The organism is Sulfurimonas sp. (assembly GCF_023228785.1).
Taxonomy (GTDB): domain Bacteria; phylum Campylobacterota; class Campylobacteria; order Campylobacterales; family Sulfurimonadaceae; genus Sulfurimonas.
In genome coordinates this window covers 1-56,929 of sequence record NZ_JALOAN010000002.1, presented here as the reverse complement: position 1 = coordinate 56,929, position 56,929 = coordinate 1, and the positions used below count along the sequence as shown (strand labels likewise).

The 56,929-nt window shown below is 35.3% G+C and carries 63 protein-coding genes (1 of these 63 cut by a window edge); 37 read left to right on the top strand and 26 right to left on the bottom strand.

Features of this window, described 5'->3' with window-relative positions:
- Positions 1–645, bottom strand: partial view of a type I glutamate--ammonia ligase gene (gene glnA / locus M0Q24_RS00815; RefSeq protein ID WP_295045826.1) — the 5' portion only. 786 nt of this gene lie to the left of the window's left edge; 645 of the gene's 1,431 nt are visible here — the first part of the coding sequence; it begins with the start codon at positions 643–645; the stop codon falls past the left edge of the window.
- Between the two features lie 345 nt (positions 646–990).
- Between glnA and ppk2 (M0Q24_RS00810) the strand changes: the two genes are divergently transcribed.
- Positions 991–1,881, top strand: coding sequence for a polyphosphate kinase 2 (ppk2, locus tag M0Q24_RS00810; RefSeq protein ID WP_295045824.1), 891 nt, complete (start codon positions 991–993; stop codon positions 1,879–1,881).
- 13 nt (positions 1,882–1,894) lie between these two features.
- Positions 1,895–2,779, top strand: a complete 885-nt coding sequence (ppk2, locus tag M0Q24_RS00805) for a polyphosphate kinase 2 (RefSeq protein ID WP_295045820.1) — start codon at positions 1,895–1,897, stop codon at positions 2,777–2,779.
- Between the two features lies 1 nt (position 2,780).
- Here the strand turns inward: ppk2 (M0Q24_RS00805) and M0Q24_RS00800 are convergent, their stop codons facing one another.
- Entirely contained in the window at positions 2,781–3,059 is a 279-nt protein-coding gene (locus M0Q24_RS00800) for a DnaJ domain-containing protein (RefSeq protein WP_295045817.1), read from the bottom strand.
- A gap of 108 nt (positions 3,060–3,167) precedes the next feature.
- On the opposite strand from M0Q24_RS00800, the gene M0Q24_RS00795 reads away from it, so the two are divergent.
- The 6 genes from M0Q24_RS00795 (at position 3,168) to M0Q24_RS00770 (ending at position 8,237) form a co-directional block, all read left to right on the top strand.
- Positions 3,168–4,280 (top strand): putative porin, encoded by a 1,113-nt coding sequence (locus M0Q24_RS00795; RefSeq protein WP_295045814.1) that lies wholly within the window; start codon positions 3,168–3,170, stop codon positions 4,278–4,280.
- Between the two features lie 142 nt (positions 4,281–4,422).
- A complete protein-coding gene (locus M0Q24_RS00790; protein WP_295045811.1) occupies positions 4,423–5,349 on the top strand; it encodes a branched-chain amino acid transaminase in 927 nt (308 codons plus the stop codon).
- A gap of 52 nt (positions 5,350–5,401) precedes the next feature.
- Positions 5,402–6,490, top strand: coding sequence for an SPFH domain-containing protein (locus tag M0Q24_RS00785; protein WP_295045974.1), 1,089 nt, complete (start codon positions 5,402–5,404; stop codon positions 6,488–6,490).
- The gene (gene hisIE, locus M0Q24_RS00780; RefSeq protein ID WP_295045808.1) at positions 6,490–7,176 is read left to right on the top strand and encodes a bifunctional phosphoribosyl-AMP cyclohydrolase/phosphoribosyl-ATP diphosphatase HisIE; all 687 of its coding nucleotides are present in this window, start codon (positions 6,490–6,492) and stop codon (positions 7,174–7,176) included. The genes M0Q24_RS00785 and hisIE overlap by 1 nt, the downstream gene beginning before the upstream one ends.
- Before the next feature lie 3 nt (positions 7,177–7,179).
- Positions 7,180–7,692, top strand: coding sequence for a DUF2393 domain-containing protein (locus M0Q24_RS00775; protein WP_295045805.1), 513 nt, complete (start codon positions 7,180–7,182; stop codon positions 7,690–7,692).
- Positions 7,683–8,237 (top strand): DUF2393 family protein, encoded by a 555-nt coding sequence (locus M0Q24_RS00770; RefSeq protein ID WP_295045802.1) that lies wholly within the window; start codon positions 7,683–7,685, stop codon positions 8,235–8,237. Before M0Q24_RS00775 ends, M0Q24_RS00770 begins: the two co-directional genes overlap by 10 nt.
- Here M0Q24_RS00770 and M0Q24_RS00765 read toward each other — a convergent pair.
- The 7 genes from M0Q24_RS00765 to M0Q24_RS00735 form a co-directional block, all read right to left on the bottom strand.
- A complete protein-coding gene (locus M0Q24_RS00765; RefSeq protein WP_295045799.1) occupies positions 8,234–9,193 on the bottom strand; it encodes a TIGR01212 family radical SAM protein in 960 nt (319 codons plus the stop codon). The two genes, M0Q24_RS00770 and M0Q24_RS00765, sit on opposite strands and share 4 nt — an antisense overlap.
- Positions 9,194–9,247: 54 nt before the next feature.
- Complete coding sequence (gene purF, locus M0Q24_RS00760; protein ID WP_295045795.1) at positions 9,248–10,603, bottom strand: amidophosphoribosyltransferase; 1,356 nt, start codon at positions 10,601–10,603, stop codon at positions 9,248–9,250.
- A 114-nt stretch (positions 10,604–10,717) separates the two neighbouring features.
- A complete protein-coding gene (gene dapB / locus M0Q24_RS00755) occupies positions 10,718–11,485 on the bottom strand; it encodes a 4-hydroxy-tetrahydrodipicolinate reductase (protein WP_295045971.1) in 768 nt (255 codons plus the stop codon).
- A 14-nt stretch (positions 11,486–11,499) separates the two neighbouring features.
- Positions 11,500–12,438: a thioredoxin-disulfide reductase gene (gene trxB, locus M0Q24_RS00750; protein WP_295045968.1), complete on the bottom strand. Its 939-nt coding sequence runs from the start codon at positions 12,436–12,438 to the stop codon at positions 11,500–11,502.
- Between the two features lie 136 nt (positions 12,439–12,574).
- Positions 12,575–13,063, bottom strand: a complete 489-nt coding sequence (locus M0Q24_RS00745; RefSeq protein ID WP_295045792.1) for a hypothetical protein — start codon at positions 13,061–13,063, stop codon at positions 12,575–12,577.
- Positions 13,064–13,073: 10 nt separating this feature from the next.
- On the bottom strand, positions 13,074–13,394 hold the full coding sequence (gene trxA, locus M0Q24_RS00740) for a thioredoxin (protein ID WP_295045790.1): 321 nt from the start codon (positions 13,392–13,394) through the stop codon (positions 13,074–13,076).
- Between the two features lie 59 nt (positions 13,395–13,453).
- A complete protein-coding gene (locus M0Q24_RS00735; RefSeq protein WP_295045787.1) occupies positions 13,454–14,686 on the bottom strand; it encodes a hypothetical protein in 1,233 nt (410 codons plus the stop codon).
- Positions 14,687–14,736: 50 nt separating this feature from the next.
- Between M0Q24_RS00735 and M0Q24_RS00730 the strand changes: the two genes are divergently transcribed.
- Positions 14,737–15,180, top strand: a complete 444-nt coding sequence (locus M0Q24_RS00730) for a globin (RefSeq protein WP_295045784.1) — start codon at positions 14,737–14,739, stop codon at positions 15,178–15,180.
- Here the strand turns inward: M0Q24_RS00730 and M0Q24_RS00725 are convergent.
- Positions 15,177–15,956: a histidinol-phosphatase HisJ family protein gene (locus M0Q24_RS00725; protein ID WP_295045781.1), complete on the bottom strand. Its 780-nt coding sequence runs from the start codon at positions 15,954–15,956 to the stop codon at positions 15,177–15,179. The genes M0Q24_RS00730 and M0Q24_RS00725 overlap by 4 nt on opposite strands.
- A gap of 80 nt (positions 15,957–16,036) precedes the next feature.
- Here M0Q24_RS00725 and M0Q24_RS00720 point away from each other — a divergent pair, with 80 nt between their 5' ends.
- The 11 genes from M0Q24_RS00720 (at position 16,037) to M0Q24_RS00670 (ending at position 28,834) form a co-directional block, all read left to right on the top strand.
- Complete coding sequence (locus M0Q24_RS00720) at positions 16,037–16,738, top strand: chemotaxis protein (protein WP_295045778.1); 702 nt, start codon at positions 16,037–16,039, stop codon at positions 16,736–16,738.
- Positions 16,738–18,030: a peptidase U32 family protein gene (locus M0Q24_RS00715; protein ID WP_295045776.1), complete on the top strand. Its 1,293-nt coding sequence runs from the start codon at positions 16,738–16,740 to the stop codon at positions 18,028–18,030. Before M0Q24_RS00720 ends, M0Q24_RS00715 begins: the two co-directional genes overlap by 1 nt.
- A gap of 40 nt (positions 18,031–18,070) precedes the next feature.
- On the top strand, positions 18,071–18,571 hold the full coding sequence (purE, locus tag M0Q24_RS00710) for a 5-(carboxyamino)imidazole ribonucleotide mutase (protein WP_295045773.1): 501 nt from the start codon (positions 18,071–18,073) through the stop codon (positions 18,569–18,571).
- Positions 18,572–18,835: 264 nt separating this feature from the next.
- Positions 18,836–19,306, top strand: coding sequence for a DUF3972 domain-containing protein (locus M0Q24_RS00705; protein WP_295045770.1), 471 nt, complete (start codon positions 18,836–18,838; stop codon positions 19,304–19,306).
- Positions 19,306–20,163 carry an ARMT1-like domain-containing protein gene (locus M0Q24_RS00700; RefSeq protein WP_295045768.1) on the top strand — a complete coding sequence of 286 codons (858 nt, stop codon included), beginning with the start codon at positions 19,306–19,308 and terminating at the stop codon, positions 20,161–20,163. Before M0Q24_RS00705 ends, M0Q24_RS00700 begins: the two co-directional genes overlap by 1 nt.
- A gap of 38 nt (positions 20,164–20,201) precedes the next feature.
- Positions 20,202–21,083 (top strand): glycine--tRNA ligase subunit alpha, encoded by an 882-nt coding sequence (glyQ, locus tag M0Q24_RS00695; RefSeq protein WP_295045765.1) that lies wholly within the window; start codon positions 20,202–20,204, stop codon positions 21,081–21,083.
- Between the two features lie 98 nt (positions 21,084–21,181).
- Positions 21,182–22,069, top strand: coding sequence for a uroporphyrinogen-III synthase (locus M0Q24_RS00690; RefSeq protein ID WP_295045763.1), 888 nt, complete (start codon positions 21,182–21,184; stop codon positions 22,067–22,069).
- Entirely contained in the window at positions 22,070–24,307 is a 2,238-nt protein-coding gene (locus tag M0Q24_RS00685) for an AAA family ATPase (protein WP_295045761.1), read from the top strand.
- A 78-nt stretch (positions 24,308–24,385) separates the two neighbouring features.
- Positions 24,386–27,568 carry a bacteriohemerythrin gene (locus M0Q24_RS00680; RefSeq protein ID WP_295045758.1) on the top strand — a complete coding sequence of 1,061 codons (3,183 nt, stop codon included), beginning with the start codon at positions 24,386–24,388 and terminating at the stop codon, positions 27,566–27,568.
- 63 nt (positions 27,569–27,631) lie between these two features.
- Positions 27,632–28,498, top strand: coding sequence for a TIGR01777 family oxidoreductase (locus M0Q24_RS00675; RefSeq protein ID WP_295045756.1), 867 nt, complete (start codon positions 27,632–27,634; stop codon positions 28,496–28,498).
- Between the two features lie 3 nt (positions 28,499–28,501).
- Entirely contained in the window at positions 28,502–28,834 is a 333-nt protein-coding gene (locus M0Q24_RS00670) for a cupin domain-containing protein (RefSeq protein ID WP_295045754.1), read from the top strand.
- Here M0Q24_RS00670 and M0Q24_RS00665 read toward each other — a convergent pair.
- The 6 genes from M0Q24_RS00665 to M0Q24_RS00640 form a co-directional block, all read right to left on the bottom strand.
- A complete protein-coding gene (locus M0Q24_RS00665) occupies positions 28,797–29,663 on the bottom strand; it encodes an ATP-binding cassette domain-containing protein (protein WP_295045751.1) in 867 nt (288 codons plus the stop codon). The genes M0Q24_RS00670 and M0Q24_RS00665 overlap by 38 nt on opposite strands.
- Positions 29,660–30,355, bottom strand: coding sequence for a molybdate ABC transporter permease subunit (gene modB / locus M0Q24_RS00660; RefSeq protein WP_295045749.1), 696 nt, complete (start codon positions 30,353–30,355; stop codon positions 29,660–29,662). The genes M0Q24_RS00665 and modB overlap by 4 nt, the downstream gene beginning before the upstream one ends.
- Positions 30,349–30,750 (bottom strand): TOBE domain-containing protein, encoded by a 402-nt coding sequence (locus tag M0Q24_RS00655; RefSeq protein WP_295045746.1) that lies wholly within the window; start codon positions 30,748–30,750, stop codon positions 30,349–30,351. Before M0Q24_RS00655 ends, modB begins: the two co-directional genes overlap by 7 nt.
- Positions 30,747–31,484, bottom strand: coding sequence for a molybdate ABC transporter substrate-binding protein (gene modA, locus M0Q24_RS00650; RefSeq protein ID WP_295045743.1), 738 nt, complete (start codon positions 31,482–31,484; stop codon positions 30,747–30,749). Before modA ends, M0Q24_RS00655 begins: the two co-directional genes overlap by 4 nt.
- A gap of 440 nt (positions 31,485–31,924) precedes the next feature.
- Positions 31,925–32,431 (bottom strand): DUF302 domain-containing protein, encoded by a 507-nt coding sequence (locus M0Q24_RS00645; RefSeq protein WP_295045740.1) that lies wholly within the window; start codon positions 32,429–32,431, stop codon positions 31,925–31,927.
- 3 nt (positions 32,432–32,434) lie between these two features.
- A complete protein-coding gene (locus tag M0Q24_RS00640; protein ID WP_295045737.1) occupies positions 32,435–33,409 on the bottom strand; it encodes an SLAC1 anion channel family protein in 975 nt (324 codons plus the stop codon).
- 165 nt (positions 33,410–33,574) lie between these two features.
- Between M0Q24_RS00640 and aguB the strand changes: the two genes are divergently transcribed.
- The 5 genes from aguB (at position 33,575) to M0Q24_RS00615 (ending at position 39,033) form a co-directional block, all read left to right on the top strand.
- Positions 33,575–34,429: an N-carbamoylputrescine amidase gene (gene aguB / locus M0Q24_RS00635; protein ID WP_295045734.1), complete on the top strand. Its 855-nt coding sequence runs from the start codon at positions 33,575–33,577 to the stop codon at positions 34,427–34,429.
- Positions 34,430–34,713: 284 nt separating this feature from the next.
- Positions 34,714–35,922: a TolC family protein gene (locus tag M0Q24_RS00630; protein ID WP_295045731.1), complete on the top strand. Its 1,209-nt coding sequence runs from the start codon at positions 34,714–34,716 to the stop codon at positions 35,920–35,922.
- Positions 35,919–37,127 carry an efflux RND transporter periplasmic adaptor subunit gene (locus tag M0Q24_RS00625; protein ID WP_295045727.1) on the top strand — a complete coding sequence of 403 codons (1,209 nt, stop codon included), beginning with the start codon at positions 35,919–35,921 and terminating at the stop codon, positions 37,125–37,127. The genes M0Q24_RS00630 and M0Q24_RS00625 overlap by 4 nt, the downstream gene beginning before the upstream one ends.
- Positions 37,124–37,825 carry an ABC transporter ATP-binding protein gene (locus tag M0Q24_RS00620; RefSeq protein WP_295045724.1) on the top strand — a complete coding sequence of 234 codons (702 nt, stop codon included), beginning with the start codon at positions 37,124–37,126 and terminating at the stop codon, positions 37,823–37,825. The genes M0Q24_RS00625 and M0Q24_RS00620 overlap by 4 nt, the downstream gene beginning before the upstream one ends.
- On the top strand, positions 37,822–39,033 hold the full coding sequence (locus M0Q24_RS00615; protein WP_295045721.1) for an ABC transporter permease: 1,212 nt from the start codon (positions 37,822–37,824) through the stop codon (positions 39,031–39,033). The genes M0Q24_RS00620 and M0Q24_RS00615 overlap by 4 nt, the downstream gene beginning before the upstream one ends.
- A gap of 2 nt (positions 39,034–39,035) precedes the next feature.
- Here M0Q24_RS00615 and M0Q24_RS00610 read toward each other — a convergent pair whose 3' ends face one another.
- The 5 genes from M0Q24_RS00610 to M0Q24_RS00590 all read right to left on the bottom strand — a co-directional run bounded on the left by M0Q24_RS00610 (position 39,036) and on the right by M0Q24_RS00590 (position 41,964).
- Positions 39,036–39,182, bottom strand: coding sequence for a lmo0937 family membrane protein (locus tag M0Q24_RS00610; RefSeq protein ID WP_295045718.1), 147 nt, complete (start codon positions 39,180–39,182; stop codon positions 39,036–39,038).
- A 72-nt stretch (positions 39,183–39,254) separates the two neighbouring features.
- Positions 39,255–39,470: a DUF3185 family protein gene (locus M0Q24_RS00605; protein WP_295045715.1), complete on the bottom strand. Its 216-nt coding sequence runs from the start codon at positions 39,468–39,470 to the stop codon at positions 39,255–39,257.
- A 90-nt stretch (positions 39,471–39,560) separates the two neighbouring features.
- Complete coding sequence (locus M0Q24_RS00600) at positions 39,561–40,373, bottom strand: formate/nitrite transporter family protein (protein ID WP_295045712.1); 813 nt, start codon at positions 40,371–40,373, stop codon at positions 39,561–39,563.
- Between the two features lie 51 nt (positions 40,374–40,424).
- Complete coding sequence (locus M0Q24_RS00595) at positions 40,425–41,645, bottom strand: dicarboxylate/amino acid:cation symporter (protein WP_295045709.1); 1,221 nt, start codon at positions 41,643–41,645, stop codon at positions 40,425–40,427.
- Positions 41,646–41,649: 4 nt separating this feature from the next.
- On the bottom strand, positions 41,650–41,964 hold the full coding sequence (locus M0Q24_RS00590; RefSeq protein WP_295045706.1) for a hypothetical protein: 315 nt from the start codon (positions 41,962–41,964) through the stop codon (positions 41,650–41,652).
- A gap of 638 nt (positions 41,965–42,602) precedes the next feature.
- Here M0Q24_RS00590 and M0Q24_RS00585 point away from each other — a divergent pair.
- From M0Q24_RS00585 to M0Q24_RS00565, 5 genes are all read left to right on the top strand, one after another.
- Positions 42,603–43,979: an FAD-dependent oxidoreductase gene (locus tag M0Q24_RS00585; RefSeq protein WP_295045703.1), complete on the top strand. Its 1,377-nt coding sequence runs from the start codon at positions 42,603–42,605 to the stop codon at positions 43,977–43,979.
- Positions 43,980–44,053: 74 nt separating this feature from the next.
- Positions 44,054–44,779, top strand: a complete 726-nt coding sequence (locus M0Q24_RS00580) for a twin-arginine translocation signal domain-containing protein (protein ID WP_295045701.1) — start codon at positions 44,054–44,056, stop codon at positions 44,777–44,779.
- Positions 44,780–44,788: 9 nt separating this feature from the next.
- On the top strand, positions 44,789–45,193 hold the full coding sequence (locus M0Q24_RS00575; RefSeq protein ID WP_295045698.1) for a hypothetical protein: 405 nt from the start codon (positions 44,789–44,791) through the stop codon (positions 45,191–45,193).
- Positions 45,194–45,396: 203 nt separating this feature from the next.
- A complete protein-coding gene (locus M0Q24_RS00570) occupies positions 45,397–46,662 on the top strand; it encodes a malic enzyme-like NAD(P)-binding protein (protein WP_295045695.1) in 1,266 nt (421 codons plus the stop codon).
- A gap of 124 nt (positions 46,663–46,786) precedes the next feature.
- Complete coding sequence (locus M0Q24_RS00565; protein ID WP_295045692.1) at positions 46,787–47,221, top strand: hypothetical protein; 435 nt, start codon at positions 46,787–46,789, stop codon at positions 47,219–47,221.
- Between the two features lie 223 nt (positions 47,222–47,444).
- On the opposite strand, the gene M0Q24_RS00560 is transcribed toward M0Q24_RS00565, so the two are convergent.
- From M0Q24_RS00560 to M0Q24_RS00550, 3 genes are read right to left on the bottom strand one after another with little or no spacing between them, the layout of a single operon-like run.
- Positions 47,445–49,553: an EAL domain-containing protein gene (locus M0Q24_RS00560; protein WP_295045689.1), complete on the bottom strand. Its 2,109-nt coding sequence runs from the start codon at positions 49,551–49,553 to the stop codon at positions 47,445–47,447.
- Entirely contained in the window at positions 49,550–50,473 is a 924-nt protein-coding gene (locus M0Q24_RS00555; protein WP_295045687.1) for a cytochrome c peroxidase, read from the bottom strand. The genes M0Q24_RS00560 and M0Q24_RS00555 overlap by 4 nt, the downstream gene beginning before the upstream one ends.
- Positions 50,474–50,497: 24 nt before the next feature.
- Positions 50,498–51,145, bottom strand: a complete 648-nt coding sequence (locus M0Q24_RS00550) for an MqnA/MqnD/SBP family protein (protein ID WP_295045685.1) — start codon at positions 51,143–51,145, stop codon at positions 50,498–50,500.
- Between the two features lie 128 nt (positions 51,146–51,273).
- Between M0Q24_RS00550 and M0Q24_RS00545 the strand changes: the two genes are divergently transcribed.
- The 4 genes from M0Q24_RS00545 to M0Q24_RS00530 are packed head-to-tail and all read left to right on the top strand — an operon-like array spanning position 51,274 to position 53,729.
- Entirely contained in the window at positions 51,274–51,495 is a 222-nt protein-coding gene (locus tag M0Q24_RS00545) for a MoaD/ThiS family protein (RefSeq protein ID WP_295045681.1), read from the top strand.
- Between the two features lie 3 nt (positions 51,496–51,498).
- The gene (locus M0Q24_RS00540) at positions 51,499–51,963 is read left to right on the top strand and encodes a molybdenum cofactor biosynthesis protein MoaE (protein WP_295045678.1); all 465 of its coding nucleotides are present in this window, start codon (positions 51,499–51,501) and stop codon (positions 51,961–51,963) included.
- Positions 51,960–53,177: a gephyrin-like molybdotransferase Glp gene (glp, locus tag M0Q24_RS00535; RefSeq protein WP_295045676.1), complete on the top strand. Its 1,218-nt coding sequence runs from the start codon at positions 51,960–51,962 to the stop codon at positions 53,175–53,177. Before M0Q24_RS00540 ends, glp begins: the two co-directional genes overlap by 4 nt.
- The gene (locus tag M0Q24_RS00530; protein ID WP_295045673.1) at positions 53,178–53,729 is read left to right on the top strand and encodes a hypothetical protein; all 552 of its coding nucleotides are present in this window, start codon (positions 53,178–53,180) and stop codon (positions 53,727–53,729) included.
- A 12-nt stretch (positions 53,730–53,741) separates the two neighbouring features.
- Here M0Q24_RS00530 and M0Q24_RS00525 read toward each other — a convergent pair whose 3' ends face one another.
- Together M0Q24_RS00525 and M0Q24_RS00520 are read right to left on the bottom strand one after the other, a co-directional pair.
- Positions 53,742–54,287: a ribonuclease HII gene (locus tag M0Q24_RS00525; RefSeq protein WP_295045670.1), complete on the bottom strand. Its 546-nt coding sequence runs from the start codon at positions 54,285–54,287 to the stop codon at positions 53,742–53,744.
- Between the two features lie 3 nt (positions 54,288–54,290).
- Positions 54,291–55,355, bottom strand: coding sequence for an ATP-binding protein (locus M0Q24_RS00520; RefSeq protein ID WP_295045666.1), 1,065 nt, complete (start codon positions 55,353–55,355; stop codon positions 54,291–54,293).
- Between the two features lie 156 nt (positions 55,356–55,511).
- Here M0Q24_RS00520 and rpsJ point away from each other — a divergent pair, with 156 nt between their 5' ends.
- The 3 genes from rpsJ to rplD form a co-directional block, all read left to right on the top strand.
- Positions 55,512–55,823, top strand: a complete 312-nt coding sequence (rpsJ, locus tag M0Q24_RS00515; RefSeq protein ID WP_021287746.1) for a 30S ribosomal protein S10 — start codon at positions 55,512–55,514, stop codon at positions 55,821–55,823.
- Between the two features lie 9 nt (positions 55,824–55,832).
- Positions 55,833–56,408 carry a 50S ribosomal protein L3 gene (gene rplC / locus M0Q24_RS00510; RefSeq protein ID WP_295045660.1) on the top strand — a complete coding sequence of 192 codons (576 nt, stop codon included), beginning with the start codon at positions 55,833–55,835 and terminating at the stop codon, positions 56,406–56,408.
- Positions 56,408–56,929 (top strand): 50S ribosomal protein L4 (rplD, locus tag M0Q24_RS00505; protein ID WP_295045658.1); only part of this gene is annotated, 522 nt, incomplete at its 3' end. The genes rplC and rplD, both read left to right, overlap by 1 nt.

Sequence of the window (56,929 nt, the reverse complement as noted above, 5' to 3'; positions counted from 1 at the left end):
GAGAATTACTTCAAGTCCGACTTGCTCTAGTACTTGCATCATCTCAGCACGAATATCTACAGCAGAGTCAACTGGAGCTACTGGGAAATAACCACCTTTTGTTCCTGGTCTGTGTCCTGTGTTGTACATATCTGGATATGGATTGTTAGAGTTCCATTCACCTTCTTCGGTATCGATTCTATAACCTGCTTCGTTGATATTGTCAACAAAAGTTATGCTGTCAAACATAAAAAATTCATTTTCAGGACCAAAGAATACAGTATCAGCAATTCCAAGAGATTCAGCATGTTCTAGGGCTGCTTTTGCAATAGAGCGAGGACATCTCTCGTAAGCTTGATGCTTATAAATGTCATAAACATCACAAAAAACAATGATAGTTGGATCAGCAGTAAAAGGATCTAAAAAAGCGGTTTTTACATCTGGTCTTAGAAGCATATCAGACTTGTTGATAGGTTGCCATGCTTCTATGGATGAACCATCAAAAGGTAAACCGTTTTCTAGTTGCTCTGTTGTAACAGCACTCATTCTGTAGCTTACATGGTGCCATGTGCCTTTAATATCTGTAAATCTAAAATCTACAAATCCAATGTCATGTTCTTCACAAAAAGTAAAAAACTCCTCCGTGGTGCTAACAAACTTTCCCATCATGTCTCCCTGTGGATAATATGAGTGTAAGTATATCTCAAAATTATTTAATTCTATCTCTGGCGATGGCTAAAATTTAAGCAATTTAAGTTTTTATTTTTATAATTCGTGTTGCAAAATAGTTTATAAAAATATAGAATTATCACCCGTATATAATAGAATGCTCTTAACAATTATTGAGTTGGATCCTGAATCAAGTTCAGGATGACGAGTGTCCGTCATTCCATGCTTGACACGGAATCTGATTCATAGATTAATTAGAGGGTTCAATATTTATAAACTGAAGTAAGTATCAAGAATTATATATGTATACTAAATAAAAATGACATAAAGGATTTTATAGATATGAAACACAAAGATACTTTTAGAGTTGATGGAACAGAAGTCACACTTGACGAACTCATCAGAGGCTATAAGCAGTCTAAGTCTTTAAAAAAAATAAATACTAAAGCAGATATTAAGAGAATTAATGAGCAAAAGTTAAAACCATATCAATCTGAGCTTATAAAACTTCAAAAATATCTTGAAGATACAAATCAAAAGATGATAATCCTCTTTGAGGGTCGTGATGCGGCTGGAAAGGGCGGGACAATAAGAAGAGTTACAAGATATATGGATGAGAAACATTATAGGATAGTTGCCCTTGGAAGACCAACACAAGAACAAAAATCTCAATGGTTTTATCAAAAATATGTACAACATTTTCCTACAGCTGGAGAGATAGTGCTTTTTGACAGAAGTTGGTATAACAGAGCTATGGTTGAGTCTGTTTTTGATTTTTGTACTAAAAAAGAGTATGGAGATTTTATGAATGGGGTGAAGGGGTTTGAGAATGATCTTGTTCGCCAAGGAATCATACTTGTAAAACTTTATTATAGTGTTACAAAGGATGAGCAAGCTAGAAGATTTGAGAGAAGACAAAATGATCCACTAAGACAGTGGAAGTTAAGCGAGATAGATCTTCAAGCTCAAGATAAATGGGATGATTTTACCCAGACAAAGTACAATATGATAAAACAGACACATTCTCATAATGCTCCATGGACTATAATCCGCTCAAATAATAAGCAGCTTGCGAGATTAGAATCATTAAAAGTCATACTAAATAAAGTAGATTATGAAGGTAGAGATGAGCATTTAAACTACTCTCCAAATCCGGATGTTGTTATTTCAGGTGCTAGAGAGATAGAGATCATGGATGCACAAGTTACAAGTACTGGTAAATTTATAGGCTAAAAGGAAATTAAAAGTGAAAGAAAAAATACAAGAAAAAAGTAAAAATAAAAAAGAGAGTAGATCTAGCAAAGACGATAAAAGAGAGAGTGATAGAACAGGTAAAGTTCAAGTATGGGTTAAAGAAGAGACTCTTATCTACGAAAAAGAGTTAGCTAAACTTCAAGTAGAACTTTTAAAACTTCAAAACCACATAAAAGCAAATGGACTTAAAGTTATTATGATCTTTGAAGGACGTGATGCTGCTGGAAAAGGTGGAACTATAAAAAGAATCACTGAACATCTAAATCCTAGGGGTGCTAGAGTTGTAGCACTAGAAAAACCTAGTGATATAGAAACAAAACAGTGGTATTTTCAAAGATATGTGCAACATTTACCTACTGCTGGAGAGATAGTGATCTTTGATAGAAGTTGGTATAACCGTGCTATGGTAGAGCCTGTAATGGGCTTTTGTACGGAGAGACAGCACCATCAGTTTTTAAAAGATGCTCCAAAATTTGAAGATATGATAGTAGATGAAGAGATAAAGATCTTTAAGTTCTACTTCTCAGTTTCAAAAGATGAACAAGCAAAAAGGTTTAAAGCTAGAGAGACAGATCCGCTAAAACAGTACAAGTTTTCAGAAGTAGATAAAGAATCACAAAAACTTTGGAATGAGTACTCACTTGCAAAGTATATGATGCTAAGTCAAACTCACACAGAATTTGCACCGTGGACTATTGTTAAGAGTGACAATAAGAAAAAAGCAAGACTAAACTGTATAAAACACATACTAAACTTTGTTGAGTATAAAGATCAGATACCAAACGAAGAACTAAAAGTTGATAATGACATTATCGTATATGGAAGAGATGAAGCGATTGCCATGGAGAAAATGTTTCAGTTTTCACTTAAGAAGTAGATTAAGAGTTAAAACTTTTAAACCAGTCATCTGGTCTGTCAGCAAGAGGGTTTTGAGAGTAAAACTCATCTCTATCTAGTGAGAATCTATAGCTTTTCATATAGTTTTGTATGAGTTTATACGCCTCTGAGATCTCTTTAAACTTCTTATCACTACCATCTGGCATATCTGGATGGTATTTTTTTGATAACCTTCTGTATTGATTTTTCAGCTCAGACTGAGTCATTCTTGTGACTATGTTTAAACTATCAAGGGCTTTTTCGAAATCTTCATAACGCATAAATATCCTTTACTTATATATTACCTGTTGTTCATTAACAAAAAATGTAATCTTCGTGTAACCAAACAATTTTATAATTTCTTCAACAAAAAAAAAGGAATTTCGAGAATGAAAAAAATAGTTTTATCAATAGTAACAATAGCTACAATGACAACAGCATCAATGGCTAATGAAGTTAATAAAAATGGATTTTGGGATAGATTCCATCTAAAAGGTGATCTTAGATTAAGACAAGAGTCAATAGATACAGATAACTTTAAAAAAGTTTCTGGTGATAAAGATAAAGATAGAGAGAGATATAGATTCAGATATAGCGTAAATGTTGATATTACTGACAATATTTTACTAGAAACTGCTATCTCAAGTGGAAAATATAACCCAACATCAGGAAATGTAAGCTTTAAAGATGATGAGAGTATACAAGACTATTTTATTGAGGAGTTGAATATTGATATAGCTGATATAAAGTACTCATTTGACAACTCATGGATTAGAGTTGGTAAGCAAAAACACGATATCTATAGACCGATAGGAACACAGCTTGTATGGGATAATGATATCCGTTTAGAAGGTATAAACTACGGTTATAAGAATGATAGCACTATGATTAGAGTTGGTGTGAATCGTCTACATAGAGAAAAAGGGCATAAAAACGGAGTTAATGATGATGATATCAACATTTTCATAGCACAATATGTGAATACTCAAAAGTTTGGCAATACTAGTTTAAACTTAGGTGCAGCGTATTATTTATATGATGGTATCAAAGGTGCAACAGCTCCATACGATAGTGGTTCAATGGGCAACACAGCAGATGCTACTGGTCTTTATGCAGAAGATTACGGAATTATGGAAGGTTTTGCTGAGGTAAAAGTTAAAGATTTAGTAATGGGTATGCCAGCTAAAGTAGCGATAATAGTAGCGTACAATACGCTAGCAAATGACGATAATATTGGATATGACATAAGTGCAGAACTTGCTATAACTAAAAAATGGAAAGCGGCTGTTACTTACAGAGATGTTGAAAAAGATGCAGTATTTGGAGCACATAATGACTCTGACTTTAGTGGCGGTGGAACAGACTCTAAAGGTTACTATTTTAAAACAAAATATAAATTTGCAAAAAATGTAGATATTGGTGCATGGTTCAACTGGAGTAAATTAGGTGATACTGAAATAGATTATCATCGTACACAATTGGATGTTATTCTTAAATTTTAATACATTAGGCCTGTTTGATACAGGCTTTGCCCCTTTCTCCTAAAAATAAAATCAAGTATTTTTCTTTACTTCTTAATACATAATAAACAGCATTTTAGATAAAATATCAGCAATTTACAAAGTGATAATTATTGGAGAATCAATGGACGCAGCCAAATATATTTGGATGAATGGAGAGTTTGTAGCTTGGCATGATGCAAAGGTGCATGTGCTTTCACACACAATTCATTATGGAAACGGTGTAATTGAAGGCACAAAAGCCTATAAAACTAAAAAAGGTTATGCGATTTTTCGCTTAAATGACCATACAAAAAGACTAAAAGAGTCAGCTAAAATGACTTTGATAGATATCCCTTATAGTGTTGAGGAGATGAACAGAGCTCAGATCGAACTTATAAAAAGAAATGAGTTTGATGGTGACAATGTCTATCTTCGTCCTTTTGCATTTTTAGGCTATGGTGTTATGGGTGTATATCACAAAAATGCTCCAGTTGAAACTGTTATGAGTGCTTGGGAATGGGGCGCTTATCTAGGAGAAGAGGGACTCCAAAAAGGCATCAAGCTAAAAATCGCTTCGATGAACAGACCATCAAATACTTCAAATATGGGTAAAGCAAAAGCAGCTGCAAACTACTTAAACTCTCAAATGGCAAAATATGAAGCTATTGATTGTGGATATGATGAAGCCTTGCTTTTAGATGATCAAGGCTATGTAGCAGAAGCATCAGGAGCTAGCTTTTTTATGGTAGCAAATGGTGTTTTAGTAACTCCTCCAAGTGACAATGCTCTTGTTTCAATAACTCAAAAAACAGTTATAGAGATGGCAGAAGATATGGGTATAAAAGTTGAGCGTCGTAAAATTTCAAGAGAAGAAGTTTATGTTGCAGATGAGGCATTTTTAACAGGAACAGCAGCTGAAATAACACCTGTTAGAATAGTTGATGCTAGAGTGATAGGAAATGGTTCTCGTGGAGTAATGACAGAAAAATTACAAAGTGCTTACTTCGATATAGTTTTTGGTCGCAATGAAAAATATGCGCACTATTTGACTTATGTTGATGAGTGTTAAAAGAGATAAATAAAATTAAGGAAAGAATATAAATATGAAGGACAATATATTAATGGCATCAGATATGAATGATTACTTTAACAAGAAAAAAAGTCAAAGCAGTGGATCTAATCAAAAATCAAGTGGTGGTTCTGGCGGAGGTGGAGGTCCACAACTACCAAAGTTAGATTTTAACTTAGGTGGTGGTAAGGCAGGGATCGTTTACTTTCTTGTAGCAGTAGTTCTTTTATTAGTATTAGCAAGACCTTTTACTATTATCCAAGAGGGTGAGAGAGGAATTTTAAGTACAAATGGTAAGTATCAAGATCAAGCACTTTTGCCAGGTCTTCACTTTATAGTTCCAGTGATTCAAAAGGTATATGTGGTTGATACTAAAGTTCGTATCATCAACTATGCTACTCGTGTTGAAGCTAATAGTGGAATCACTTCTGGAATAGGTTCTAAACCTGCTATTACAGTTTTGGATAAGAGAGGTCTTCCTGTTACTATAGAGCTAACTGTTCAATATAGACTAAACTCTCAGTTTGCAGCTCAAACTATTTCCAACTGGGGCTTTAGTTGGGAAGAGAAGATTATCACTCCTGTTGTTAGAGATGTTGTTCGTAGTGTTGTAGGTAAATATGATGCAGAGTCGCTTCCACAGCTTAGAAGTCAAATAGCTCAAGAGATAGATAGAGATGTAAGATTAAGTGTTTCAAGTCTTGAGAACACTCCAGCAGACTTGCAATCAGTCCAACTTCGTCAAATTGGTCTTCCTGAAAAAGTAAAAGAGCAGATAGAACGTGTTCAAGTTGCAAAACAAGAGGTTCAAAGAGCAGAACAACAAGTTGCAAGAGCTAAACAAGAGGCTCTAAGAAGAGCAGCGGAAGCAGAAGGTGTAGCTCAAAAAGCTAGAATTGAAGCTCAAGGTATAGCTGATGCTGTAACTATTGAAGCTGATGCAAAAGCTAAGGCAAATATTTTAATTGCAAAGTCGTTAACAAAACAACTTTTAGAGCTTGAGCAGTTAAAAGTTCAAGGTAAATTCAACGAGGCATTACAAGTAAACACAGATGCAAAGATATTTTTAACACCTGGTGGTTCAACTCCAAATATCTGGGTTGATACAAAAGATGTCAAGAAAAGAACAACGGCAGAATAATGGACATTCTTAAGTCTTTACAAAGAGTTGACTGGCAAAAGTGTGAGCTTTTGCCAGTTATAGTTCAAGACGTCAAAAACAGTGAAGTTTTGATGATGGCTTATATGAACAAAGAAGCATTGGAACTCTCCCTTACTACTAAAATAGCTCACTACTTCTCAAGAAGTAAACAGCGTATATGGAAAAAAGGTGAATCAAGTGGACATATTCAAAAGATAGACTCTTTTTATATAGACTGTGATAATGACACACTTCTTATAAAAGTGATTCAAGAGGGTGTGGCGTGTCACACTGGCAGAAGATCTTGCTTTTTTACAGAGCTTGAAACACTAAAAAGTAGCTCTGATGTAGAGATTGATACTAAAGAGATGTATGGAGTGATAGATACTCTTTATCATACAATCCAAGAGAGAAAAAATGCAGATCCTAAGAGTTCGTGGACGGCTGCATTACTTTCTAAAGGCGATAACGCTATACTAAAAAAAGTCATAGAAGAAGCTGGTGAATTTTGCTTAGCTTATAAAGATGATGATGAGATAGAGATGATATATGAAGCAGCAGATCTGACATATCATATGCTTGTAGCTCTTGGCGCGAAAAATATCTCTCCTGAGTTAATAAAACAAGAACTCTCTCGAAGATTTAACATGAGTGGGATAGTAGAAAAAAACTCAAGAAGTAACTAAAATATGAAAACACAGATAACTACCTTTGTAAAAGAGCTTATTGTTTATGACCTTATTCTCTTTGGTAGTTCTTTTTTACTTTTTATTCTTTTAATCATTTTAGGAATATTGCTTCGAAGAAAGACTGCAATTGCTGTCTTAGTTGTCCTTTTGTCCTTTAGTATTCTTTTTTTAGCTCCAACTCTTGGATATGTTAAGATGCATGAATATCTGTATAAACAAAAGATAGAACTAGTGAGTGAGAAAAAACTTAATTTTAACAACGCCATTGTTGTTAAAGGAGTTATTACTAATGAATCAAAAAGATATTTTAAGAAATGTAGTATTAAAGCTAGTGCTATAAAAGTGACTCCAAACAAATTGAAAAATTATATCTTCTCATTCAAACCAATAGTTACAAGTAAGATTATGGAACAAGACATTGATGTAGGTGAGAGTAGAGAGTTTAAGATAATAGTAGAGCCTTATAACTATGAAGGTGATTACAACATTGCTATTGGAGCGAAATGCAACTAACAACTCTATTTAATTACTGGCACTACATCGCATTATTGATCGTAATTTTGATTTTTGCAGGTGGAATTTTTTCAGCATATAAGCAAAAAGATCAAAAACTTGTTCTTCCAATAGTAATATCTACAACTCTTATTAGTCTACTATTAGGAGTTTTTTCAATAGTTTTAGTAGATAAGTATACTAAAAAAGTTTCTATATCTAAAGTAGAAAACAAAAGACTACTAAGCATAGAAAAAATCGCATATAGTGGGATAGTTAGAAATGAAGGTAATCATGAGATAGGCGAGGTTGTAGTTGAGATCAAGCTTATAAATAAGGGACACGCTACAGGAAATGTAAAAGGTGGAAACTATTTCAAATCTAGTGGATTTTTTGGCTTCTTTACAGGTTCAGGAAATCCTTCATATAAGCCACAAACTATAATAAAAGAGTTTGTAGTTGCAAAAAATCTAAAGCCAGGACAAAGCGAGAGTTTTAGAGTCTATTTTGATTGGCCGCCATATTTTAGACATGTTGCAGATTTTGTTACAGTTGAGGGTCACTAATATTTAAGCCCTAGTGGTTTTAGTGCTTGATTTATATTTCTAATCTGCGAGTTTTTATCTCTACACCAATCTGGTGAGAGTAGGGATGAATCATTTATTCCAGCAGTTACTCTTTGAACTGTTACATTTTTAGGTTTCATCTGTATTGCCTCTACTAAGACTTCAAGATACTCATCTTCACTAATTGGAGTAAAATTTCCTCTTAGAAAATCATTTGCTAAAGATGTTTTTTTAACAACATACAAAGGATGATATTTAACAGAGTCAATTCCCCACTCATAAGCCTCTTTAGTAGTTTCTAACATCATCTCTTTTGTCTCATCAGGAAGTCCAAATATTAGATGTCCACAAACATTTAAACCTAATTTTTTAGACTTTTTAATCCACTCTTTGTTCATCTCGCTTGTGTGACCGCGGTTGATTTTTTGGAGTGTTTCATCATATATGGACTGGATGCCAAATTCCACCCAAATCTCTTTATCTTCATTTAGCTTGGCTAAGTATTCTAATGTCTCATCAGTTATGCTATCTGAACGTGTACCAATACTAAGCCCAACTACATTTTCAAATGATAGTGCTTTATCATAAAGAGCTTTTAGAGTCTCAAATGGTGCGTAAGTGTTTGTAAAAGATTGGAAATAGACTATAAATTTCTCTGCACCATATTCATTACGTTGCCTCTTTGAGATAGCATCAAATTGTGTTTGGAGTTGTAAAAGCTGTTTATCTAGGTTTGGGTTTTTGGCAGATGTGAGATTTAAATGAAAACCTTTAAGCTCTTGAGTCTCACCAGTGCTCGCACTAAAAGAGTCATTTTGACAAAAGGTACAGCCGCCTTTTGCAACCGTACCATCTATATTTGGACAAGTAAAACCAGAAATATTGATGCCAACTTTATAAACTTTGCATCCGAATTTGGACTTTAAGTAGTTGCCAAAAGTATAGATTTGTTGCACTTGATTTCCCTTCTTATCACAGACTTTTATATATCAAAAGTATAGATTTTGCGTTTAAATGATATATTTGCCAGTAAAGCAGGCTGTACAGTAGTTGTCTTCTTTAGTATTTACACTTCTTAGTAGTGATGCTTCATCTAAGTAAGCTAAAGAGTCAGCTCCTATAAATTTGCATATCTCATCAACACTCATATTTGCAGCTATTAGCTTGTCTTTGTTTGGAGTATCTACCCCATAAAAACATGGATCTGTAGTTGGAGGAGAGGAGACACGCATATGAACTTCGCTAGCTCCCGCTTCTTTTAACATTCTTACTATTCTTCTTGAAGTTGTTCCACGAACAATTGAGTCATCTATAACAATAACGCTTTTGCCTTTAATGATATCTGTCATAGGTGAGAGTTTCATTTTAACTTTAAGATCTCGCATCTCTTGAGTTGGCTCAATAAAAGTTCGACCAATGTAGTGATTTCTCATAATTCCCATCTCATAAGGAATGCCGCTCTCTTGAGCGTAACCAATTGCAGCTGGAACTCCGCCATCAGGAACAGGAATAACTAGATCTGCCTCAACAGGCTTTATGTGTGCTAGCTCTTTTCCCATGGCTTTTCTTGTTTGGTAAACTGATTGACCAAAGATCTTTGAATCTGGTCTTGCAAAATATACATACTCAAAAATACAGTGCTTGGGAGTTGGTTCAAAAACTTTTATGCTTATGGGCTCTCTATTTTCTTCAAAAATTAGAAGTTCACCTGGTTCTACATCTCTTATAAATTCAGCACTTACAAGATCAAAAGCACAGGTCTCAGATGCAACAATGTAGCCACCATTTGGAAGACGGCCAAGACTAAGAGGGCGAAAACCGTGACGGTCACGCATTGCAAACATTTTTGTTCTACTTAGAAAGACAAGTGAAAATGCACCTTCAATTCTTTGAACTGCATCTATGATTCTAGCTAGAAGTTTTTTCTTTTCACTCTTTGCAATAAGGTGAATAAGGTTTTCTGTATCCATAAATGTTTGAAAAATCGCACCTTTTTCTATAAGTCTATTTCTAATTTCTTCAGCGTTTGTAAGATTTCCATTATGAACTATTGCCATTTCACCTAAGTCATATCTGGCAAATACTGGTTGAGCATCTAAGATAGAATCATTTCCAGCAGTAGAGTAGCGAGTGTGCCCAATAGCACTAGACCCACTAAGTGTTTTTAGTTTTGCTTCATCAAAAACACGCATAACTAAACCGCGTTTTTTGATAGTGTATAGTTTTTCTCCATCAGCAGAACTTATTCCTGCTGCTTCTTGTCCGCGATGCTGAAGTGCATGAAGCGCAAAGTAAGCTAGTCTTGAAGCTTCTTTATGACCGTAAATACCTACAACTGCACACTTTTCATTAACATCTTCTCGCAAATTTTTTCCTTGTTCTATTATTATGACGCTTTTTCGAGCAAAGCTCTAAACACTAAGCCCACATTTTATCGATTTTGGAAGTATACTTGATTTGTCTTAAATTTTTTATAATACTTATAACTCCAAACAATCACTTATAGAGTAAAGACCAGGTTTTTTTCCTACTAACCATGATGCTGCTCTTATAGCTCCCTTGCTAAAAGTGTTTCTAGAAGTTGCAGTGTGGTTTAGCTCTATAAACTCTCCATCATTGTAAAAACCAACAGTATGGCGACCTACAATATCCCCACCTCTAAGGGCCATAACAGAGATCTCATCTTTACTGCGCTCACCAATATTTCCATCTCTTCCACTTACTCGAACCTTATCTAAGTCAAGTCCACGACCAGTTGCCGCTGACTCACCTAGAGTAAGAGCTGTTCCACTTGGTGCATCTTTTTTATGTTTATGATGCATCTCAACTATTTCTATATCAAAGCCATCAAGTGCAGCTGATGCTTGGGCGACAAGCTTATTTAAAAGTGCTACACCTAAAGACATATTTGTAGCGTATAAAACAGGCATATTTTCACTTGCTTGTTTTAGTAGGTTTAGTTGATGTAAGCTTAATCCTGTAGTACCAATAACAAGAGGTGTAGGAGTCTCTATCGCAGCTTCAAGTAGTGTTTCACAAGCCTCAGGAAGAGAGAAGTCTATAACGATGTCACAAGCGTTTAAAAATGATTTTACGCTCGTACTTACTAAGATAGATGGATCTATAGAGAAGTTTAATTTCTCCCTAACAAACACCGAACTCAAACTAATATCATCAGTCTCTTTTAAATCATCAATAACTAACTTTCCAACTCTACCATTTGCACCAAAAACTCCAACTTTAACCATCATTATAGTACCCCTTAACCTAGTTTTTCATCTACATAAGAGATAGCTTGAAGAGCTGCTACTGCACCATCACCTGCTGCACTTACAACTTGTTTTGGAGCTGCTATTCTCATGTCACCTGCTGCAAAAAGTCCTTTTACAGAAGTATTCATACTAATATCAACTATAACTTCGCCTTTATCATTCATATCGCATAAAAAGCTACCATCTTCTTGCTTTAGAGTTTGGTTGTTAACATCATTTCCAACAAATGTAAATACACCTGGGACATCGATATCACGAAGCTCGCCATCTTTGTTTTTAACTCTTATGCCAGTTACACCCATTTTGTCACCATAGACTTCATCAGGGGTAGAGTTTAAAACTAATTCTATTTTATCAGATTTTTTAATTCTATCAACTGTATTTGGAGATGCTCTAAATGTATCTCTTCTATGGATTAAATATACCTTAGTACATATTTTTGCCAAGTAAAGTGCTTCTTCTAAAGCAGTGTCTCCACCACCAATTACAGCTACTTCTTTACCCTTATAGAAAAATCCATCACAAGTAGCACAAGTACTCACACCGCGACCGAAAAATTCATCTTCTCCAGCAAAGTCAGCTCGTCTAGGAGATGAGCCAGTTGCTATGATAACACTATGTGCGTCTGCTACAGTTCCATCACCTTTATGGATCTTAAAGAGATCTCCCTCTTTAGTAACTCTAGTAACCTCTACCATCTCATGTTTTAGACCAAATCTTTGACACTGCTCAGGCCAAGGCTCCATAAGCTCCATCCCAGTAATCTCACCAGTTGCACCTGGGTAATTTTCTATCTCTGAACTTTGAGTAATCTGCCCACCTGGCATGCCTTTTTCAAACATTACAACATTTTCTAAACCACCACGAGTTGTATAGAGTCCTGCTGTAAGACCAGCCGGTCCACCACCTATAATTGCACAATCTAAAATCATTGTTTTTCCTTATTTATTCATCTATAAGGATATTTGAACAGAGTCCAAATATCTACGCTAACCGCTGAGGCACTCAATGTGGAGAATGCCATTGGTTAGCATTCCTAAAAGCTAGGTTCTGACGAACCAGAGTTTATAAAGCTTCCACTACAGAAGCGAGTTCTTGCAAATTATCTAATTTTCGTATCATACTATCTTGTTTATAAATCTGCTCTTGTGATTTTTTTATAAAAAAAATAGAAGGGGAGTCATAGATATTAAAGCGTTGAATAAAGCTTAGTGAAGTCTTTGTTCCACTTCTTAAAAAAGTCGTACCTTCGGTGTTTTGTCTAACTTCATTGTAGTAGTCAATAGCAAGTATAGGAAGCTTAAGTTTTGTTTGGGATAGTAGTTCCATAGTGTTTGGATCTTTAGAGCTGTAAAAGACAACTATATATTTATCTTCTTGTGGATGAAAAACATCGCTTTTTTCATAAAAAGTAAACTCTTTAAAGTCTATGAACTTATACTCTGAAAATTTATAATTGAAGTAAGCAAAAGCACCTGCTATCATAGCGGCACCAAAAAATGAAGCTAGAAGAGTAGAGAGAGAAAAGAGGCTTTGACCTCTTACTCTTGACACTACTGAAACTCTACGCTAAAAGAGCGTTGATTTTTTCAGCTAGAGCTTGTTTTGATTGTGCTCCAACAACTTGATCTACCATTTCGCCATCTTTGAAGAACATGATAGTTGGGATAGAACGGATACCAAACTTAACAGCAATATCTTGCTCTTCATCAGTGTTTACTTTACAAATTTTAGCCTTACCATCAAAGTCTTCAGCTAACTCTTCAATCACAGGAGCGATCATACGACAAGGTCCACACCATGGAGCCCAAAAGTCTACTAAAGATACACCTTCACTTAAAGTTGCTTCAAAATCTGCACCAGTTAATTCTAAATATTTACTCATTACAATTTCCTTATTAATTTATATGAAAGTATTATACAAAGCTAATCTTTAAAAGGACTTTATAAATTTTTTGCAAACATTTTGTATATGCTAGAAAACAAAAAGGTGGCGCCTAAGAGCAAAAAGAAAGCACCTATATAAAAGATAATACTCTCTTTTAAAAGTAACCCAAAAGAGGAAATTGCTAAACCAAGAGAAGAAGAGATAAATTGTAAATTAGTAAGTCTTGATGGTAGAAGTTCATGGAGCATAGGAACATTTTGCTCTTCTATGAGTGGCGAGTAGATCTCAAACCATAGTAAAAAAGGGATAATCTTATATAGGTTGCCTATGATTAAAAAGCCAAAGAAACCAACAAGTAAAATCCAAGAAGCAAGTTTTAAAATCTCTGGATCTGGGCTTATAAGATAAAAAACAAAGAGTAAAAAAGAGAGTATAAAAGAGATGAAGCCTACATAGATAGATCTAGCCCAAATATCATGAACTACTTTTTTTCTAGATCTCATCATCTTTGCTAATTGGAAAAAATAGAGAAGTATGGCGATTATGGTTAAAGTGTAAGATGCAGATTCTAAAATGCTTGTTGAAAATAGAGGAGATGCAAGCATTAAAATAACACCAGCACAAAGAGTATAAAAACTCTTTGCAAATTCATTATCACTTATGCGTTTGCTAAAACCAAACATGGGAACTAAGATGATAGAGATGCCCATAATCAAAAGAGTTACAAAACCAATAACCAAGCTAAAAGTATGAGCTTTTAAAAGGGAGTGTGGATCTATCTCAAGATAGGAGTTAAATCCTAGTGCCATAATAAGACCATTTATGATGCCAAGGAGTAAAAAAAGATTGCTCATCTTCATAGCTGTGGTTATTGTAGTTTTTCTTCTAGCATTTTTTAGAGTTAAAAAAAACTCAACTATATATATGCACATAGCAACAAGAACTAAACCACCACCATAGAGTAAAAAATTAAGATCTACGTAAAAACCAATAAACATAAGTGTTAAACCAAGAGTTAAAAAGATCCAAATATACTTAAAAACAAATACATTGTGATGTTTTGTCTCAGTTACAACAGGGCCAAGCTGTGCCATTGCTGAGAAAATTGCCATCATCACAAAGCCCAACATATACAGGTGTACCCACGCTATCATAGAGAAGTCATCAAGTGGACTTTGAGGGTTTATGAAAAAAAGCCAAAGCATACTAAAGAGATAAAAAAAAGAGGTGAGGAGAAAGTATGGCTTCATAAGTTTTATAGGTGGAGAAAAATCTGGTGATACATTCATTGTTGTTTCTTTTTTTTTGTATAATTCTAACAAATTTTTAAGGGTTTTTTATGAAATTGACAATTAGTGATGGAGAAATAGGTGTTAGGCCACCGGTGGCAAAACCGCATCCTGGTTTTTTACATGAAGTAGGTGAAGAGAGATTTAAAAAGTTGGTTTATGACCATTATGATCTAATAAAAACAAGTGATATCGCTTTTTTATTTCCTGTGCACGATGAAGAAGATTTTGATGATGCTAAGCAACACGCTTTTGATTTTCTTATTCAGATCTGTGGAGGACCTAGATATTTTCAGCTGAGTCGTGGCGAGCCTAGAATGGTTGGAAGACACGCTCCATTTCGTATCGATGAAGAGAGTCGTAAATCATGGTTAGCTCTCTATGCTCCACTCTTAGAAGCTCTTGTGGATGAAGGAATAAGTGAGGAATATATAGAGAGTTTTTGGGATTATTTAGATATTTTTTCACAGTGGCTTGTAAATACTAAGAGCTAGAACTTTAGCATCTCTCTTTTTCTTTTTTTAAAGGTTGCACACTCTTTATAACCTACATCGTGAGCTAGTTTTACAAGCTCTTTTGCAAAGAGAGAGACTTGTTCTGGTTTGTGTGCATCTGAGCTAAAAGTGATGGGGATGTCTAGCTTGTAGGCATCTCTTAAAAGACCTATGGATGGGTACTGTTCAGCTATGGGTTTTCTATATCCCGCCATATTTAGCTCTATTACCATATCTGCATCTTTTATAGCTTGTAGAGCCTCTTTTGCAATTAGGCTAATATCTTTTTTTGGCAGGTATTTAAAAACTTTTATAAGATCTAGATGTCCAACTATATCAAAGTGAGAACTTTTTGCCATATCTCTTATAGCGTCAAAATATTTTTGCCAGATCACATCTATGTCTTCATGCTCATAATGACCGATAAACTCAGGGTTGTCAAAGCCCCACTCATCTATAAAATGAACCGAACCTATAAGATAATCAACATCAGCTTCTAAAACTCTCTTGTCCATATAACCATTAAGAAAGTCAACTTCATAAGCTAAAAGTATCTCTATTTTGTCTTTGTATTTTTCTCTTAGATCTTTTACTTCTCTCTCGTAAGCTCGCATTTCTTCAAACTTCATGCGATACTTTGGATCAAATTTCATAGGCGCATGATCTGCAAAACCAAAGTGTTTTGTACCAAATTTTATGGCTTTTTCAACATATTTAAACAGTTCTCCCTCGGCATGATTGCAAAGTGGAGTGTGGTTGTGTAAATCGACTATCATTTTGGTCCTCTGAAATAAAACTTACTAGGATTTTATGCTATTATAGTGACAATAAATAAATTTGGCTAGGAAACAGAAAAATGACTCAAGAAGAATTAGATGCTATGATGAATGGGGAAATCGATGATTTTGATAGTTTTGAAGATGGTGATATAGAAGAATCAACCTCCAAATTGGATAATGAAGATGTCGAAGATGATGCTGTAGATGATGCAATTCCCGCTGGATACAGTGAAAAAACATCTCATCACTGGCCGCTACCTGCCACAGATGAAAACAAAATGGTACATCAGCTAGATGATGTAACAAAAGAGGGTGAAGAAAAAGCTAGTGAAATTTTTGACATCATTGAAGCTATTAGTAATGACTTAATGGAAAAAGAATCAAACACTCAAAATGCTTTAGAAGTTATAGCTTCAAACATAGAACTCTTTAACAAACTCAGCGCAAAGTTTCCAGATGTTGATGCTTTTAAAACTCAGCTAGAAAAAAATGAAGCAGCACAAGAGGATATAAATCAAACTTTAGAAGCATTACAAAATAGTGGAGACTCTATTATGAGTGTTATGGATATTATGCAATATCAAGATATTCATCGTCAAAAAATAGAACGAGTTATTAATGTAATGCGAGCACTCTCTAAATATATGAACACACTTTTTGAGGGTAAAATAGAAGATGAAAAAAGAGTATCATCTGCTCAACACATCGCTGGTGACACTCACAATGAACTAGCATCTACGGATGATATTGAAGCACTACTAGAGCAGTTTGGGAAGTAATGAGAAAGGTTGAATTACTCTCTCCTGCTGGAACTTTAGAGAAACTAAAAATAGCTCTTGACTTTGGCGCTGACGCTGTTTATGGAGGAGTTAGCCACTTCTCGCTTCGCATACGCTCTGGAAAAGAGTTTAGTATGGAGGAGTTTAAAGAGGGAATTGACTACGCTCATGCAAGAGGCAAAAAAGTCTATGCGACCATTAACGGTTTTCCTTTTAACTCTCAACTCTCACTTCTTAAAAAACACATACTAACGATGGCAGAGTTGGGTCCTGATGCTTTTATAGTTGCAACTCCAGGTGTTTTGAAATTAGCTCATGAACTAGCTCCGCAAATTCCTCTACATCTCTCAACTCAAGCAAATGTTATGAATGTTTTAGATGCAAAAGTCTTTTACGATATGGGTGCTACTAGGATTATTACAGCTCGCGAGATCTCGCTAAAAGATCTAGTGGCGATAAAAAAAGAGCTTCCAGATCTAGAGCTTGAAGTATTTGTTCATGGATCTATGTGTTTTGCATATAGTGGAAGATGTCTTATATCTACACTTCAAAGTGGGCGAGTTCCAAATCGTGGATCTTGTGCGAATGATTGTAGATTTCCTTATGAGATCTATGCTGCAAATCCCGATACCGGAACACTCTTTAGGTTAGAAGAAGATGAGGGTGTTGGAACCTACATTATGAACTCAAAAGATCTAAATCTAGCATCTCATATAGATGAGATACTTGATAGTGGAGTTGTGGACTCTGTAAAAATCGAGGGACGAACAAAAACATCATACTATGCTGCAGTAACTGCAAAAGCTTATAGAAATGCTATAGATGATTATTATGATGGCAAGTATGAAGCGAAAAAGTATCAGTATGAGCTAGAGAGTTTGCAAAATCGTGGATATACAGATGCTTACTTGATCTCAAGGCCATTTGAAAAACATGACACTCAAAGTTTAGACTTTACAATGCAATTAGGCTCACACCAAGTAAGTGGACAAGCTGATGAGAGTGGAGAGTTCTTTTTGTGTAAATATAAAACTTTGCCAAATGATGAGTTAGAAGTAGTAGCTCCAAAAAACTCAAAAGTAGAGCTGATCAATAATGAAATAGGCACAACTTACGAAAGAGATGGCGTCATATATTTAAAACTAAAAGAGTTAAGAGCTAAAAATGGGAAAGTCTGGCAAGAAGTTCATAGTGGAAATGTAAATCCTATAGCACTTCCAACGAAGTTTGCTCCATACACTTTTTTTAGGATCAAAGCTCATGAAGATATGAGTACACATCCAAAGAGATAAAAAAAGTGTATAATTTTAAACAAAATAAATAGGACTGTAAATGAAATTTGTATCAATTGTGATGGGTAGCAAGAGTGACTATGAAGTAATGAAATCGTGTTCAGACACATTTGAGGCTTTTGGCGTAAACTATGAGATGATTATATCTTCAGCTCATCGCTCACCTGAGAGAACTGCAAACTATATAATTGAAGCAGAAAAAAAAGGTGCTCAGGTTTTTATTGCAGCAGCTGGTATGGCTGCTCATTTAGCAGGTGTTTTATCTTCAAAAACTGTTAAACCTATCATCGGTGTACCAATGTCAGCATCTGCGCTTAGTGGTATAGATGCACTTCTCTCTACTGTTCAAATGCCAGCTGGAATGCCAGTTGCTACAGTTGCAATAGGAAAAGCGGGAGCTATAAACTCAGCATACTTAGCAATGCAGATCTTAGCACTTGACAATGAAGAGTTAGCAGTTAAACTACAAGAAGATAGAATTTCTAAAGCTAAAAAAGTTGAGATCGATTCACTAGAGATAGAGACAATAATAAAAGCGTAGGTAACTCAGATACATTCCACCTCAGGAGAGGATGGGAGAGTAAAGAGGCACAAGTGCCGAGAGCTTCCCGCCGAGGGAAACCTAGTGTTAACGTAGGTAGCGGAATTACTTCCGATACCGTGACAAACGAGTAGAGGCACAAGTGCCGAGGGCTTCTCGCCGAGGGAAACCTAGTGTTAACGCAGAGAGAGGGACTTGTTCCTCTCTCGTGAATAATAGTAGGAGCGCCCTTAAATTTATGCAATAAATTAAAGGAAAAAAGTGATGAAGTGGATGAGCGATGAAGAGTATATGGAACTCACAGGCCTTGATATGGATGCTATTGATGACTTATGTGCTCGTGGAAAACTAACAGTAGAAGTCAAAAATGGGATCAGAATGATAGATCCATCTAAAGGCTCACAAAGCGTGGTTCCAGCACAACTAAAAGAGCTCTCCGCTAGAAACACTAAAGAGATGTTAGTTCAACCTGAGTTTGTTGAAAAAACTATTGGTACCATCATCAATCTTCATGAAAAAGTATTAGATGCAAAAGATGAGACCCTAGAAGCTGTAAGGGCTGAAAACACCTTTTTACGAGAAGCTTTAGGTTCACTTCAAGAGCTTTATGATGAAGATAGAAAAACAATCCACACACTTCAAGAACAATTAAAACTATCTCAACAAGAAGTTGAGTTTATGAGAAGAAAGTACAAGCTTATGTGGAACAAAGCAATAGATGAACACACTACTTAATGAAAATAGATAAAGCTTGTGTTGATTGCATAGTCAATCAAAGTTATAGAGTTTGTGACGCAATAGACGCCTCAGAAGAGTTACGAGATCAAATAACTTCAACTATTAAAGAGATGAGTAAGGAGTTTTCATATGCTAAAAATCCTCCAGAGATCGCTTCTGATGTTTATGAAAAAATGGCTCTTATGGCAGAAAAAGAAGATCTTTATAGAGAGGCAAAAGCACTCTCAACACAAAAAGCTCTCTCATTTGTTCCACTAATAGAAGAAAAACTTCTAAAATCTGCCGACAAACTTCTAACTGCCACAAAAATAGCAGTAGCTGGAAATGTAATAGATCTAGCTGCAGTTGTTGAGTTTGACTTAGAAGAAGAGCTCTCAAAGGTTTTTGAGACAGACTTTGCTCATGATGACTTTGAACTACTTCGAGAAAAACTTAAAAATGCAAAGAGCGTTTTAGTTATAGGCGACAATGTCGGCGAACATATTTTTGACTATATCTTTGTAAGAACTCTAAGAGAGATCTACCCAAGTGCGAATTATTCATATATGGTTAGGGGAAATCCAATCATAAACGATGTAACCATGAAAGAGGCAAATGAAGCTGGGTTTGATAAGATCTGCTCCTTAGTAGATAGCGGAGTTAACACTCCCGGATTTTCATATAATCGTGCAAATGTTTATTCAAAAGAGCTTTTTGATAGGGTAGATCTAGTTATAACTAAAGGTATGGGAAACTACGAGTGTCTAAGCGAGACTCACAGAAGTGATTTGTGCTTTTTGTTAAAGGTAAAGTGTGAGGTAGTAGCCTCTTCTTTAGAAAGAAAAGTAGGCGATATAATCTGTAAAATGATATAATTGCAAAAATTTATGAAATAAAATTAAGGTAAATAGATATGATAACTTTTAGTGAAATGCTACTAAAACTTCAAGAATTTTGGATGAAACAAGGGTGTAATATTGTTCAACCTTACGACATTCCAGCAGGTGCGGGAACATTTCATCCAGCTACTTTTTTACGCTCACTTGACTCACAACCATGGGCTGTTGCTTATGTGGCACCATCTCGCCGTCCAACTGATGGAAGATATGGACAAAACCCTAACAGACTTGGATCTTACTATCAGTTTCAAGCACTTATAAAACCATCTCCAGACAATATTCAAGAGCTTTATTTAAAATCATTAGAGTACCTTGGTCTAGATGTGAAAAACCATGATATTCGTTTTGTAGAAGACAACTGGGAATCTCCAACTCTTGGAGCGTGGGGACTTGGTTGGGAAGTTTGGCTTAACGGCATGGAAGTAACACAGTTTACTTACTTTCAACAAGTCGGCGGTATAGAGTGCAAACCTGTTGCGGTTGAGCTTACCTATGGAACTGAGAGACTTGCTATGTATCTTCAAGGCGTTGATAATGTTTTTGACATCGTTTGGGGTGAGAATGAGCATGGAAAAACATACTATAGAGATGTTCATAAAGAGAGCGAAATAGAGTTTTCAAAGTACAACTTTGAAGTAGCGGATGTTGAGATGCTCTTTGCTGACTTTGCTGCAAAAAGTAAAGAGTGCCAAAGAGCTATAGAAGCAGGGCTTCCACTTCCCGCTTATGATCTGTGTATGATGGCATCTAACACTTTTAATATTTTAGATGCAAGAAAAGCTATTTCACAAACAGAGAGACAAAATTATATACTCAAAATTAGAGAACTTTCAAAAGCTTGTGCTGAACTTTATAAAGCTCAAGAAGAAGATAGAATGCAAAGAGTAAAGAGTTAGTTTTGCAATAAAGTATCAAGTAGAGTAAAAAAATATCTGATTTTTAGTTGGTTACCTTTAAAACTGTTATAATATAACATTTTATTTAGGAGTAAGTTTTGCAAATAGAAAAAATAATCAACCCACTAGACTTGATATATTACGAGTATGACAAGAGGACTAAGAGACTTTTTTATGATACTAACTACTCAAATAGATTTATAGAACTAGAATTTTTTAAGATCACTTACCATCTATCTAAACAAAATATAAAGTTTAAAGTACTTAAAGACAAATCCATAGAGTTTACAAAGCAGAAATTTTCCCTAAAAGAAAAGTTTGAAAAACTTCTAAAATATATAGATCATAAAAAACAAAACATCTATTTACTAAACGATACAAAGATGAAATTTGCGAAAAATATCCCTCTTTTTGAAATAAAATATATAAAACAAAATGTTAATTTTCATAATTATGATGCTCTTATCTTTAGCTCTAAAAATGGAGTTTTAGCAATAGAGAGTATGAATAAAGAGTGGAGAAAAGTTCCTTCTTATGCTATTTCAGAACAAACAGGAAAGCTTATTCGAGATTTTGGTGGACACCTGAAATATGCTGGAAGAAAAAGACACGGCGATGAATTTGCATATGAGATATTAAAAGATTTAAAAGGCAAGAGAGTTTTGTACATTAGAGCAAAAGAAGTAGTCTCAAATATGTTAGAGATTTTAAAAGAAAATGGTATCAAGTGCGATGATGTGGTCGTTTATGAAAACTTATTTAAAGAGCCAAAAGAGAAAAAAGATCTACCAAAAAACTCTAAAATCGTTTTCTCATCTCCATCAACGATAAAGTACTTTTTCAAAGCTTTTTCATGGGATGACTCTTATACGGCCATATCTATTGGACACACTACTGCAAAGTACTTTCCAGAACATATTAAACCTATTATTGCAGATAAAACTTCTCTAAAGGCTTGTGTTACTAAAGCTTTGGAGATAGAGTAGTTGAGCCAAACTCTTATAGGACAGATTGATCGTATACTTTTTGAGGATGATGGTTTTTTTATAGCTAAACTTAAGAGTGGTGAGAAGATTAGTGGGACTTACTTAGAGAGTGAAGTCTCACATATAAAAGACTCGGCTATTACTCTTAGTGGAGAGTGGTTTGAGCATAAAAAACATGGTAAAACTTTTAAATTTGACTCCATTAAAGTTAACCAAAATCATCTCTTTTTCTTTTTAAACAAAATAGTAAAAGGTTTTACAAAAAAGCTCTCCGCTGAACTAATAGAACACTTTGGTAATGATGGTCTTGTAGAGATTTTAGATAACGATATCGAGAGACTTTTAGAGTTTAAGGGCATAAAAGAGAAGCGACTTAAAAAGATCCAAAGCTCATGGAAAAAGTTTAGATCTATGCGTCGTCTTGGAGAGTTTCTAAGCCCTTTTGATGTCTCTCAAGCACTCTTAACTACCATAGCTACTGCTATGAGAGATGTTGATGAGCCTTGCTCTAAGATAAAAGATAATCCCTACATATTGACTTCCATAAACTCCATAGGCTTTAAAAGAGCGGATGAATTAGCTCTAAAAATGGGCGTGGCGAGCGAAGATGAAAACCGCATAAGCTCGGCTATGGACTATACACTTTTAAACTATTGTGAGCAGCAAGGAAATAGTTGTATCTCAAAAGATATACTCTTTAGTGGTCTTGATGAGCTTTTAGGATTTAGCCAAAAAAATCATCTCTATGAAGCGGCTTTGGTTGAGAGAGTTGCAGAAAATAGTATTGTTATAATGAAGAACAACAGAGTCTCCCCATCAAGACTATATGATGCTGAGAAATTTCTGCATGAGACCATCACAACTAGAGCAAAAAAAGATAGTGGCGGTTTTGTAAAAGATCTAGATGAGTTTTTAAAATCAAAAGAGTTAAAACTTGGGGATGAGCAAAAAGAAGCAGTAGCAAAGATCAATGAGGGCGTATCTATACTTTTTTTGGTTGGATATGCAGGAACTGGAAAGAGTACAACTTCAAAAACAATCTTAGAGCTTTTAAATACAAGATATGACGCAAAAGAGATAATGACTTGTGCCTTAAGTGGCATAGCATCTCAGAGAATTGCAGACACAACTGGTTTTGAGAGTGCTACTATTCAGTCGCTTTTGGTTAAGTACGAGGCGGCTGACTATTTTCCTTTTGGAGTCGTGCTTATAGATGAAGCATCTATGATCAACTCTTCACTTTTTGCAAGACTGATGCACAAAGTTCGTAAAGATGCTATCGTTGTTGTAGTAGGTGATGATGCACAACTCCCTCCAATAGGTGCTGGAAATGTTTTGAGTGATGTCTTAACACTAGAGTTAGCTCCCACAGTAAAGCTTACAAAGATCTATAGACAGAGTGAAGATCAAGCTATTCGGCTTATCGCCAATGATATTAGAAAAGGTGTAGTTCCAGCATATAGAGAGAAGTATGAGGATTTTGAATTTTTAGAAGTAAGCATAGAAAACTACTATGCTCTAAGAGAACAACTCTCTCAAGTAGAACTTCAAGAACTAAGAGAGTCTAACGCTGAAGACATTATAACTGAGATGCTTCATAAGCTTATAGAGTCCTTGCAAAAAGCGAGATATAGGTTAAATAACAAGCAGATAAAAGAGTATCTAAACTACTTTCAAGTTATCACTCCTATGAAAGGTGGAACACTTGGATCTAACAATCTTAACAAGGTTTTACAAGAGTACTTCAACCCAAATCCTAAGAAGTGTTTTAAAAGAGGTGGAGTTGAGTTTAGGCTTATGGATAAGGTGGTTCACACTAAAAATGAGAATATGACTTCATGGAGTGGGGATGGTTTTAAAAATGGTGAGGACTCAAGTCAAAGACGTATCTTTAATGGTATGAGTGGACTGCTTTTTAAGATAGAAGAAGCTGATGAGCAGTTGTTTGTTTTTTATCCAAATGAAGATATCGTTGTGGTTTATGAGTATGAAGAAGCAAAACCATATCTGATGCTCTCATACGCTCTAACTATTCATAAAGTTCAAGGTATGGAGTATGATATAGTTGTTATTCCAATGACTTTTTCACACTTTATCATGCACAATACAAAACTAATATATACAGCCATAACAAGAGCAAAACATAAATGTATTATCATAGGAGAAGGTGCTGCTTTTGAGAGTGGTTGTAAGAAGTTTGAACAGACTGCAAGAGACACAGTTTTACTAGAATTGTGATAATAATTCAACTTCTAAGAGCACTTTTTAGATACATTTGTTAAGATACTTAATGACAAGTTTAAAAAAGGAAACTTTATGAAATCAATTGATATTTTTCCTTGGAATGATCACTTTGAAACGGGTGTTGAAACAATAGACACTCAACATAAAAAACTAGTAACTATACTTAATAAATTAGCAACTAATGTAGCCTATGAATCAAATGAAAAAAATCTAGATGCAATATTTGATGAGCTTAAAGACTATACACTTTACCACTTTAAAACAGAAGAAGCTATTTGGGATAAATACTTGCCAAACGCTGTTCTAAACAAAGAACACAAAGAGGTACATCAAAGGTTTGTAGAGACGGTTATGCGTCTTAAGAGTGAACAAGATGTAAAGCCTCTTAGCGTTTTAGCAGATGAAGCACTTGGATTTTTAGCAAAATGGCTAGCATCTCATATCTTAGATACAGATAGACGCATGGCTTATATCGTTTTCGCTGTGCAAGATGGGCTTAGCATAGAAGAAGCAAAAGTTCAAGCAGAAGATAAGATGAGTGGTTCAAGTAGACTTTTTATAGATATAATTCTCTCTATATATAGCACTTTATCCTCAAATACACTAAAGTTGATGCGTGAGTTAAAGTCACATCAAGCCTATGAGAAAAAAGTAGCATATCAAGAAGAATATAGACAACTTCTTATAAATATCTCAACACTATTTATAAATCTACCAATAGAACAAGTAGATTCTACTATACAAAACCTGCTTGAGAAAATGGCCACTTTCGTAGGGGCTGATAGAGCTTATATCTTTGAATATAATGCGCAAAAGCATACATCATCAAATATTTATGAGTGGTGTGGAGATAAAATTTTACCTCAAATAGACAATCTTCAAAACTTTTCCAATGATATGGCTTGGGAACTTACACAAGCACATATGAGTGGAAATATAAAATTAATTGAAGATACTTTAGCTATGCCACAAAGCAAGTTTAAGGATCTTTTAATATCTCAAGATATAAAAAGCCTAGTAACTATTCCTCTGATGCAAAAAGCTGAATGTATAGGTTTTGTAGGGTTTGATGCTGTAAAAAGTAAGCATGAATTTACCCAAGATGAGATAGATATTTTGGACCTCTTTAGTAATACACTTGTAAATATTAGAGGTAGAAAACAAGCAGAAGAAGAGCTCTCAAAAGAAAAAACACTACTTAAAACACTAGTTCAAAACATCCCAGACTTGGTTTGGCTAAAAGATAGAGATGGTATCTATATGGCATGTAACAAACGATTTGAGGATTTTTTTGGTGCAAAAGAAAAAGATATAGTTGGCAAGAGTGATCATGATTTTGTAAATAAAGAACTTGCAGATTTTTTTAGAATTAATGATAATAAAGTGATGAAAACAAATAAAACTTGCATCAATGAAGAGACCATAACCTTTGCAAGTGATGGACATGTAGAACTAGTACAAGCTACAAAAATTCCAATGCACAATAGCGATGGAAGTGTCATGGGAGTGCTTGGGATCTCAAGAGATATAACAGAGCGCCAACATCATGAGAAACACTTAGAATACATAGCACACTATGATGCACTCACAGGGCTTCCAAATCGTATTTTACTCTCAGATCGTATAAATCAAGCACTTAAGCAGTCCAATAGACATAGGTTTTCATTTGCTGTTGTTTATCTAGATCTTGATGGATTTAAAACTATAAATGATACTTTTGGACATGACTATGGAGATAAGTTTTTAGAACTCTTAGCCAAATATATGCAAAAATCTCTCCGTCAAGGTGACACTATAGCTCGTTTGGGTGGAGATGAATTTGTAGTAGTTTTGCTAGATCTTAAAACTCATGAAGATAGTTTGATTATGATAAAGAGACTACTAGAAGCGAGTTCACAAAAAATAATAGTTGATAAGATTGAAATGCAAGTTACTGCAAGCCTAGGTGTGACTTTCTTTGATGCAGGAGATGAGATAGATGCAGATCAACTTCTTCGTCAAGCAGATCAAGCGATGTATCAAGCAAAGATACTTGGCAAAAATCGCTTTCATATCTTTGATGCACTAAAAGATAAAAAAATAAGAACACATCATGAGAGTTTGGATGAGGTACAAAAGGCACTTCTAAATGATGAGTTTGTGCTTTACTATCAACCAAAGGTAAATATGCAAAGTGGAGAAGTCGTTGGAACTGAGGCTTTGATAAGATGGAATCATCCTGAACATGGGATTCTCTCTCCTTCTTTGTTTTTGCCAATAGTTGATGGACATATCTTATCTGTAAGAATTGGAGAGTGGGTACTAGATAGTGCAATGAGACAGATGAGTGAGTGGAAGGACAAAGGGATAGATGTTCCAACTAGTGTAAATGTAGATGCTATGCAACTTCAGCAAAGTGACTTTGTAGAGCAGTTAAAAAATCTTTTAAAAAAGTATCCAAAAGTAGAGCCAAAAGACTTAATTCTTGAAGTTTTAGAGACAAGTGCCTTAGAAGATATAGTTCATATCTCACAAGTTATGCACGCTTGTTTAGACATAGGTATAACATTTTCATTAGATGACTTTGGAACCGGTTACTCATCTCTTACATACCTAAAGAGACTTCCAGCAAAAGAGTTAAAGATAGATAAGAGCTTTGTTTGTGGAATGCTTGAAGATAGTGATGATCTAGCTATTTTAGATGGTGTTATGAGCCTCTCTAGTGCTTTTAGACGTGATGTTATTGCTGAGGGAGTTGAGAGTGTTGAACATGGAGAGATGTTACTTAAACTTGGATGTAAAATAGCGCAAGGATATATTATAGCTCATCCAATGCCACCAGAAAATATAGAAGAGTGGATAAAACACTATGATTCAAATGAGAAGTGGAAAAACACTAGCTCTATCAGCCGAGAAGATCTGCCTCTACTCTATGCTTTAGTCGAACATAGAGCGTGGTTAAGTGGTGTGTTAGCTTATATTAAGGGGATAACTACATCTCTTCCAGAAAGAAACTATCATGAGTGTCGCTTTGGAGAGTGGCTTTATGGCATTGGCATGGAGCACTACAAAGATAGTTCTTCTTTTATAGAAGTTGAAAAGTATCATAAAGAGCTACATGAGAAAACAAATATTCTTGTCAAACAATATAAGCACAACAATTTAGAAGATTTAGAAGTAGCAATAGCTGAGATAAAGAGATTAAGCCACGACTTAACCCTTAGTTTTAAAAGGTTTGAAGCAACAAGGGAAAATAGTTCATTACTAGACATATAAACAAAGCGAAGTCTTATGATATTTGACATATAATCATTCAAAATTCCTAGTTAGGAGAGTGAAATGTCATTTAAAATCAAGATAGCGATTTGTGGTATAAGTGGACTTGTTGGATCTAAGCTCACAGAGATGTTTGAATCTAAATATCATGATGTTATTGGCATAAAAGTAAGAGAAAATACAAAAGTAGAAGATGTAGCAAAACAGATCGAAGCTTGTGATGTTTTGATAAATCTAAGTGGAACTACTATCCTTGCTCGCTGGAGCAAAGAGTACAAGAAGGGGCTTTATAATAGTAGGATAAATACTACTAAAAAACTCGTAGATGCCATGGGTTTGTGTAAGCAAAAACCAAAACTTTTTATCTCTGCATCTGCTATTGGGATCTATGATAGTGAGCTAAAACATGATGAAGATTCGCAAGATCTAGCAAATGATTTTCTAGCCAATATCTGTAAAGATTGGGAAGCCGAGGCAAGAAGGGCATCAGAAATAGGCGTGAGAAATGTTCAAACTAGATTTGGAGTTATCTATGCAAAAGAAGGTGGTGCAATGGCTAAGATGCTTCCACCTTTTAAAATGGGCGTTGGCGGAAAAGTTGGGAGTGGTAAGCAGATAGTCTCTTGGATCCACATAGATGATCTGGTTCGCGCCTATGAGTTTATTATAAAAACTCCAGAGTTAAGCGGTGCTATAAACTTCACAACCAAGCACTCACTCTCAAATAACGAACAGACTAAGATTATGGGAGATGTTTTAGGCAGACCAACTTTTTTCACAGTCCCAGAGTTTGTTCTAAGACTCATCTTTGCAGATGGTGCAACTGTGATGCTTGATTCAAAAGATGTTTATCCTAAAAAACTCTTAGAGAGTGGATTTGAATTTAAGTATCCTTACTTTGAAGATGCACTAAGAGAGATCATAAGTTAAGTTATGATGAAAAAATCAAATATATTCTTAAATATATCATCAGATCTACAAGATGAGATCTTTGAAGATCTCGTAAAAAAAGAGTCTTTTAAACTTCAAAGAATTATCTCACAAGGACATACGACACCAAAAGATGAGTGGTATGATCAAGATGAAGATGAGTGGGTTATGCTTGTGAGTGGCGAGGCTGTTTTGTCATTTTTTGATGATGAAGATGTGCATCTAAAAGCTGGGGATTACATAAATATAAGAGCTCACAAAAGACATAGAGTCTCATGGACAAAGCCAGATGTAGAGACTATCTGGTTGGCACTGCACTCCCAATCATCGGAGTAAATGCTTTTGTGCTTAGCTCTACTGTATCGCCGATAGTAAGGTTTTTTGCTTCATCTTGAGTGATAACAACTTCTACAAGTTGTTGTCCGATGGCAACAATGGCTACATATATCACATCTACTTTTTTTATATCTAAAAGCTCTCCGCTAAATGAGAACTTCTGGCTCCCTGAAGTCTTTAGGAGTATATCTTTTGGCTTACCCTCATTTACGATGACTCCTTGCTCTAGCACGACAACTCTTGAAGCTAGTCTGTAGATCTCGCTTGGATCGTGACTCACCATGATGATAGTAGTTTTGAACTCTTTGTGTAAGGCTAAGATCTCACTTTGTAGTTTTGTCCTCATTTTAGAATCAAGTGCCGATAGAGGCTCATCCATAAGTAGAAGTTTTGGCTCACCCATCATTGCACGGCAAAGTGCAACTCTCTGTTTTTGTCCACCGCTTAGCGTGTTTGGATGTCTGTTTTTTAGCTCACTTAATTCTGTAATGTTAAGAAGATGAGAGGCTAGAGCTTCATCTTTTTTTACATAGAGAAGATTTTGTAAAACGCTCATGTTGTTAAAGAGTGCGTAGTCTTGAAAGACAAATCCGATAGCTCTTTTTTGAGGAGGAAGTGTGGTTTTTTGATCTAGCCAGATCTCATCATCAACGCTGATCACCCCTTGTGCATCTTCAAAGCCTGCAAGTATCCTAAGTAGCGTAGTTTTTCCACTTCCACTAACTCCGCTAAGAGCTAAAAACTCGCCTTGCTCAATGCTAAGATCTATATTAAGAGTCATCTCTTTTTGTGAGCCAAAGAGTTCTTTTTTTATATCTATTTTTATCATCTAAATTGTCCAATGGCTCTGTTTTTTTGGTTAAATATATAGACACTTAGGAGTACCAAAAAGCTGATTATGAGCATGATAGCACTATAGATGTGAGCATTTGTATAGTCCATAATCTCAACCATCTCGTAAATTGCAACTGATGCCACCTTTGTCTCGCCAGGGATACTTCCACCTAGCATCAAAACAACTCCAAATTCTCCAACTGTATGAGCAAAAGAGACTATGATAGCAGTCATAACAGCTGGCTTCATGTTTGGAAGTGCGACTCTAAGAACTGTCTGTGTCTTACTTTTTCCAGCTATATATGAAGCTTCAAGCATATTTTTGTTTATGGAAGCAAATCCGCTTTGGAGGGGCTGAACCATAAAGGGGAGTGAGTAAAAACAGCTTGCAATTACAAGACCGCTAAAGTTAAAGACTAGTTTTATACCAAAATACTCATCAAAAAAAGCACCAACTGGTGAGTTGTGAGAGAGAATGATAAGGATGTAAAAACCTAAGACTGATGGTGGTAAAACTAAAGGAAGTGCAGTAATAGCTTCAAAAATAGGCTTGGTTTTTGAGGTAGTTTGAGAGAGCCACCAAGCAAAGGGTAAACATAGAATAAAGAGTATAAAAGTTGTAAGTCCGGCTAGTTTAAAAGACAAAACAAAAGGAGTTAGCTCTAAAGTGCTTAATGCTTCTAGCATTTTAAGATCTCACTTATAGAGAGTTCACTTGCTTTTATGAAGATCTTTACCGCATCGCCTATTTTTAGGCTCATGCGAGATGAAGAGTTTTTAGTGATAATACTCTCAAAATTTGCATCTCCTACACTTAGTTTTATACTACTAAGAAGCTCGCCATTTTCAACTTCAACTATCTTAGCATCTAGCTGATTTGAATAGCTTACAACTCCACTAAACTCTTTTGCTAGAGCTATGTGAGTTGGCTTTACGCTTAGTTTAACAAGGCTTGAGACTTTTAGAGACTCGTCTAGATCTAAGCTCATCATAGTCAGTTTATGTGATGCAAATTCGAAGTTTACAATGTTTAAGTTCTCTTTTGTTTGGATCTTTGTAACTCTGGCTTGGAATCTGTTCATGGCAGAAGATAGCCGTACTTTTTAAAGATCTCTTTTGCATTATCACTTAGGATAAACTCATAAAAAGCTTTTGTCTCTTCATCCTCTTCTATCATAACTATGCCTTGTTTTATAGGAGTGTAGAGGCTTGGATCTACCTCTATCCAGTTTATATTTTGTTTGTATTTTAGCATGGTTTTTGAGTAAAGAGATGATTTTGCAATAAGCCCTATATCTGCTGCTGTAATAGCAAATGAGACAGTTTGAGAGATAGACTCAGCGAAGATAAGTTTGCTCTTTATATCTTTGTAGATCCCAGCACTTTCAAAAGCTTGCATTGCAGCAGTTCCATAAGGCGCAGTCTTTGGGTTTGCAATGGCGATTTTGTAGATCTCATCGCTCTTTAATAGATCTATGCCTTTAGACATATCTTTTGGATCTTTACTTAAGATCGCTAAAGATCCTAAAGCGTAGATTACAGGAGCATTCTTAGCGATCTTGTCATTATAAAGAGATTGTGGAAACATCATATTTGCAGCCATAAAAAGATGATAAGGCGCGCCATGCTTTATCTGAGCAGTTAATTTTCCGCTACTTCCTAACGTAACCCTAACTTTGGTGTCTTTATGTGTTTTGTTAAACTCAGCTATAAGCTCATCGATAGCATAACTAACATTTGCTGCTACTGCTATGTTTATGGTGCCTGCGCTAAGAAAGGTAGTCCAGAGTGTAAAAATTAAAAGTAGTTTTTTCATGATATTCCTTGAAGCATTATGTATTTAAAGATATAACGAGATATTATCATTTTAAAAAAAAGAAGTCAATAATTGAGTGCTCCAAACAATTATTAAGTTGGATCCTGAATCAAGTTCAGGATGACGGTTTGTTTGTTCAGGATGACAGTTCGTTTGTTCGGGATGCCGGTTCGTTTGTTCAGGATGCCGGCTCGCTTGTTCAGGATGACGGTTTGTTTGTTCAGGATGACAGTTCGTTTGTTCGGGATGCGGTTCGCTTGTTCAGTATGACAGTTTGTTCGTTCAGGATGACGGTTCGTTTGTTCGGGGTGGCGCGCATCCCGTCATTCCGTGCTTGACACGGAATCTAGTTTATAGATCAATCAAAGAGATCAATTGAAAAATACTTTATGAACTTTAGGCAAGGGAGCTAGAAGATAGATCCAACTCCCCTTAGAGGATTAAAATATAGTAAATCTAAAATGAGTGAAGCTTAAAATCTCTTCCATCTCACTTACAACTTTTTGCATGATAAGGCCTTCATCTCGTCCTGAGAAGAGTCTTGCCATCATATAGCCATTGCTTAGTCCTATCATAACGCGTCCATCGCTCTTCTCATAAACAGAGATACTAAGAGGCATATTTGTAGACATAACTTTGCTCTCATCTGCACTCAACATCTCTGAGGCATACTTAGCATTACAAAATTTTATGATTTTTACTTTGCCAGCATCTGCTCCGCCATGAGTTATGATCTCTTGCTGTTGGTCGATGATTTCAGTCACATGCCAACCCTCTTTTGCGTTTAGTCTATCTTCTAAGATTTTTAAAGTTTTTTCAAACTCATAAGGGGATGCTATCTCTTTTAAAAGCACAGAAGGTGCTGCTATTTTTAAAGAGATGCCAACTACAAAGATGCTAAAGACTAAACCTAAAGCGATACCTACAAATAGTGATATTTTATTCATTAATTACTCCTCTGATATACATATTTTTTGAGCTTTAAAAGCTTGAATGGTTCTTAGGGCGACATAACCCACAACTATGGTTAAAAAAGCGATGAGTGATAGAGATGCAAGATATGTAAAAGTAGAGTGATATATATTGTGCATCAAAAGCGTAGCTATTGTTATGGCCGCTAGTGGGAAAGTGTAAGCCCACCAAGAGATAAAAAACATCTTTACATCATACATACGCAACATAAATAAAAGTAGCAAGAGTGTAAAGAGCGCTATAGAGTAGAGAAAAATCGAGAACATATCTATAGAGCCATCAGTGATTTTAAGATAGCTTATAAACCCAACCGCAGGTGGAGCTATAAAGATAAAAAAAGTTGGTATAAGCTTTTTAGCTAGTGGATTATGAAAGATGATTCTGTTCATCATAATAGTAAAAAGTACTATCCAAAAAAACATCCCTAGTGAGAAGAAAAAGAGTGAAACATAGATGGGTGCAGCTTCAACTCCGACAACAGGAACTAAAACATTTCCAACTATGGGGATAAACCATGCAGGGTTGCTATGAACTACTTCTAGGTCGTTGTGGATCCAGTACTTTATAACTAAAAGTGTAAAGAAAAGTTGCAAAGGTGCAGCTATAAACCAAAGTATGATGGATAGAGTTGGTGCAAAGTCATAGTAAGCTATAGAGATAAGTAAAAAACTAACAGAGATGCTAGCCATAAAAGAGCTTTTTATGGGGTGATTTATCTCTTGTTTTACAGCTTTTGGATGAATAGCAATTTTTAACATATAAGAGGTAAAGATGACTAAAAACAAGAGCGTGTCAATAAAAAGTATGAATGCATAAAACCAGTAGGAAAAATCTAAAATATGATACGCTTTAGCAAAAACTATAGCAAATCCTGATAACCCCATGATAATAGCAAACAACTGAACAGGAAAGTATTCGAGTGATCTTACATCCGTACAGATAGAAGTTTGCATCAGATTCCTTTGTTTGTAAATTTTATGGGATTATAATCAATATTTAGTTAAGTTATAATAAATATAAAAATTTAGTTCTATTTAAATACTTAATTGTTGAGTACAAAGAACAAAAGAGTCAAAACTTATAGTAAAATGACACTACTATTTAAGAAGGGAAGAACTATGATAAAAGTCTCAGCTATTCAGATGCAGATGAGTAAAGATATAGAAGCAAATATAAAAAATGCTGAGACACTTGTAAGAGAGTCAAGCAAAAATGGTGCAAAAATCATACTTTTACCAGAGTTGTTTGCATCTTTATACTTTTGTAAAGATATGGATGAGAAGTATTTCTCTTTAGCATCAGAACTTAAAGACAACACTCTTATAGAGAAGTTTGCCACTCTAGCACAAGAGTTAGGCGTTGTTTTGCTTGTTAGTTATTTTGAAAAGAGCGGCGTGGAGTATTTTAACTCTTTGGTTGTAGTGGATGCAGATGGCACGATTATGGATAACTACAGAAAAACTCATATACCTTGTGGACCTGGATATGAAGAGAAGTTTTACTTCAAGCCAGGAGATAGTGGCTTTAAAGTCTATAATACAAGATATGGTAAGCTAGGAGTTGGGATCTGCTGGGATCAGTGGTTTTGTGAGACTGCTAGGGCTTTGGCTCTGATGGGTGCTGAGATCATTTTTTATCCTACTGCTATTGGAAGTGAACCTGAGATTGGGGTTGATTCTAAAGATCATTGGCAAAGGGTTCAGATGGGTCACGCCGCTACAAACACAGTTCCCGTTGTAGCTGCAAACCGCATAGGTGAAGAAGTAGGAGAGAGTTGCACTCTTACATTCTACGGCTCATCTTTTATAACAGACTATACTGGTGCAAAAATCGCCGAAGCATCAAGAGATAAAGAGGAGATAATTTACGCAGAGTTTGACTTAGAGACAATAGCAAAACAAAGAGAGTACTGGGGACTTTTAAGAGATAGACAACCAGCATCTTATAGGGTTTTAGTAGATCAAGATAATTAAAGGCTCTAAACAATTATTAGGTTAGATCCTGAATCAAGTTCAGGATGACAGTTTGTTCGTTTGGGATGACAGTTTGTTCGTTCAGAATGACAGTTTGTTCGTTCAGGATGACAGTTTGTTTGGAATGACAGTCTGTTCGTTGAGGATGACTGTTCGTTTGGAATGACAGTTTGTTTGTTCAGGATGACGCGCGTCCCGTAATTCCGTGCTTGACACGGAATCTAGTTCATAGATTAATCATAGGGTTCAATTAAATATATAATTTTAAAAAGTTAAGGACAAAAATGAAAAATAGTGTTGTTTACTTTATAATATTTCATCTTTTAGCTTTCATATCACTAAGTGCTGATGATAAAGAGCTTCTTTCACAAGAGAAGCAAAATCTTTTGCTTCAAGAGCAAAACAGATATGAGTCAGAGTATGAAAAACTAAGATACAACTGGATAACACCTCTTAATTTAGGAGCTTCTTACGGATATGACAAAGCATATACTGGAGATTATGGCACAAATACAAATGTCTCAGCTTCTATCTCTCAAGATATTTTCCGCTCCGGTGGTATTACATACCAGATAGAGTATGCTGATGCGAAAAAAAGAACAGATGAGATCTCGCTATCAAAAGAGATGGCCTCTATAAATGAACAACTTTTTACTACACTTTTAGATTACAAAAAAACACTCTATCAAAAAGAGCAGAGTGAGTTGATACTAAAAAACAAAGAGATAGAGATCTTTATAAAACGACAACTTTATGATGTGGGCAAGGCTGATATTACAGAGTTAAACAATGCCTTGGTTGCACAAAGTAGTGAATTGAAAAATCTAGTAACACATCAGTATATGCTCGCGAAGTTAAGAGGAGAAGTTTTAAAGTTAAGTGATGTAGATCCAGCTAAATTTTTGCTTCCAACATTTACTCTTATAGAGAGAGACGCCTATCTTGAAAATAATCTAAATCTAAACTATCTCCGCTTTCAAGCAAAAAGTTATGAGTCGCTTTATGGTGTAACAAAGAGCAACTATCTACCTAGCGTTACACTAAATGCAAATGTTGGCTACAGAGAGTACGATTCAAAAAAATATGAAAACAAGTATGATGGCAATTACTATGGTGCGGGGGTTACTCTAAATATTCCTCTTACTTACAATGCAGATGCTACTACGCAAGAAGCAAAAGCTAGTTATTTAAAACAAGCTGCTCAAGTGGCAGATACATATAGGATCACAAAAGCCTCTTACACTCAGTCGATAGAGCTTATAGAGAGTTATCGCAGTTATAACGAGATCACTTCAAAAAATCTCTCTTTGTATGATGAACTTATCGAAGCTATAGAAGCAGGAGTAAATACGGGAGAGAAGACAGGATATGATCTGCAGATTATAAAAAACACAAAAGCGATCGAGAAACTAAATATAAAACTAAGTGAGATAAATATACAAATAGAGTTAGCAAAACTGCATTTTGCACTCAATTTCAAGGATAGAAGATGAGCAATCACAAAACGATAGAAGAGACTCTAAATATAGGTAAAAATAAAAAGAGTGGCTATAAAAAATATATATGGATTTTTGTTTTTTTACTTCTTATTGCAGGAGCTATTTTTTGGTATCTAACATATGGTGCAAAAGAAAAAGAGTTAAACTATCAAACAACTACTTTGGAGAAAAAAACCATCACAACAACTGTATCAGCAACTGGAAATATGGAACCTACAAATACGGTTGATGTAGGTATAGAAGTCTCTGGAACCATAAGTGAGGTATTAGTAGATTATAATGAGCAGGTTAAAAAAGGACAGCTTATGGCACGGCTTGACACGGTAAAACTCTCCTCAAAAGTAACAAGTTACCAAGCCGCACTTGCAAAACTTCAAGCAAATATCGCAGAAGCAACAGCTTCGCTAAACAAAGCTCAAAATGAGTGGAAACGGGTAGAGAAAATGGTTGAGGTAACTAATGGAAACTATCCATCAAAGCAAGAAGTTGATGTCGCATTTACTTCTTATGAGTTAGCTAAGGCTTCCTTGCAAGCCACAAAAGCTGGGCGAGATCAGGCAAGTGCCGAGTTAAAAGCAGCTCAAGATGATCTTAAAAAAGCAGCTATAGTATCTCCTATAAATGGTGTAGTCTTAGATAGAAAGATCGAACCAGGGCAGAGTGTGGCCGCTACTATGACTATACCAGTGCTCTTTAAGATGGCAGAAGATTTGACTAAGATGAAAGTAGTTGTAAGTGTAGATGAAGCAGACATAGCAGATGTAAGAGAGCAACAAAGAGTAAACTTTAATGTAGATGCTTACCCAGAGAAGCTTTTTGAAGGAACTCTTACACAGTTGCGTCTCAACTCTCAAATAGTAAATGGCGTTGTAACTTATGATGCTGTTGTAAATGTAGATAACTCGGAACTTTTTCTAAGACCAGGAATGACAGTAACTGCGCAGATTATTACAGATGTTTTAGAAGATGTTTTAGTTTTGCCAAATGCCGCACTTCGTTTTACTCCACCGCTAGAGGAAAAAAGTAAACATGCTAAAATCAAAAGAGATGCTTCAAAACATCATGTGTGGGTATTGCAAGACAACAAGCCTACTAAAGTTGAAGTTGAGATTGGAAAAACCAATGGAAGCTTAACTGTTATAAAAAAGTCAGAACTTAGTGAAAAAGATCTTGTCTTAATCGGAATAAAAACGCCATGAAAGAGTACATCATAGAGTTGCGTGGAGCTACAAAAACATATGGCGAAAATGAGGCAAAAACATATGCGATGCGAGGTGTTGATTTAAAAGTCAAACGAGGGGAGTTTTTAGCCATCATGGGACCTAGTGGATCTGGCAAATCAACTGCTATGAATATGATAGGTAGCCTTGATACATTAAGTAGTGGAAAGTATTTTTTTGAGGGAGTTGACACAGAGACTCTATCACGAGATCAGCGCGCACTGCTAAGAAGGAACTACATCGGATTTATATTTCAAGGATTTAACCTGCTTGGAAAAACAACAGCTATAGAGAATGTGGAGCTTCCACTTCTCTATCGTGGTTACAATGCGCAAGAGAGACGAGAGATGGCTATGGATGCTTTAAAAAGTGTTGGATTAGAAAAAGTAGCACATCACACTCCTGGTGAGTTATCAGGCGGACAACAGCAGCGAGTTGCCATCGCTCGTGCTATTGCTACAAATCCGCTTATACTCCTAGCAGATGAGCCGACAGGAAATCTTGACACCGCAAAAAGTATAGAGATTATGGAGCTTTTACAATCTTTTAACCGAGAGAAGAAAATCACCATCCTTATGGTGACGCATGAGCTAGAGATGGCTGAGTACGCTTCAAGAAAAGTTCATTTTAGAGATGGTGCTATTGAGTATATTGAAGATGCGGAAGTAGTTTTATGATCTGGAATGCCTTTTTACTAGCTCTTCGTGAGATCCGCAGAAGCGTTATGCGCTCAGCATTAACAATACTTGGAATTGTCATAGGGATCGCTTCTGTTATTGCGATGATAATGCTAGGAGATGCTACAACAGCATATGTTACACAAAGCATCTCTAAGCTTGGGACAAATATGCTTATGGTTTTACCAGGTCAACAAAAACAAGGTCCTCCAAGCATGAACTCTACATCTAGGAGATTTACTCATGGCGATATTGATACACTTAAAAAAGAGATCATTAATGTCCGCGGTGTAGCTCCTGTTGGCTCAAGGCAGATGCAAGCGGTATATGCAAACAAAAACTATGCAACAACTGTTGAGGGAACCAACAACGACTACTTTATAGTCAAAGATTGGGTTTTTGCATCAGGGAGGGATTTTTTACCATCAGAACTTCAAGGTGGAAAAACCGTTTGTGTAATTGGCGAGACAGTTAGAAAAGAGCTCTTTGGAACACTTGATCCTGTAGGAGAACTCATAAGACTTGAGAGTTTCTCATGCGAGGTTATCGGACTGCTAAAATCTAAGGGTGCTGCTATGTTTGGAATGGATCAAGATGCCATCATAATTACACCAATAAGAATGTTTCAAAGACGGATAAGTGGAAATCAAGAGATATCTAGGATTATGATCTCAGCAAATACCGCTTCAGCCATAGAGGGCGTAAAAGCCTCACTTGTCTCGATTTTGCAAGAGAGGCGAAAGATCCAGATTGGTCAAGAGGATGATTTTAATGTCCACGATATGCGTGAGATGGTGCAAACGCTCTCTTCGACCACGAAGTTACTTACCATCTTGCTTGGGGCTGTTGCTGCTATAAGTCTTCTTGTCGGAGGCATTGGTATCATGAACATCATGCTAGTCTCTGTTACAGAGAGAACGCGTGAGATAGGCATACGACTAGCAGTTGGAGCGTTAGAGAGAGAGGTGCTTTTACAGTTCTTGGTTGAGTCTATAGTTCTTGCTTCCATTGGTGGGATCTTAGGTATTATTGTCGGAGTAGGTGCAGGAATTGGAGTTGCACTCTTTTTTGAGTTGCCACTTATCTTTAACATTCCTATTATTTTAATAGCCTTTTTCTTCTCAACAATAGTAGGAGTTGTTTTTGGGTATTTTCCAGCGAGAAAAGCGGCAAGACTAAACCCTATAGATGCCCTAAGGCATGAGTAGGGTTATATTCGTCTACCTCTGATAACACGAAGTAAGATTACTACAAGTGCGATAACTAAAAGGATATGAATAAATCCTCCCAAAGTGTACGAACTGACGAGCCCTAAAAGCCAAAGAATGACTAAAATAATTGCAATTGTTTCGAGCATTTTATTTCTCCAATATATGTGTGAGTTTTTAGAAGCAATGCTCCCAAAACTTAAATTTTGTAAAGACTTATCTTAACTTCTTCGTAAAAGAAAGATGCCGACAATAAAACCCACAGCACCAATGATATAATAAGTCATTACTCTATCTGTATCTGCACCAGTAACAGCTTGTGTTACTTGTGAACCAACAGAGCCGGATAACTGATATCCCCACACCGCAAAACCAATCCCTACGACTATCAAGACAAGTCCAATAATTCTTATGGGGATTCCTAAACCTTTTTCCATGTTAGACTCCTTTATTTTAAAGAGCTGAAATGTTTTAGCATCGCAGATAACACTATTGTACATCAATATTTTATTTTTTAGGTAGAAGAGTTAAGTTAGATCTCTTTTTGCTCCAGTTCTTATGTGAGTGGAATATAGAGTAAGACCAGTAAATGCTAAACCACCTACTAGGTTTCCAAGAACGGTTGGGATCTCATTCCAGATGAGGTAGTCCATGATTGTAAAATCTCCGCCTAAGATCATAGAAAATGGAAATAAAAACATATTTACTATAGAGTGCTCAAAGCCCATAAAAAAGAAGAGCATTATTGGCATCCACATAGCGATGGCTTTACCGCTAACAGTTGTGGATATCATAGCTCCAACTACGCCCATAGAGACCATCCAGTTACAAAGCATTCCACGCATAAAAATAGTAAACCAACCAGAGATCCCATGTTCTTTATAGCCAAGAGTTCTTGCTTCGCCGATAGAGGCTATTTTATCTCCAACTAGATCTGGCTCTATAGAGTAACCATAAGTAAGAACAAAAGAGAGCATAAAAGCCACTAAAAGTGCGCCTGCAAAATTACCTAAAAAAACAAGTCCCCAGTTTCTTAAAACTTGGTTTAGAGTTACTCCTGCTCTTTTGTCTAAAAGAGCTAGAGGAACTAAAACAAAGACTCCAGTAAGAAGATCAAAACCCATAAGGTAGAGCATTATAAAACCAACAGGAAAGAGCATCGCTCCAACAAGAGCTGAACCTGTTGTTATGCCAACTGTAATAGCAAAAGCGGCTGAGAGACCAAGTATAGCTCCTGCCATAAAAGCTCTAATGATGGTATCTTTGGTTGACATATAGACTTTAGACTCTCCAGAGTCCACCATCTTTGTCACAAACTCATAAGGTTGTAGGTAAGACATAAAAATTCCTATATAAAAAATCTCTCTTATTATATGTAAAAAGTGCTGATTTTAAGAAGGTTTTTTCTCAAGTCGGTCAATGATTTTTGTTACAACAAGATCTGAGGTTACATTTAGGGATGTTCTACACATATCTAAAATGCGATCAACTGCTACGATGAGAGCAATATACTCTACTGGAAGATTTAAGTTGTTTAGTATCACAACCATCATTACGATGGAGGCACTTGGAAGTGCGGCAACACCAACACTCAAAGAGACAACTGTGATGCCTAGAAGGATCTGATCTGCTAAAGAGAGTTCCACTCCTGCTAGGTTTGCAATATATAAAACTGCTACGCTAAGATAGGCTGCTGTTCCATCCATGGAGACAGTAGCTCCTAGTGGAAGAACAAATGAGGCTGTTTTTTTACTCACGCCGCCGAGCTCTTCTGATACTCGCATTGAGATAGGAAGTGTTGCGGCTGATGATGCAGTAGAAAATGCCATTATCGAGGCTTCTCTAACATCTGCTAGATAACGATAAGGGTTGATTTTTCCAAAGTATGCTAAAACAGCAGGTAAGGTAGCAACTCCATGAAAAAGAAGTACTCCAACAACCACAAGTATATACTTCCAAAGACCCATAACAACATCAACTCCTTGATCAGCGATAACATAGGAGATAAGGCTAAAAACACCTATGGGTGTCATAAGAATGACCCACTCAGCCATCTTAAGCATTGCCTCTGAGACGGCTGTGAAAAATCTAAGCATAGTCCCTTTTTCTTCAGGCTTTAGATAGAGCGAAGCGACACCAAAGAGTATGGCAAAGATTATAACTTGCATCATAGATCCATTGCTCATAGAGCTAAATATATTGGTTGGGATAAAGCTTAAAATCATAGTCTCAAGAGAAAAAGGTGCAATCGTAGCTGCCTTTGCAAACTCAAGTCCCTCTTTGCTAACTTGCTCACCGATATTAAATATATTCATAGCGATAATGGCTACAAGTGTAGCTAGTGCTGTTGTTAAGAGATAGAGTCCAATGGTCTTAAGCCCAATATTTTTGAGATGATCTAGCGAGCCAAGCCCCAAAATGGCTACGAAAATACTAGCAAAAACAAGAGGTACAACTAACATCTTTAAAAAAGAGATAAAGATAGTACCAACAACCTGCTGTTTTAGGGCAATCTCTGGAAAAAAAATACCAAACAAAACTCCAAGGACAATTCCTAGAAGAACAAGAGTGTTTGTAGTGGAGTATTTTTTTACTTTTGCAATCAAACGCATAGGACTAAAAACACTCAGATCCCTGTTGAGTCAAAACCAATGTTACGCCATCTTCTTTAACCTCAATAAACCGCTCTTTTTTTAACTCATTCATAGCATCTTCTAATGCATCATTTTGTTTGGCATTTAGTTTTACTAAAATATTTTGAACAACATCTTGTTTTGTCATAATTTGACCAACACTGTTGCGCTTTTTAAACCAAGCCATAAACATCTCTTTGACTTCATTTATCGGAACTTTATCTATAACGTTTTTTTTAGGAGGAGACTTTCTTTTTTTTGTATAAGTAGAACTTGAGTTTTTTATAGTTGATTTCATAAATGACCTTAATCTGATAATAAAATTTGTTCTGACATTGTCACATATCTTTACTAAAACAATAGAATATGTGTTTTATAAGTAAACACAACCGCGAACTATAAGAATGCTAACCAATGGCATTCTCCAAGATGCTTCGGGGCTGTTGTTATTCCAACTGTAATAATAAAAGTGGCTGAGAGACTAAGTATAGTTCTATATGTAAAAACTGCTGATTTAAACAACAAAAAGAGTATGACAACTAATATTTATTTTCATAAAAGCCCAGATACAATGAATAAAGAAAATAAAAATAATGATTTAGAGACTTATCATGTTACGAATATACACATAATGTCAATATCTGACAAATTACGACATTCTCTAAAAAAGCTAGTAAATTGTGATAAGTTTATTGTTGATTTGTTTCATATTTTATTTAAAGTTCGTTAAATAGGCACTTTAATATTTTAACATTTAACAACATGTTAATTTTAAAGTATATTTAATAATCAAAACTTATACTTAATATTGAATTAAGATTAGTTTTACTTATATTCTTTTTTCTAATTTAAGTTTCTAATAATCTTAAAGCGTATAGTATTGTCTATATCCTAAAGATTTGGATTTCTTATATCAACCAAGGAGAATGAATGAAAATGAATCGTCGAGAAGCACTTAAACTAGGTGCACTAAGCGTTGCAGCAGCAGCAACAATGGCTACAGTTACAGGATGTAATGAGGGTGCTAAACCAGCATCAGCTTCAAAAGCAGGTAAAAAAGTATGTAAACACAAGATAGTGGTTATCGGTGCTGGTTTTGGTGGCTTAACTGTCGCTAAAGAGTTAAAGAAAAGAGATTCAAGTTTTGATGTTTTAGTAATTGAAAAAAATGAAACTTTTATGTCTTGTCCATTTTCCAATACTTACCTAGGTAAGATAGCTGGAGTTAATCTTGGAACATTGGTACATGACTATGCTCAACCAGTTGAGGCGAATGGTTATGAGATGCTTCATGCAGAAGTAACGAGTATCGATAGATCTGCTAAGCAGATTCACACAACTAAAGGTATAGTTGAGTATGAGATTTTAGTTATGTCTCCAGGTATCGGATACAACTATAAAGGTCAATTTCCAAATTGGAGTGATGAGAAAATCAAGCATATACAGCGTATAGCTCCAGGTGCACTTATTCCAGGAAAAGAACATGTTATTTTAGAACGTCAACTTGTTGATATGGAAGATGGAAATGTTGTTATCACTGTTCCATCGGATGTAAAATACCGTTGTCCACCAGCTCCATTTGAGCGTGCAAGTATGATAGCAGCTTATATGAAAAAAGAGGGTATTGAGGGTAAAGTTATAATCCTAAATGCTACAAATAAAGTATCTAAAGGTGCTGCATTTAAAGAAACATGGAAAGACTTATACGCAGATATAGTTGAGCATATTGACTTTGCTACGATTCAAGATGTTGATCCAGTTTCAAAGACAGTAACATATCATCTTGCAGATGAAATGGAAGATAAAGGATACAAAGTTAAGACAGTTAAATACTCTGTTTTAAACCTTATCCCTAATAATATTTCTAGTCCTGTTGTTGAGATGAGTGGAGTTGAAACTACGACTGATGGCTTTAAAAAAGTTGTTATGAATGGTTGTTCATTCCAAACTAAAACAGATAAAGATGTTTACGCTATTGGTGATGTTGTAGCTCATGGTATCCCACCAAGTGGACAAACTGCTAACTGGACAGGTAAGCAGTGTGCTGATGAAATTGCCCACAGACTACATGGAAAAGCTTTTGAACTAGAAGTTAAGAAAACTCCTGTTAAAGCTGGAAATGTTTGTTACTCTATGGTTAGTGATAATCCAGAAGAGGCTATTATGGTTACTCACGACTTTAGCTGGGATGGGTCTCTTATCAAAGGTGCAGGTCATGTACCTAAAGCTCCAAGTGGTATATACCGTTCAAGTGCGACTGCCAAAGCAACTCGTGACTGGTACGGCGGAATTATGAGAGATTTATTCGCATAAGTCATTTTAAAGCCCCTTCTCTTTTTTAAGAGAGGGTCTTGATAAATAACTTAAATCAAAGGAAAATAGATAAAATGGATAGAAGAAATTTTTTACGCGTAGTGGGAGCTACAGGTGCTTTAGTGGCAATCTCTCCATCAACTATAACTGGTAGATTATATGCTAGTACTGGTCTTTATGAGTCATATGAAAAAGTGCAACTCTTAAATGCTCAAGGCACACCTATAAAGCTTGCTGATTTAAAAAAAGAGACAAACTATGTTTTTAATTATCCTTATGTAAGTACACCAACTATTCTTTTAGACTTAGAAGATAGTACAGCAAAAGATGTAAAATTAAAATCTGACGATGGTGAAGAGTATATTTGGAAGGGTGGAGTTGGTAAAGAGCGTACAGTTGTTGCTTATAGTGCTATTTGTTCTCATCAGTTAGCTCATCCTACTCCTGATGATAGTTTTTTGCAATATGTACAAAAAGATAAAAAAACTATGGCATGTGATCATGGTGGTGTGATGGTTTGTTCATCTCATCTATCTAGTTTTGAAGCTAAAGAAGGCTGTAAAAATATATCAGGACCAGCATCTGCACCTCTTGCATCTGTAGTTTTAGAGATTGCAGATGATGACACTATCTATGCAGTTGGTGTACTTGGTCCAGATAAATTTCATGAGTACTTTAAAGCTTTTAAACCTGAATTTAAAAAATATTATGAGGGTAGAAGAGAGGCTAAGAAAAAAGTAAAAGAGAGTGCTACTATGGTTGAGCTGACTCAGTACACTAAAGAGATAATTCAATATTAAGGACATAATGTGAAAAAAATCATAACAACAATTGCAATTTTACTTCTTAGTACGTCTTTGTTCGCTAATGCTGAAGAAAAAGCGCAACTAGCTTCAGATATGCGTGAAATGCTTTTGGCTGTAGAGTTGATACAAAAAGGTGGTTTTTATGCAAAGCCTATCATGATGAAAGAGGGCGTAAAAAAGTTAAAAACTAAACTAGCTATTTTAGAATCCGCAGATGCATCAAAGTATCTACCAGATGGCAAGCAAGAAGCAGATAAGTTTGCTAACAAAAGAGCAAGAATGATAGAGATGTATGCTGATGATTTAGTTCTATCTATAGATGCAGACAACTTAGATGATGCTTTAGATAACTACACTCAGATAATTAGACAATGCACCTCTTGTCATATCCGAATCCGCTCTTACTAAAACATAAATACTTCAAAAAATGCGAAGTTTAAAGTCACACTCTTTTTTCTAAAGAGGATGACTAGATATTCCACAAATTTTTCAAAAATAAACTTTAAAAAATATAAGTAGCTAATACAAAGATAAAGAACTAAACAAAAATAAGTATAAGTAAATTTATATAAAGTTATAATTTCGCAAAATAAAATAAAGGAATATTTCTTATGCCTAAAATATCCGCTAAAGATCAAGAAGCACTTGATTATCATGAATTTCCAAAGCCTGGAAAGTTATCAGTAGAGACTACAAAACCACTTCTTACTCAAAAAGACTTATCACTTGCATACACACCAGGTGTCGCTATCCCTTGTCTTAAGATAGAAGAAAATCCAGATGATGCTTATAGATATACTTCAAAAAAGAATCTTGTTGGAGTTATCACAAATGGAACTGCTGTTTTAGGACTTGGCAATATCGGAGCTTTAGCATCTAAACCTGTTATGGAAGGAAAGAGTGTTTTATTTAAGAGCTTTTCAGGACTTGATTGTTTTGATATAGAAGTTGATACACAGAGCATAGATAGATTTTGTTCAGTTGTAACTGCCATAGCTCCAACTTTTGGTGGAATAAACTTAGAAGATATAAAAGCTCCAGAGTGTTTTGAGATAGAGAGACGTTTAGTTGAAGAGTTAGATATTCCAGTTATGCATGATGATCAGCACGGAACTGCTGTAATATCTGCCGCGGGTATCATAAACGCTTGTGAAGTAACTCGTAGAAAAATAGAAGACTTAAAGATAGTTGTAGTTGGTGCTGGAGCCGCTGCAATATCATGTGCAAGACTATATAGACTTTTGGGTGCAAGAGAGATCTATATGCTTGACTCTAAAGGTGTTATTCATAATGGTAGAAGTGATTTAAATGACTATAAAAGAGAGTTTTGTGCTGCTGGATATATGACTCACGCGGAAATCTTCGCTTGTGCTGATGTTGTTGTGGGCTTATCAAGACCTGGAACATTTACCATCGAAGATGTTATGTCAATGGCTCCACAACCTATAATTTTTACACTTGCAAACCCTACTCCTGAAATCTTTCCTCAGGACATACTAGATGCTAGGGAAGATGCCATAGTCGCAACTGGGCGAAGCGATTTTGATAACCAGATCAACAATGTTTTAGGTTTTCCATTTATCTTTAGAGGAGCTATGGATGTAAGAGCAAAAAAGATAAATAATGAGATGAAACTAGCAGCAGCATATGCACTAGCAAAGCTAGCTCGTCAAAAAGTTCCAAAAGATGTTTGTGAACTTTACGGCAAAGAGATTAAATTTGGTAGAGATTACATAATCCCTAAACCATTTGATAAGAGACTTATAGTTGAGATCTCTAGTGCAGTAGCCCTTGCTGCCATAGATAGCGGTTCATCACAAATGCAAAACTTTGATATAGAAGCTTACAAAAAAGAGCTTGCTAAAATATTACAATAATCAGATTACTGCTTCGTTATTCTATGGAGTTTGATTGAAGCAGTAAACCCTCTAACAACTATAATTTCCTAAATAATAAAATATGATATAATGTTATAAATTTATGTCAATACTAGGGTTATTTATGTTTTTTTCACTCTTTTGTTCAAAAAATCAAAAACTTGTTAAACTGTGGAAGCGTGAGCATAAAGAGATTGTTAATGCTGCACAAAAAGTTATTAATGCTTACTCTTTAGATGATAAAAATAGTGTAAGAAGAGAGCTTATAGTTTTACGGAAAATAGCTCTAGAACATTTGATGAAAGAGGATATAGAGTTAAATAAGCTGCTTCGAGAAGAGAAAAACCAAGAGGATGAAATGAGAAGTTTGATCAACGAATTTACAAAAACATTTAGAGATACAAAATCTGCACTATTGACTTTTTTAAGAGAATACACACAAGAAAATGCAAAATTAGATAAGAATTTTTTTGATACTTTTAATAAGATAGTTGGTGTTTTAGCTCAAAGAATAGAGTTTGAAGAAAATAATCTATACATTTCTTTAGAAGAAAGATAATTGAGTTGGATCCTGAATCAAGTTCAGGATGACGGTTCGTTTGTTCGGGATGACAGTTTTGTTTGTTCAGGATGACGGTTTGCTTGTTCAAGAAGACAGTTTTGTTTGTTGAGGATGATGGTTTTGTTTGTTCGGGATGATGGTTTTGTTTGTTCGGGATGATGGTTTTGTTTGTTCGGGATGATGCGTGTCCCGTCATTCCGTGCTTGACACGGAATCTAGTTTATAGATTAATCAGAGGGTTCAATTTTAAAACTTCGTCACTATCAAGAGGACGCTCAAGAGGTTTGCCAAAGTAATACCCTTGAGCGTACTCGACACCTACTTCATGGAGCAGATCTGCTACTTCTTTATTTTCAACAAATTCAGCCACATTTTTCATATTCATTCCGTTTGAGAAGCTATGAATACTCTTTAGCATATGCAATTTTCTTTTATCTTTTTCTATCTCACGAACAATAGAACCATCTATCTTTATGAGATCTATATCTAAGTTAGAGAAATATGAGAAGTTGGAATAACCTGTTCCAAAATCATCTAAAAGCACTTTAGATCCATACTTTTGAACACTGCTAATAAAGTCTTGAACCGCTTCTATATTTTGCAAATTTTCTGATTCTAGTAGCTCAATATCAAGTCTATTTGCTACCTCAGGATTTGCTTTTAAAGTATCGCAAAGCATTTTTAGTAACTTTGCATCTAGGATATCAATCATCGAGATATTTATAGAAAATCTGTACTGAGGAAACTCTTTTGCCATCTCTAATGTTTTTTCTATCATCGCCTTTGTTATGTAGTGGTAGTAAGAACTTTTTTTAGAGATCTCTAAAAACTTAAAGGGTTCCAAAATCATTCCATCTGTAAGTCTTAGTCTAACAAGCGCTTCATATTTTTCTATTTTGTTTGTTTTAAGATTTACTATAGGTTGAAAATATGGGATGATATTGTTGTTTTTTATAGCTAGTTTTATATGTTCTATTATAGTCATATTTTCTTCTACATTAGTTTTTAGATTTAGGTCTTCTTTGTATTCTAAAACTCTAGTTGTATAGTCTTGTTTGAGATGTTTTAAGGCTAGATCTGTGTTTTCTAGTATAGGTGCTATGAAGTTACTAGCGATGCTTACTCTTAGATGCAAAGAGAGTTCATATATTAAAAAATTATACTCAGATATCTTTTTTTCTAATTCTATAGCAAGATCAAAAGCATCTTGGCTTTTTATATCATCAAAGAGTACTCCAAATTCATCTCCTCCTAAACGATAAACAGAAGCATTTTTTATATCACTAAACTCAGTTTTTATAATACTTGCTAACTCTTGAAGAACGATATTTCCTACATCGTTTCCATAAATATCGTTGATACATTTAAAGGAATCAACATTTGCTAATAGTAGATGAGGTTTAGCAGTTCCTTGTAGTTTTTCTTCAAACGCAGCTCTACTTCTTAGTCCTGTTAAGTGATCGTGAGTTAGAGAATACTCTAGTGAAGCGGTAGTTTTTTGAAGTTTTTTGTTCTCTCTTAGGTATTTTAAAAAAAGTATAATGATAAAAAGCAAGGAGAAGATAAAGACGCTAAAGAGGATAGATGCAAATATATCTAGCGCCTTAAAATCGCCTAAAGCAAGCTTAGAAAACTCCTTTTTTATCTCTTCTAGTTTCTCTTTTATATTATCGCCAAGGATATTTTTAGTTGTTTGTATATATGGTGGATAGTTTTTTATAAGAAAGTTTGAATGGAGATTAAAACTACTGATAAAGTTTTGTGCTTTTTCATCTTTTAAATTTGAACTTAGCAAAAAACTGTTGTGATTTATATAGTCTATATCTTGCATTAATTTTGCATCATTGAAGTTCTTTAAGATACGCCACGAATCTTTAAATAAATCTCTATTTTCTTCTTGTAAAAAGTTTGCTTCTTCTATAAAGTTACTCAAAAAAACAAGCGAGTTTTTTATACTAGCGTTTAACATGAGATAGTTTTGAGTGTTTCTTATATGTTGTTTTAAGCCTTTTTGAAGCCCTTGAAGATCTTTTTTAACTTTTGTATATGTTTTGTCTTTTAAGATTTTGGACTCTAAGAGAATATTATACTCGTTCTCAAGTGAGCTAATATTTTTTGCCATCTCATCTTGGTTGTGGTACGAATATATGGAACTTTGAAGTATTTGGTGTTCTAAGTCTATATGAGCACTTTTAAATGTGTTTAGACTAAGAAGAAACTCTCTATGTTGCTTTGTAAAGTCTTTTTGTATGATATAAAAATATATAATAGCGATAGAGGAAATAATCCCCAATCCTATAACTAAGGAGATTAGTCTTTTTAATCTCATTTTATGTCCAGTATCTTAGGTAACTCGCCATCTAATGTTTTTAAAAATGCAATCATATCTTCTACCTCATGATCCTTTAAAATGATGCCAAGGTTATGTTTTGACATCACTCCAAGTGCATCTTTTAGCGTTTTTGCACTAGCGTCATGAAAGTATGGAGCAGTTTTATTTATGTTTCTTAGAGTTGGTACTTTAAACACATTTTTATGATCTGGATTTGCAGTTATTTTGCTTCTATCTGGGAAGTCACTATCTTCATTATACTCTTGAAATGTGCCCATTTTTTGAAAAGAGTTTCCTCCAATATTTATACCATTATGACAAGTAATACAGCCATTTTTTTTAAAAAGTACATAGCCCTCTTTTTCATTCTTACTTAACTCTATTTCGCCTCTTAAAAATTTATCAAACTTTGCATTTGGAGTCACTAATGCGTTTTCAAACTCTACTATCGCGTCGATAACCTGTGCGTAAGTTATATGTCTGCCACCATAAACTTCTTTAAACATCTTCTTATATTCATCTATCTTATTGATACGCATCTCTATAGTCTCTGCGTCCATATCATGCTCAACAGGATTTTGTATAGGACCGTGTATCTGCTCGCCTAGATCTCTTGCTCTACCATTCCAAAATTGTTTAAAGTTGTATCTAGAGTTTAAAACTGTAGGAGATTGAATATTGCCTTTTTTGTCTTTGACACCAACTGAAACAATATTTGAGTCTGCTCCACCATCATAAATATTGTGACAGCTAAAACATGAAGTAGAATTATCTCTTGATAGAATTGTGTCAAAAAATAGTTTTTTGCCTAAGTTTGCTTTTGGTAGATCTACTTCAACATCTAAAGGTATCGGAGAAATGGGCTCTGCCGCATAGAGACTAAGTATAATCAAATGTAATAAAAATGTCTTTTTCATGACTAAATTATAACATTAATAGCTTTAGAGTGAACTTTTTTTATAAAAAAGTTTTAATCCTTTTTTTGCCTTGTAGTCTAGTTTGTAAGAGATGTATTTAAGATACATAAGTATATCTTCTTTTGGGATTTGAGTCCGTTGTGACGCCTCATTTAATAGGTATTGAGGGATTTTAAAGTTTCTTTTTGAGAAGTTTTTTTCTATATTTTTATAAAGTTTTTTATCTTTGTGATAGCATAAAAGAGCGAAGACAAATGGAAGATTATGTCTCCTGTTCCACTCTTTTGCTAGATCTATGTGACTTTTGCCTTGCAAATAATATTTTAGGGCTTTATCGCCAATAAGAACTTTGCCTTTTATGTCTAATACATTTGCTAAAACATTTGAAGTTGCAGACTCAGCATCACTTTGGCTCTCTACATTTGGAACGACTAAAACACTCAACACTTCTTTTCTTGCAATGATGCCTAGATCTACATGTCTGTGTTTTTTTGCTTTGATGCTAGAGATAAAAGCAGCATCAACTCTACGAGCCAAAAACTCTTCATTTATTTTTGCAGGAACACCTCTTTTGTAGTGCATACTCATACTTTGTTGAGAGCTTTTTGTGTAGCGTTTCATAAAGATATGAAATGGAAGAAGGTTTAAGTATTCAATCTTTCCAAAAACCAAAATAGACCCCTTTTCGCTCTTTATCTAAAGTTTTAGCGAAATTATACAGCACTTAACTTATACAAATGTAGGGTTTGTATATTTTGGATATAATCGCTTAAGTAAATTAAAGTTTTGGAGCGCACAAAATGGTAAGAGTAGAATTTTTAGGTCCTATACAAAGAGAGACTATGGAGTTAAATATAACAAATCTAAACGAGCTAGCGACTATTTTAAAAGATGATAAAGAGATGCAAGAGTGGCTTGAAAACTCGGCAGTTGCAGTTAATGACACTCTTGTAAACAATAGAAATTTTACACTTGTAAGTGGAGATAAAGTCTCACTTTTACCTCCAGTTTGTGGAGGCTGATCTATGTTAGAGCTCTATGATGGCTCGCTTAGCGTTGCGTCTATTTTAAAAGATTGGTATGAAGAAGAAACTAGTAGTAATTATGGTGCTTTTATCTCTTTTGTTGGAACTGTAAGAAGCGAAGATGAGATAGATGGACTTAGTTTTGACATATATGAACCTATACTAAATAAGTGGTTTGATGAGTGGCAGGCAAGAGCAAAAGCAAAAGGAGCTATCATAAAAATGGCACACTCAAGAGGCGATGTTTTGCTTCATGAATCTTCATATATCGCAGCAGTTTTTTCACCAAAGAGACGAGTTGCCTTAGAGTTTATAGATGAGTATGTAGAAGACTTTAAAGCATCTGCTCCTATTTGGAAGTATGATCTAAGGGATAACAAAAGAATATATGCAAAAGAGAGATCTACTGCTATAAAGGGAAGTGGACTACTTAGCGATAAGAAAAACAAGGAAGATGAAAGATGAAACTACTATCTTTTGAAACAAGTTTAAATATGCTGGATCTACTTGATATTGGAAATGTAAGAAAAGAAAAAGTAAGCTTAAGTGAGTCCTTAGGAAGAGTTTTAGCTCAGGATATAGTAGCCGAGTTTAATGATCCAGAGTTTCCAACAGCAGCAATGGATGGATACGCAATAAAACATGCAGATCTAGACAAAGACAGCATCAAGATCCTCGGAGACAATCCAGCAGGAAGCGATGAGAGAAGAGTTGTCGGCGATGGTGAGTGCATCAAAACTTTTACAGGTTCAATGATGCCAGAGGGAACCGACACTCTTATACAGATAGAAAATGTAAGTGTGAGTCAAAATAGTGATGAGATCTTTATAGATGAGAGAGTGGCTTTTGGTTCATCAGTTCGTCCAATTGGTGAGAGTTATAGGTCTGGTGATGTACTTATAAAAAAAGGTACTAAGATAGGATTTGCTGAGATTGGCGTTATGGCTGGACTAAACTGTGTTATGGTTAAAGTTGCCATAAAACCTAGAGTTGCCGTCATCTCAACTGGTAGTGAGATCTTAGATCTTGGAGAACAAAGTGATGGACCAGCTCAGATAAGGAGTTCAAACAACTACACTCTTTGTGCTATGTTTAAACAAGCGGGAGCAGAGGCCTTGCAACTTGGAACCACGCCAGATGATAAAGACTCTATCATGAAAATGTTTCAAAACGCTCTTGCATCTGCAGACATTGTTATAAGTACTGGTGGTGTGAGTGTTGGAGATTATGACTTTGTAAAAGATATAGTTCCTCGCCTTGGAGCAGAAGTTGTTTTTAAAGGTGTGGCTATAAAACCAGGTCGCCATGTTATGGTAGCTCAAAAAGATGGTAAGTTTATCTTAGCCTTGCCAGGATTTGCCTACTCCTCAACTGTAACAGCAGTTCTTTATGGTCTTCCTTTGGTTGCCAAGATGTTAGGCAAAAATGAGCCTTACAAAAAAGTAGAAGCAAGACTAAAAGAGGGCTTTACAAAAAGAAGTCGTTTTAGTGAGTTTAGTGCTTGTAATGTAAGTGTGGAAAATGGGGAGTTTTTAGTTGACTTTGAGGGTAAAAAAGTAGGAAGCTCAGCAATACTCACTAACCTTCTTCGCAGTAGTGCTTTGATGGTAACTGGCGAAGAAGATGGTGACTTAGAAGAGGGTACTTTTGTAAATGTTATCTTATTGGAGAATTTTTAAATGAAAGCTTACGCAATTGATTCAAACACAAAAAAGACAAAATCTATAAATATAGAAATGCAAGCAGATGCAGTTTATAGTTTTTTTGACTCAACTCAAACAGATGAACTATCAACTCTTGAGAGTCATACAATTTATACTGATGCAGATGCCATTAAGAAGTCTAAAAAAGCTTACTTTATAGGTGAACAGCTCGTTGTTGGAGATGCTCTTATAGTTGGAAAAAATGGTGCTTATGGTACTGATGCTAATATATTAAAAAAAGAGTTAGATTCACTTATAAACTATGATGTAACATCTTTTTATATAGAAGTTTTAGAGCTTTTAAAAGATACAGATATAAATCTTTATAGAGTCTTTGAAGTAACAAAAGAACAAGAAGATATACAACTAAATACTGAATGGGTTTTATATGTCTTTAACCTAGCAGATGAGCAAACTAAAGAATACTTTTTACAAGAACTAAAAAAAGCAAAAGAAGCAAAAAAAGATATTACTACACATATGCAAAATATGGCGATACTTGCACTAAACGCAACTGCTACAAATTAAAAGCAGTAGCGTTTAAAATAGTGTCGCTTGGAGCGCTTTTAATTTGTAGCTTCGTCTATGGATCTCACAATATCCATATTTTTTGATCATCTCAACATGTAGAGCCGTTCCATAACCTTTGTGTTTTTCAAACTGATACTCTGGATATTTTTTAGCCTCACTCAGAATATCTCTATCGTGAGTTACTTTTGCTAAAATCGAAGCAGCACTAACTTCTGCTACTTTTCCATCAGCCTTTATCATAGTCTCAATCCCACTCACACCAAAATTAGAATTTCCATCAAAAAGATACTCACAACCAGGCATATTTTTTATAATCTCTTGAAGCCCTCGTTTGATGCAAAGGGATAAGCCATCAGCATCTATGCTTTTAGGTGAAATTTTTACTACATGAAAGTGTGAGTTTTTTATAATCTCTTCAAACAAAAGCTCTCTTTTTTTAGCACTGAGTTTTTTAGAGTCATTTAAACCTTCTACACTAGAGTTTAAAACACACCCTGCAATAACGAGATCTCCAGCAAGAGGTCCACGCCCAGCTTCATCAATTCCACATAACATACATTAATCTCCTAATACCCAAATATCAAATGGTAACATCTCAACCTTTGATAGAGGATGACTGATACTTCCCTCTGTGTTCATAGTTATAGTTGTTACTTTTTTAATCTTGTAACTAAATATAAAAGCCTCTAAGAGTTGCATCTTCTTAAATAAACTTCTCTCATCTCCAAAGGGTTTGCATAAAATGATCTCATCTTTTGAAGGGATATAAAAATCTACTCCATCATCATAATAGCAATCTACACCTGACTTTAAAAGTTCTAAGTAGATCATATTTTCAAAGAGTCTTGAGAAGTTTTTATCTAAACAAAGTGCTGATTTTAAAGAGATATCACAAAGGTAGATCTTCTTAGTGGCCTTTGGATGTTCATTTTTTGCTAGGAGATGAATATATCTTTTATCAACTAGTGAGTCAAAAGATACATATAGTTTATCCTTAGAGATTTTTCTATTTTGTTTTAGTCTTTCATATATAGAAAATGGTGAGAGCTTTTGAGCCATCAACTTTGCACACAAAACTAAGATATCAAACTCAACATCATCTAGTGCGAACTTTAGTGTTTTTTGTATGTATATATTTCTCTCATCGCTTAAGATCTTGTGCATAGAAGCAAAGCCACCTAGTTGAAAAAAGTGGTTAAGTGCAGTTGAATCGTACTTATACTCATAAGCTAAAAACTCTTCATAGTCAAGTGGGTACAGCCAAACACTCTCTAAAAATGGGAGATCATGATGAACTTGTGAGCAGATAATAAGCTGAGTTACATTTGGTATCTTAATGGCACTTGTGTAGTTGTCTAAAACTAAAGTGTCTATCTTGTTGAGGTTACAAAATTTTGCAAGTGACTTGTTTAGTTCATCTATGACTATTCTAATATCTGAACACTCTATATATAGATAGCTAATTTTCTTAAGTGAGAGCAGGTAGTTTTTTACAAGCTTTGTTTTTCCACTTTGTGTGATGCCGTTTATCTGATAACTTCTGTGATCTAGATGAACTTTTCTTGAGTGAAACTTGTCTGGACTAATATCGGTTTTGTATAATTCTTGAAGTAGTATTTCCATAAAGCAATTTTATCACTTCCTTACTTAAAGGAAACAAATTTTACTAAATATTGAAATTTAATGCTAAAAGTCTTGAATATCTAGATCCATTTGGGTACAATTCCGCTCCCTTAATATAGTCAGGCAGGACCTGACGAGTTCTTTAGAAGGAAAAACATGGAAAAAATTCGTTTAAAATTGAAAGCTTACGATCATCGTGTACTTGATAGATCAGTAGCGTCAATAGTTGAGGCTGTAAAGCGTACAGGTGCTGCAATTCGTGGTCCAATACCTTTGCCAACAAAGATTCGCAAATATACTGTTCTTAAATCAGTTCACGTTAACAAAAAAGCTCGTGAGCAATTTGAGATTCGTATGCACGCTAGAGTTATTGACATAGTATCAGCTACGCCTGAGACAGTTGATTCTCTTATGAAGCTTGATCTTGCACCAGAGGTAGACGTAGAAGTACGCTCTATGGACAAGTAAGGAGTAGGCATGGAATATATTGTTGAAAAAATCGGTATGAGCCGAACAATCACAGTACCAAGTAAGCCAGTTACTCTGTTAAGAGTTCTAGATGCTAAGGTTTGTGAAGTAAATGATGGTACAGCTATTGTAGCTTACAACAGCGGTAAAAAAATGAATAAAGCAATTGAAGGTCAGCAAAAGAAATACAGCATTTCATCTGAGTTTAATCGTTTTGTTACTTTAGAAGTAGCAAATACTGAAGCTGGTGATTTAGATTTAGCACCTTTAGCAGAAGCTAAAGTTTTAAAATCTACTTTTACTACTAAGGGTCGCGGTTTCTCTGGAGCAATGAAGCGTTGGAATTTTTCTGGTGGTCCTGCATCTCACGGTCATAGATTTGGTCGTAGAACAGGTTCAATCGGTAATGCAGAGTGGCCAGGTCGCGTTATGAAGGGCAAGAAAATGCCTGGACAATACGGAAACACACAAAATAGTGTTAAAAATGAGATCATTTCTTATGACGCTGAGAACAATATCATTGCGGTAGTTGGTTCAGTTTCAGGAGCTAATGGTTCTTTAGGTCGTGTAAAGGTAGCTAAATAATGAGCGCAATCGTTTTAAATGATAAAATGCAAAAAGCATCTGAGTTAGCACTTCCAGAGAGTTTCTCTGGTATTAATCCTCACAACTTATACCTCTATGTTAAGTCAGCGCAAGCTGCAATGCGTTCAAACAACGCTACTACAAAAGGTAGAAGTGAAGTTAGAGGTGGTGGTAAGAAACCATGGGCTCAAAAGGGTGGCGGACGCGCTCGTGCGGGTTCTCGTCGTTCTCCTTTATTTGTGGGCGGTGGTAAAGCATTTGGTTCTAGTAACAATCGTAACTATGATCTTAAAGTTAATAAAAAGCAAAAGAAACTTGCTCTTAACTTCGCTCTTGCTGAGCATGCAAATAATGGTAGTCTATTCATCATGGATAGCATTGAAATAGCATCTGGAAAAACTAAAGATGCAAATGCAATGTTTAAAGCACTTAACCAAAGAGATACTCTTTTTGTAAAGTCTTTACTAGATGAAAAAACTTATTTAGCGTTTGAAAATCTTCACCAAACTTATGTTGTTGAA

Bases quoted from the DNA above. Each gene is read 5' to 3' on its own strand.
- ppk2 (WP_295045824.1), top strand. From the start codon at position 991: ATGAAACACAAAGATACTTTTAGAGTTGATGGAACAGAAGTCACACTT.
- M0Q24_RS00800 (WP_295045817.1), bottom strand. From the start codon at position 3,059: ATGCGTTATGAAGATTTCGAAAAAGCCCTTGATAGTTTAAACATAGTC.
- M0Q24_RS00795 (WP_295045814.1), top strand. From the start codon at position 3,168: ATGAAAAAAATAGTTTTATCAATAGTAACAATAGCTACAATGACAACA.
- M0Q24_RS00790 (WP_295045811.1), top strand. From the start codon at position 4,423: ATGGACGCAGCCAAATATATTTGGATGAATGGAGAGTTTGTAGCTTGG.
- M0Q24_RS00785 (WP_295045974.1), top strand. From the start codon at position 5,402: ATGGCATCAGATATGAATGATTACTTTAACAAGAAAAAAAGTCAAAGC.
- hisIE (WP_295045808.1), top strand. From the start codon at position 6,490: ATGGACATTCTTAAGTCTTTACAAAGAGTTGACTGGCAAAAGTGTGAG.
- M0Q24_RS00775 (WP_295045805.1), top strand. From the start codon at position 7,180: ATGAAAACACAGATAACTACCTTTGTAAAAGAGCTTATTGTTTATGAC.
- M0Q24_RS00770 (WP_295045802.1), top strand. From the start codon at position 7,683: ATGCAACTAACAACTCTATTTAATTACTGGCACTACATCGCATTATTG.
- dapB (WP_295045971.1), bottom strand. From the start codon at position 11,485: ATGGTTAAAGTTGGAGTTTTTGGTGCAAATGGTAGAGTTGGAAAGTTA.
- trxA (WP_295045790.1), bottom strand. From the start codon at position 13,394: ATGAGTAAATATTTAGAATTAACTGGTGCAGATTTTGAAGCAACTTTA.
- M0Q24_RS00735 (WP_295045787.1), bottom strand. From the start codon at position 14,686: ATGAATGTATCACCAGATTTTTCTCCACCTATAAAACTTATGAAGCCA.
- M0Q24_RS00730 (WP_295045784.1), top strand. From the start codon at position 14,737: ATGAAATTGACAATTAGTGATGGAGAAATAGGTGTTAGGCCACCGGTG.
- M0Q24_RS00725 (WP_295045781.1), bottom strand. From the start codon at position 15,956: ATGATAGTCGATTTACACAACCACACTCCACTTTGCAATCATGCCGAG.
- M0Q24_RS00720 (WP_295045778.1), top strand. From the start codon at position 16,037: ATGACTCAAGAAGAATTAGATGCTATGATGAATGGGGAAATCGATGAT.
- M0Q24_RS00715 (WP_295045776.1), top strand. From the start codon at position 16,738: ATGAGAAAGGTTGAATTACTCTCTCCTGCTGGAACTTTAGAGAAACTA.
- purE (WP_295045773.1), top strand. From the start codon at position 18,071: ATGAAATTTGTATCAATTGTGATGGGTAGCAAGAGTGACTATGAAGTA.
- M0Q24_RS00705 (WP_295045770.1), top strand. From the start codon at position 18,836: ATGAAGTGGATGAGCGATGAAGAGTATATGGAACTCACAGGCCTTGAT.
- M0Q24_RS00700 (WP_295045768.1), top strand. From the start codon at position 19,306: ATGAAAATAGATAAAGCTTGTGTTGATTGCATAGTCAATCAAAGTTAT.
- glyQ (WP_295045765.1), top strand. From the start codon at position 20,202: ATGATAACTTTTAGTGAAATGCTACTAAAACTTCAAGAATTTTGGATG.
- M0Q24_RS00680 (WP_295045758.1), top strand. From the start codon at position 24,386: ATGAAATCAATTGATATTTTTCCTTGGAATGATCACTTTGAAACGGGT.
- M0Q24_RS00675 (WP_295045756.1), top strand. From the start codon at position 27,632: ATGTCATTTAAAATCAAGATAGCGATTTGTGGTATAAGTGGACTTGTT.
- M0Q24_RS00670 (WP_295045754.1), top strand. From the start codon at position 28,502: ATGATGAAAAAATCAAATATATTCTTAAATATATCATCAGATCTACAA.
- M0Q24_RS00665 (WP_295045751.1), bottom strand. From the start codon at position 29,663: ATGATAAAAATAGATATAAAAAAAGAACTCTTTGGCTCACAAAAAGAG.
- modB (WP_295045749.1), bottom strand. From the start codon at position 30,355: ATGCTAGAAGCATTAAGCACTTTAGAGCTAACTCCTTTTGTTTTGTCT.
- M0Q24_RS00655 (WP_295045746.1), bottom strand. From the start codon at position 30,750: ATGAACAGATTCCAAGCCAGAGTTACAAAGATCCAAACAAAAGAGAAC.
- modA (WP_295045743.1), bottom strand. From the start codon at position 31,484: ATGAAAAAACTACTTTTAATTTTTACACTCTGGACTACCTTTCTTAGC.
- M0Q24_RS00645 (WP_295045740.1), bottom strand. From the start codon at position 32,431: ATGAATAAAATATCACTATTTGTAGGTATCGCTTTAGGTTTAGTCTTT.
- M0Q24_RS00640 (WP_295045737.1), bottom strand. From the start codon at position 33,409: ATGCAAACTTCTATCTGTACGGATGTAAGATCACTCGAATACTTTCCT.
- aguB (WP_295045734.1), top strand. From the start codon at position 33,575: ATGATAAAAGTCTCAGCTATTCAGATGCAGATGAGTAAAGATATAGAA.
- M0Q24_RS00630 (WP_295045731.1), top strand. From the start codon at position 34,714: ATGAAAAATAGTGTTGTTTACTTTATAATATTTCATCTTTTAGCTTTC.
- M0Q24_RS00625 (WP_295045727.1), top strand. From the start codon at position 35,919: ATGAGCAATCACAAAACGATAGAAGAGACTCTAAATATAGGTAAAAAT.
- M0Q24_RS00620 (WP_295045724.1), top strand. From the start codon at position 37,124: ATGAAAGAGTACATCATAGAGTTGCGTGGAGCTACAAAAACATATGGC.
- M0Q24_RS00615 (WP_295045721.1), top strand. From the start codon at position 37,822: ATGATCTGGAATGCCTTTTTACTAGCTCTTCGTGAGATCCGCAGAAGC.
- M0Q24_RS00610 (WP_295045718.1), bottom strand. From the start codon at position 39,182: ATGCTCGAAACAATTGCAATTATTTTAGTCATTCTTTGGCTTTTAGGG.
- M0Q24_RS00605 (WP_295045715.1), bottom strand. From the start codon at position 39,470: ATGGAAAAAGGTTTAGGAATCCCCATAAGAATTATTGGACTTGTCTTG.
- M0Q24_RS00600 (WP_295045712.1), bottom strand. From the start codon at position 40,373: ATGTCTTACCTACAACCTTATGAGTTTGTGACAAAGATGGTGGACTCT.
- M0Q24_RS00595 (WP_295045709.1), bottom strand. From the start codon at position 41,645: ATGCGTTTGATTGCAAAAGTAAAAAAATACTCCACTACAAACACTCTT.
- M0Q24_RS00590 (WP_295045706.1), bottom strand. From the start codon at position 41,964: ATGAAATCAACTATAAAAAACTCAAGTTCTACTTATACAAAAAAAAGA.
- M0Q24_RS00585 (WP_295045703.1), top strand. From the start codon at position 42,603: ATGAATCGTCGAGAAGCACTTAAACTAGGTGCACTAAGCGTTGCAGCA.
- M0Q24_RS00580 (WP_295045701.1), top strand. From the start codon at position 44,054: ATGGATAGAAGAAATTTTTTACGCGTAGTGGGAGCTACAGGTGCTTTA.
- M0Q24_RS00570 (WP_295045695.1), top strand. From the start codon at position 45,397: ATGCCTAAAATATCCGCTAAAGATCAAGAAGCACTTGATTATCATGAA.
- M0Q24_RS00565 (WP_295045692.1), top strand. From the start codon at position 46,787: ATGTTTTTTTCACTCTTTTGTTCAAAAAATCAAAAACTTGTTAAACTG.
- M0Q24_RS00560 (WP_295045689.1), bottom strand. From the start codon at position 49,553: ATGAGATTAAAAAGACTAATCTCCTTAGTTATAGGATTGGGGATTATT.
- M0Q24_RS00555 (WP_295045687.1), bottom strand. From the start codon at position 50,473: ATGAAAAAGACATTTTTATTACATTTGATTATACTTAGTCTCTATGCG.
- M0Q24_RS00545 (WP_295045681.1), top strand. From the start codon at position 51,274: ATGGTAAGAGTAGAATTTTTAGGTCCTATACAAAGAGAGACTATGGAG.
- M0Q24_RS00540 (WP_295045678.1), top strand. From the start codon at position 51,499: ATGTTAGAGCTCTATGATGGCTCGCTTAGCGTTGCGTCTATTTTAAAA.
- glp (WP_295045676.1), top strand. From the start codon at position 51,960: ATGAAACTACTATCTTTTGAAACAAGTTTAAATATGCTGGATCTACTT.
- M0Q24_RS00530 (WP_295045673.1), top strand. From the start codon at position 53,178: ATGAAAGCTTACGCAATTGATTCAAACACAAAAAAGACAAAATCTATA.
- M0Q24_RS00525 (WP_295045670.1), bottom strand. From the start codon at position 54,287: ATGTTATGTGGAATTGATGAAGCTGGGCGTGGACCTCTTGCTGGAGAT.
- M0Q24_RS00520 (WP_295045666.1), bottom strand. From the start codon at position 55,355: ATGGAAATACTACTTCAAGAATTATACAAAACCGATATTAGTCCAGAC.
- rpsJ (WP_021287746.1), top strand. From the start codon at position 55,512: ATGGAAAAAATTCGTTTAAAATTGAAAGCTTACGATCATCGTGTACTT.
- rplC (WP_295045660.1), top strand. From the start codon at position 55,833: ATGGAATATATTGTTGAAAAAATCGGTATGAGCCGAACAATCACAGTA.